This is a genomic window from Flavobacterium sp., from assembly GCF_040402955.1.
GTDB lineage: Bacteria > Bacteroidota > Bacteroidia > Flavobacteriales > Flavobacteriaceae > Flavobacterium.
Genome location: NZ_JBBALQ010000006.1, coordinates 1 through 57,671 on the forward strand (window position 1 = coordinate 1; position 57,671 = coordinate 57,671).

General features: G+C 31.3%; 52 protein-coding genes, 1 tRNA gene and 1 pseudogene (1 of these 54 running past the window's edge). 26 read left to right on the forward strand and 28 right to left on the reverse strand.

Translation table 11 applies throughout. The features are described 5' to 3' along the window. Positions 1-25: 25 nt before the first annotated feature. Positions 26-100: transfer RNA gene (locus tag ABWP78_RS04500), tRNA-Pro, on the reverse strand. A gap of 105 nt (positions 101-205) precedes the next feature. On the opposite strand from ABWP78_RS04500, the gene ABWP78_RS04505 reads away from it, so the two are divergent. Both ABWP78_RS04505 and ABWP78_RS04510 read left to right on the forward strand, forming a co-directional pair. Further along, on the forward strand, positions 206-628 hold the full coding sequence (locus ABWP78_RS04505) for a hypothetical protein (RefSeq protein WP_353169558.1): 423 nt from the start codon (positions 206-208) through the stop codon (positions 626-628). A gap of 2 nt (positions 629-630) precedes the next feature. Further along, positions 631-924 (forward strand): DciA family protein, encoded by a 294-nt coding sequence (locus tag ABWP78_RS04510; RefSeq protein WP_353169561.1) that lies wholly within the window; start codon positions 631-633, stop codon positions 922-924. A gap of 95 nt (positions 925-1,019) precedes the next feature. Here ABWP78_RS04510 and ABWP78_RS04515 read toward each other — a convergent pair whose 3' ends face one another. Together ABWP78_RS04515 and bshC are read right to left on the reverse strand one after the other, a co-directional pair. Then, positions 1,020-1,439, reverse strand: coding sequence for a nucleoside-diphosphate kinase (locus tag ABWP78_RS04515; protein WP_353169564.1), 420 nt, complete (start codon positions 1,437-1,439; stop codon positions 1,020-1,022). A gap of 75 nt (positions 1,440-1,514) precedes the next feature. Further along, a complete protein-coding gene (gene bshC, locus ABWP78_RS04520; RefSeq protein WP_353169691.1) occupies positions 1,515-3,095 on the reverse strand; it encodes a bacillithiol biosynthesis cysteine-adding enzyme BshC in 1,581 nt (526 codons plus the stop codon). Between the two features lie 71 nt (positions 3,096-3,166). On the opposite strand from bshC, the gene ABWP78_RS04525 reads away from it, so the two are divergent. Then, positions 3,167-5,344: a B12-binding domain-containing radical SAM protein gene (locus ABWP78_RS04525; protein ID WP_353169566.1), complete on the forward strand. Its 2,178-nt coding sequence runs from the start codon at positions 3,167-3,169 to the stop codon at positions 5,342-5,344. Between the two features lie 67 nt (positions 5,345-5,411). Here ABWP78_RS04525 and mtaB read toward each other — a convergent pair whose 3' ends face one another. Continuing rightward, positions 5,412-6,740: a tRNA (N(6)-L-threonylcarbamoyladenosine(37)-C(2))-methylthiotransferase MtaB gene (gene mtaB, locus ABWP78_RS04530; RefSeq protein ID WP_353169568.1), complete on the reverse strand. Its 1,329-nt coding sequence runs from the start codon at positions 6,738-6,740 to the stop codon at positions 5,412-5,414. 348 nt (positions 6,741-7,088) lie between these two features. Between mtaB and ABWP78_RS04535 the strand changes: the two genes are divergently transcribed. After that, positions 7,089-7,343: a type B 50S ribosomal protein L31 gene (locus ABWP78_RS04535; protein ID WP_353169571.1), complete on the forward strand. Its 255-nt coding sequence runs from the start codon at positions 7,089-7,091 to the stop codon at positions 7,341-7,343. Between the two features lie 120 nt (positions 7,344-7,463). Beyond that, positions 7,464-8,636, forward strand: coding sequence for a GlmU family protein (locus ABWP78_RS04540; RefSeq protein ID WP_353169574.1), 1,173 nt, complete (start codon positions 7,464-7,466; stop codon positions 8,634-8,636). A gap of 46 nt (positions 8,637-8,682) precedes the next feature. Here ABWP78_RS04540 and sufD read toward each other — a convergent pair whose 3' ends face one another. The 5 genes and pseudogenes from sufD to ABWP78_RS04565 all read right to left on the reverse strand — a co-directional run bounded on the left by sufD (position 8,683) and on the right by ABWP78_RS04565 (position 13,203). Continuing rightward, positions 8,683-10,002 carry a Fe-S cluster assembly protein SufD gene (gene sufD / locus ABWP78_RS04545; protein ID WP_353169576.1) on the reverse strand — a complete coding sequence of 440 codons (1,320 nt, stop codon included), beginning with the start codon at positions 10,000-10,002 and terminating at the stop codon, positions 8,683-8,685. Between the two features lie 97 nt (positions 10,003-10,099). Beyond that, positions 10,100-10,489: pseudogene (locus tag ABWP78_RS04550) on the reverse strand (four helix bundle protein). Positions 10,490-10,572: 83 nt separating this feature from the next. Continuing rightward, positions 10,573-11,322, reverse strand: coding sequence for a Fe-S cluster assembly ATPase SufC (sufC, locus tag ABWP78_RS04555; protein WP_353169579.1), 750 nt, complete (start codon positions 11,320-11,322; stop codon positions 10,573-10,575). A 35-nt stretch (positions 11,323-11,357) separates the two neighbouring features. After that, positions 11,358-12,806, reverse strand: coding sequence for a Fe-S cluster assembly protein SufB (gene sufB / locus ABWP78_RS04560; RefSeq protein WP_353169582.1), 1,449 nt, complete (start codon positions 12,804-12,806; stop codon positions 11,358-11,360). 67 nt (positions 12,807-12,873) lie between these two features. Beyond that, complete coding sequence (locus tag ABWP78_RS04565; RefSeq protein ID WP_353169584.1) at positions 12,874-13,203, reverse strand: HesB/IscA family protein; 330 nt, start codon at positions 13,201-13,203, stop codon at positions 12,874-12,876. 265 nt (positions 13,204-13,468) lie between these two features. Here ABWP78_RS04565 and ABWP78_RS04570 point away from each other — a divergent pair, with 265 nt between their 5' ends. The 6 genes from ABWP78_RS04570 (at position 13,469) to ABWP78_RS04595 (ending at position 20,858) form a co-directional block, all read left to right on the forward strand. After that, positions 13,469-14,326 (forward strand): MBL fold metallo-hydrolase, encoded by an 858-nt coding sequence (locus ABWP78_RS04570; protein WP_353169587.1) that lies wholly within the window; start codon positions 13,469-13,471, stop codon positions 14,324-14,326. Continuing rightward, entirely contained in the window at positions 14,326-15,654 is a 1,329-nt protein-coding gene (locus tag ABWP78_RS04575; RefSeq protein ID WP_353169589.1) for a hypothetical protein, read from the forward strand. Before ABWP78_RS04570 ends, ABWP78_RS04575 begins: the two co-directional genes overlap by 1 nt. Before the next feature lie 51 nt (positions 15,655-15,705). Next, on the forward strand, positions 15,706-17,304 hold the full coding sequence (locus tag ABWP78_RS04580) for a S8 family peptidase (RefSeq protein ID WP_353169591.1): 1,599 nt from the start codon (positions 15,706-15,708) through the stop codon (positions 17,302-17,304). Between the two features lie 82 nt (positions 17,305-17,386). Then, positions 17,387-19,324 carry a M1 family metallopeptidase gene (locus tag ABWP78_RS04585; RefSeq protein WP_353169594.1) on the forward strand — a complete coding sequence of 646 codons (1,938 nt, stop codon included), beginning with the start codon at positions 17,387-17,389 and terminating at the stop codon, positions 19,322-19,324. Next, positions 19,314-20,672, forward strand: coding sequence for a 30S ribosomal protein S6--L-glutamate ligase (rimK, locus tag ABWP78_RS04590; RefSeq protein WP_353169596.1), 1,359 nt, complete (start codon positions 19,314-19,316; stop codon positions 20,670-20,672). Before ABWP78_RS04585 ends, rimK begins: the two co-directional genes overlap by 11 nt. 3 nt (positions 20,673-20,675) lie before the next feature. Continuing rightward, positions 20,676-20,858, forward strand: a complete 183-nt coding sequence (locus ABWP78_RS04595) for a GldL-related protein (protein ID WP_353169599.1) — start codon at positions 20,676-20,678, stop codon at positions 20,856-20,858. A 3-nt stretch (positions 20,859-20,861) separates the two neighbouring features. Here ABWP78_RS04595 and ABWP78_RS09805 read toward each other — a convergent pair whose 3' ends face one another. Next, complete coding sequence (locus tag ABWP78_RS09805) at positions 20,862-21,029, reverse strand: DUF8622 domain-containing protein (RefSeq protein ID WP_502905460.1); 168 nt, start codon at positions 21,027-21,029, stop codon at positions 20,862-20,864. Between the two features lie 12 nt (positions 21,030-21,041). Further along, positions 21,042-22,529, reverse strand: coding sequence for a histidine ammonia-lyase (gene hutH / locus ABWP78_RS04600; RefSeq protein ID WP_353169601.1), 1,488 nt, complete (start codon positions 22,527-22,529; stop codon positions 21,042-21,044). Between the two features lie 166 nt (positions 22,530-22,695). Between hutH and gcvT the strand changes: the two genes are divergently transcribed. After that, a complete protein-coding gene (gene gcvT / locus ABWP78_RS04605) occupies positions 22,696-23,778 on the forward strand; it encodes a glycine cleavage system aminomethyltransferase GcvT (protein WP_353169603.1) in 1,083 nt (360 codons plus the stop codon). Between the two features lie 27 nt (positions 23,779-23,805). Here the strand turns inward: gcvT and ABWP78_RS04610 are convergent, their stop codons facing one another. Further along, complete coding sequence (locus ABWP78_RS04610; protein WP_353169605.1) at positions 23,806-24,696, reverse strand: hypothetical protein; 891 nt, start codon at positions 24,694-24,696, stop codon at positions 23,806-23,808. Between the two features lie 51 nt (positions 24,697-24,747). On the opposite strand from ABWP78_RS04610, the gene ABWP78_RS04615 reads away from it, so the two are divergent. Both ABWP78_RS04615 and ABWP78_RS04620 read left to right on the forward strand, forming a co-directional pair. Beyond that, positions 24,748-25,116, forward strand: a complete 369-nt coding sequence (locus ABWP78_RS04615; protein ID WP_353169607.1) for a TM2 domain-containing protein — start codon at positions 24,748-24,750, stop codon at positions 25,114-25,116. 5 nt (positions 25,117-25,121) lie between these two features. Further along, positions 25,122-25,448: a DUF2752 domain-containing protein gene (locus tag ABWP78_RS04620; RefSeq protein ID WP_353169609.1), complete on the forward strand. Its 327-nt coding sequence runs from the start codon at positions 25,122-25,124 to the stop codon at positions 25,446-25,448. A 48-nt stretch (positions 25,449-25,496) separates the two neighbouring features. Here ABWP78_RS04620 and ABWP78_RS04625 read toward each other — a convergent pair whose 3' ends face one another. Then, complete coding sequence (locus ABWP78_RS04625) at positions 25,497-28,046, reverse strand: ATP-dependent Clp protease ATP-binding subunit (protein WP_353169610.1); 2,550 nt, start codon at positions 28,044-28,046, stop codon at positions 25,497-25,499. 242 nt (positions 28,047-28,288) lie between these two features. On the opposite strand from ABWP78_RS04625, the gene gyrA reads away from it, so the two are divergent. After that, a complete protein-coding gene (gyrA, locus tag ABWP78_RS04630) occupies positions 28,289-30,883 on the forward strand; it encodes a DNA gyrase subunit A (protein ID WP_353169612.1) in 2,595 nt (864 codons plus the stop codon). A gap of 47 nt (positions 30,884-30,930) precedes the next feature. Beyond that, entirely contained in the window at positions 30,931-32,010 is a 1,080-nt protein-coding gene (locus ABWP78_RS04635) for a tetratricopeptide repeat protein (protein ID WP_353169613.1), read from the forward strand. A gap of 39 nt (positions 32,011-32,049) precedes the next feature. Here ABWP78_RS04635 and ABWP78_RS04640 read toward each other — a convergent pair whose 3' ends face one another. The 7 genes from ABWP78_RS04640 to rplS all read right to left on the reverse strand — a co-directional run bounded on the left by ABWP78_RS04640 (position 32,050) and on the right by rplS (position 40,371). Beyond that, positions 32,050-32,634 carry an LURP-one-related family protein gene (locus ABWP78_RS04640; protein ID WP_353169615.1) on the reverse strand — a complete coding sequence of 195 codons (585 nt, stop codon included), beginning with the start codon at positions 32,632-32,634 and terminating at the stop codon, positions 32,050-32,052. A gap of 2 nt (positions 32,635-32,636) precedes the next feature. Beyond that, positions 32,637-33,458 carry a DUF6929 family protein gene (locus ABWP78_RS04645; RefSeq protein WP_353169616.1) on the reverse strand — a complete coding sequence of 274 codons (822 nt, stop codon included), beginning with the start codon at positions 33,456-33,458 and terminating at the stop codon, positions 32,637-32,639. A 1-nt stretch (position 33,459) separates the two neighbouring features. Beyond that, positions 33,460-34,122, reverse strand: a complete 663-nt coding sequence (locus ABWP78_RS04650; protein ID WP_353169617.1) for a thiamine diphosphokinase — start codon at positions 34,120-34,122, stop codon at positions 33,460-33,462. A gap of 148 nt (positions 34,123-34,270) precedes the next feature. Further along, positions 34,271-35,089 carry a DUF4249 domain-containing protein gene (locus tag ABWP78_RS04655; protein ID WP_353169618.1) on the reverse strand — a complete coding sequence of 273 codons (819 nt, stop codon included), beginning with the start codon at positions 35,087-35,089 and terminating at the stop codon, positions 34,271-34,273. Between the two features lie 4 nt (positions 35,090-35,093). After that, complete coding sequence (locus tag ABWP78_RS04660; protein ID WP_353169619.1) at positions 35,094-37,472, reverse strand: TonB-dependent receptor; 2,379 nt, start codon at positions 37,470-37,472, stop codon at positions 35,094-35,096. A gap of 125 nt (positions 37,473-37,597) precedes the next feature. Continuing rightward, entirely contained in the window at positions 37,598-39,808 is a 2,211-nt protein-coding gene (locus ABWP78_RS04665) for an NADP-dependent isocitrate dehydrogenase (RefSeq protein ID WP_353169620.1), read from the reverse strand. Positions 39,809-40,020: 212 nt separating this feature from the next. Further along, positions 40,021-40,371, reverse strand: coding sequence for a 50S ribosomal protein L19 (gene rplS, locus ABWP78_RS04670; protein WP_291242356.1), 351 nt, complete (start codon positions 40,369-40,371; stop codon positions 40,021-40,023). Between the two features lie 219 nt (positions 40,372-40,590). On the opposite strand from rplS, the gene tgt reads away from it, so the two are divergent. The 6 genes from tgt (at position 40,591) to ABWP78_RS04700 (ending at position 47,838) form a co-directional block, all read left to right on the forward strand. Further along, positions 40,591-41,721: a tRNA guanosine(34) transglycosylase Tgt gene (gene tgt / locus ABWP78_RS04675; protein WP_353169621.1), complete on the forward strand. Its 1,131-nt coding sequence runs from the start codon at positions 40,591-40,593 to the stop codon at positions 41,719-41,721. A gap of 83 nt (positions 41,722-41,804) precedes the next feature. Continuing rightward, a complete protein-coding gene (locus ABWP78_RS04680; RefSeq protein ID WP_353169622.1) occupies positions 41,805-42,881 on the forward strand; it encodes an LptF/LptG family permease in 1,077 nt (358 codons plus the stop codon). Next, a complete protein-coding gene (locus tag ABWP78_RS04685; RefSeq protein WP_353169623.1) occupies positions 42,868-43,788 on the forward strand; it encodes a DMT family transporter in 921 nt (306 codons plus the stop codon). The genes ABWP78_RS04680 and ABWP78_RS04685 overlap by 14 nt, the downstream gene beginning before the upstream one ends. 79 nt (positions 43,789-43,867) lie before the next feature. Next, positions 43,868-44,824, forward strand: coding sequence for an acetyl-CoA carboxylase carboxyltransferase subunit alpha (locus ABWP78_RS04690; protein WP_353169624.1), 957 nt, complete (start codon positions 43,868-43,870; stop codon positions 44,822-44,824). A gap of 145 nt (positions 44,825-44,969) precedes the next feature. Beyond that, the gene (gene dnaB, locus ABWP78_RS04695; RefSeq protein WP_353169625.1) at positions 44,970-46,529 is read left to right on the forward strand and encodes a replicative DNA helicase; all 1,560 of its coding nucleotides are present in this window, start codon (positions 44,970-44,972) and stop codon (positions 46,527-46,529) included. 34 nt (positions 46,530-46,563) lie between these two features. Continuing rightward, on the forward strand, positions 46,564-47,838 hold the full coding sequence (locus tag ABWP78_RS04700; RefSeq protein ID WP_353169626.1) for an asparagine synthetase B: 1,275 nt from the start codon (positions 46,564-46,566) through the stop codon (positions 47,836-47,838). Between the two features lie 57 nt (positions 47,839-47,895). Here ABWP78_RS04700 and ABWP78_RS04705 read toward each other — a convergent pair whose 3' ends face one another. The 3 genes from ABWP78_RS04705 to ABWP78_RS04715 are packed head-to-tail and all read right to left on the reverse strand — an operon-like array spanning position 47,896 to position 49,520. After that, positions 47,896-48,552 carry a hypothetical protein gene (locus ABWP78_RS04705; RefSeq protein WP_353169627.1) on the reverse strand — a complete coding sequence of 219 codons (657 nt, stop codon included), beginning with the start codon at positions 48,550-48,552 and terminating at the stop codon, positions 47,896-47,898. Positions 48,553-48,585: 33 nt separating this feature from the next. Beyond that, a complete protein-coding gene (locus tag ABWP78_RS04710) occupies positions 48,586-49,125 on the reverse strand; it encodes a YceI family protein (protein WP_353169628.1) in 540 nt (179 codons plus the stop codon). A gap of 35 nt (positions 49,126-49,160) precedes the next feature. Beyond that, a complete protein-coding gene (locus tag ABWP78_RS04715) occupies positions 49,161-49,520 on the reverse strand; it encodes a hypothetical protein (protein WP_353169629.1) in 360 nt (119 codons plus the stop codon). A gap of 70 nt (positions 49,521-49,590) precedes the next feature. On the opposite strand from ABWP78_RS04715, the gene ABWP78_RS04720 reads away from it, so the two are divergent. From ABWP78_RS04720 to ABWP78_RS04735, 4 genes are read left to right on the forward strand one after another with little or no spacing between them, the layout of a single operon-like run. Further along, positions 49,591-49,968 carry an OB-fold protein gene (locus tag ABWP78_RS04720; RefSeq protein ID WP_353169630.1) on the forward strand — a complete coding sequence of 126 codons (378 nt, stop codon included), beginning with the start codon at positions 49,591-49,593 and terminating at the stop codon, positions 49,966-49,968. Between the two features lie 2 nt (positions 49,969-49,970). Beyond that, positions 49,971-50,822: a DUF5777 family beta-barrel protein gene (locus tag ABWP78_RS04725; protein WP_353169631.1), complete on the forward strand. Its 852-nt coding sequence runs from the start codon at positions 49,971-49,973 to the stop codon at positions 50,820-50,822. 3 nt (positions 50,823-50,825) lie between these two features. Beyond that, positions 50,826-51,335: an ankyrin repeat domain-containing protein gene (locus tag ABWP78_RS04730; protein ID WP_353169632.1), complete on the forward strand. Its 510-nt coding sequence runs from the start codon at positions 50,826-50,828 to the stop codon at positions 51,333-51,335. A 17-nt stretch (positions 51,336-51,352) separates the two neighbouring features. Then, on the forward strand, positions 51,353-52,111 hold the full coding sequence (locus ABWP78_RS04735) for a T9SS type A sorting domain-containing protein (RefSeq protein WP_353169633.1): 759 nt from the start codon (positions 51,353-51,355) through the stop codon (positions 52,109-52,111). Between the two features lie 99 nt (positions 52,112-52,210). Here the strand turns inward: ABWP78_RS04735 and ABWP78_RS04740 are convergent, their stop codons facing one another. The 5 genes from ABWP78_RS04740 to ABWP78_RS04760 form a co-directional block, all read right to left on the reverse strand. Further along, positions 52,211-54,256, reverse strand: coding sequence for a T9SS type A sorting domain-containing protein (locus ABWP78_RS04740; protein ID WP_353169634.1), 2,046 nt, complete (start codon positions 54,254-54,256; stop codon positions 52,211-52,213). 21 nt (positions 54,257-54,277) lie between these two features. Beyond that, positions 54,278-55,408: a hypothetical protein gene (locus ABWP78_RS04745; protein ID WP_353169635.1), complete on the reverse strand. Its 1,131-nt coding sequence runs from the start codon at positions 55,406-55,408 to the stop codon at positions 54,278-54,280. A 94-nt stretch (positions 55,409-55,502) separates the two neighbouring features. Further along, entirely contained in the window at positions 55,503-56,048 is a 546-nt protein-coding gene (locus ABWP78_RS04750; RefSeq protein ID WP_353169636.1) for an acyl-CoA thioesterase, read from the reverse strand. A gap of 21 nt (positions 56,049-56,069) precedes the next feature. Then, on the reverse strand, positions 56,070-56,438 hold the full coding sequence (locus ABWP78_RS04755) for a 6-phosphogluconate dehydrogenase (protein ID WP_353169637.1): 369 nt from the start codon (positions 56,436-56,438) through the stop codon (positions 56,070-56,072). Between the two features lie 10 nt (positions 56,439-56,448). Further along, a protein-coding gene (locus ABWP78_RS04760; RefSeq protein ID WP_353169638.1) for a DNA recombination protein RmuC crosses the window boundary here: on the reverse strand, positions 56,449-57,671 show its 3' portion. It continues 124 nt past the right edge of the window; the window shows 1,223 of its 1,347 coding nt (coding positions 125-1,347); the start codon falls outside the window, past its right edge; its stop codon occupies positions 56,449-56,451.

Here is a 57,671-nt window from a genome sequence, read left to right on the forward strand (position 1 = left end):
ACCTCAAAATAATTGAAGTCGTTTGTCGGGGTGGCAGGATTCGAACCTGCGGCCTCCTGCTCCCAAAGCAGGCGCGATAACCGGGCTACGCTACACCCCGTAAATGCGAGTGCAAATATAGTCTTTATTTTTAAACCTCAAAATGATTTTCATTTTTTATTGGATAAAAATATTTGTACATTTACATCACTTAATACCTCTACCAATGAAAAATTATTTTTATTTTGCACTGCTTTCTGTAGTTTTAATTTCCTGTAATTCAAAACCAACCAAAGGGGCGATAACACAAATAAACGGTTATTGGGAAATTGAGAAAGTAGTATTCCCAGACGGAAATAAAAAAGAATATCAAGTAAATGAATTTATTGAATATATTTATATGAAAAACACGGCTGGAACCCGCCAAAAAGTAGTACCCCAACTTGATGGTTCTTTTTTAAAAGGTGTATTACAAGATAAAATTAGAGTAGTTGATAGTGCCAATTGTTATTTTTTAAAAACGAATTCTAATTTTACCAAATGGGAAGAAAAAATTATCTCCGTATCAGAAGATATTTTAGTTTTAGAAAATGAAAATAAAATTAAGTATCATTACAAGAAATTTATACCTTACGCTAAAAGAAAATAAATATGAAACGATTTAATGACGATTTTTCTATTGGTGATGTAATGAAAGAGTTTATGAAATCTTCGAAGCTGGAAGCGGGTTTAGATGTTATAAATGTTAAAGAAACTTGGTATAAAATGATGGGTCCGGCATTTAAAAATTATACAGAACATATTGAATTAAAAAGACAAACGTTATATGTGCAATTAAATTCTTCTGTTGTAAAACAAGAATTGGAATACGGAAAATCTAAAATAATCAAAATGTTAAACGAAGAACTTGGAAAAGATTTGATTAAAGAAATTGTATTTAGGTAGAAAAAGGTTAAGGGTTTAAGTTCTTAGGTTTAAGGTTTAAAAAAAAAGGTGATTTGAAATTTCAAATCACCTTTTTTTTATACGAAATACTATTTTTAGAATTGCTCTCTTTCAGCGAAGTGGAAAGCACTTTCGATAGCTGCATTTTCATCTGAATCTGAACCGTGAACGGCATTTTCTCCAATTGAATTAGCATATTTTTTACGGATAGTTCCTTCAGCAGCATCAGCAGGGTTTGTAGCACCTATTAAAGCTCTGAAATCTTCTACTGCGTTGTTTTTTTCTAAAATTGCAGCAACAACAGGTCCGCGAGTCATAAATTCTACTAATTCACCAAAGAAAGGTCTTTCTGAGTGAACCGCATAAAATTTCTGAGCATCTGCTACAGTTAATTGCGTTAATTTCATAGAAACGATTCTGAAACCGCCTTCTGTAATCATGTTTAAAATTCCACCGATGTGTCCGTTTTCAACACCATCTGGTTTAATCATTGTAAATGTTCTATTTGTAGCCATTTTTCTTAAAATTTTTGGCAAAGGTACTATTTAATTCTAAACTGCAAAAGGGTTTTTTGGAAAATCAAATATCATTTATATTGTAACTAAAGTAAAATTTGTATGAAAGGGATTTGAGTGTATGATAATTTGACTTACAAATTCAGCTGAATAAAACGCACTAAAATTAGTTGTTCGTTCTTGTAGATTACCATTTGGAAATAATTGATTTTGTATTTCGGTTATACGTGTTGTTTTTTCAAAATGAACTCGTTTTTCAGCTTTTAACAAACGCTTTTCTAGGTTTTCTAATCCATTTATTTGCTTAGCTTCTTGAGCTTTAACGGCTCTAATAAACGACTTATCAGTTTGTTCTGCGATTTTTAATAATGCAGAAAACTGTTTTCTTAACGTATCTTTTTGTTCAGAAAAATCAATTTTAAAATTCGAAAATTCTTTAGTTTTTTTGTCGACTAATTCTTGTTTGGAAAGAAATAATTCTTCAAACGAAATGCCTAAATTGGCTGTTTTTGATATTTGTTTTTCTGTAGCAATTACAAACGAATTTCGTAATATTAAAACAGGAAATGTAACCTTTTGAGTTTCAAAATTATTTTTTAATTCTAACCAATACGCTATTTCGCCACCACCTCCAATATATGCTAAATTTGGTAATATAACTTCTTGATATAACGGTCTCAAAATAACATTTGGACTAAATTTTTCCGGATAATTTTTTAGCTCTTCTGAAATTTCAGCTTCTGAAAATTCAATTTCTGTATTGTTAACTTTGTAAATATTGTTTTCAAAAATAATTCGTTCACGTAAATTATCTTCAATGTAAAACAAATTGATTTCTCTCGGATTTACTTGAACTGTGTATTCTTTTAATTGTGAAATTGTTTTAGAAACAGCTGCGAAAGAATTTTGATGAAGTAATTCATCTTGAACATATGGTGAGAAAAGTGATTTCAGATTTTTATCATCGCCATCAATAATCACTAAACCTTCCGTTTTAAATAACTCATTGGCTAAATAACGTGTCGCATCTGCTAAATTTGTCTGTTCTAAATAGGTTTTTTTAAACAAGTCTTTTAGATATTCCGCTGTTTCGCCAACTCCAATAGCTTCAGAAAACGTATCAAGAACGTCATTTAAACCATCGGTTGTTAATCTTCCAACAGGTCCGAAACTTTCTTTATCCCATTTGATTTTTTGGTAGTTAAAATGAAAATGATTTATTTCTTCAAAATCGTGATCTTCTGTCGCCATCCAATAAATAGGCACAAAATTATAATCTGAATATTTTTGTTTTAATTGCTTGCATAAATTAATTGTGGAAGCAATTTTATAGATAAAATAAACAGGTCCTGAAAACAAATTTAATTGATGTCCGGTTGTAATGGTAAAGGTTTTCTCCGATCTTAATAATTCAATGTTGGATTGAGTTTCTGGAGATATTGGAAAATTCGAATTCTGATTTTTTAACGCTTCAGCTAAAATTAATCGATTTTCAATGGTATAATTTTTCGCCTTCTCGGTTATTTGAGCACCAAAATTCTCTATCCGGGGAAACCGATGATATAGTGATTGTACTTCTGGTTTTTCATCTAAATAATCTACAATTAGTTTAGAAAAATAACCCGATTTTTGATACGAAATACAATCTGTTGGCATAATTTTTTTTACAAAAATAATCATTTTTCGTCATCTACAATTAATTTTTATCTTTGTAAAAACATTTCACCTTGTCAGACATTCTTTTAATCACGCCACCATTTACCCAATTGAACACGCCTTATCCCGCAACGGCCTATATCAAAGGGTTTCTAAACACGAAAAGTATTTCTGCTTTTCAAATGGATTTGGGTATCGAAGTGATATTAGAATTGTTTTCCAAAAAAGGGTTGAGCTCCTTAATTCCTAAAGGTGAAATAGTACAATTTTCAGAAAATTCGCAACGAATTCACACCCTTTGGGATGATTATGTCATTACAATTGACGCGGTAATTGCTTTTCTTCAAGGAAAAAATCCAACGTTAGCACGACAAATATGTAGTGGGAATTTTTTACCCGAAGCCTCTCGTTTCAATCAGTTAGATGATATGGAATGGGCTTTTGGTTCGATGGGAATGCAAGATAAAGCAAAACATTTGGCCACTTTGTATTTAGAAGACATTTCGGATTTCATTGTGGAATGTGTCGATGAAAATTTCGGATTTAGTCGTTATGCAGAACGATTGGGTAGAAGTGCCAATTCATTCGATGAGTTATATGCCGAATTACAAAAGGAAACCACGCATATAGATAAAATTACGCTTCACATTTTAGAGGAAAGGGTTAAGGAATTTCAACCGAAGTTGGTGTTAATTTCTGTGCCTTTTCCAGGAAATTTATATAGCGCTTTTAGATGTGCGCAATACATAAAAGTCTATTATCCTGCCACAAAAATTGCTATGGGAGGTGGTTTTCCAAATACAGAATTAAGAAGTTTAAAAGACAAAAGAGTCTTTGAGTTTTTCGATTTTATTACGCTTGATGATGGCGAATTGCCAGTAGAGCTTTTATATAATTATTGTCATTCTGAACTTGTTTCAGAACCCGAATTTAAACGTACTTTTTTGTTAGAAAATAATGAAGTCGTATATAAAAATAACACTACAAAATCAGATTATAAACACGCTGAAGTGGGTACGCCCGATTATTCTGATTTACATTTAGATAGTTACATTTCTGTAATTGAAATTGCAAATCCTATGCATAGTTTATGGAGTGATGGCCGTTGGAATAAACTTACGATGGCGCACGGCTGTTATTGGGGCAAATGTACGTTTTGTGATGTCTCGTTAGATTATATAAAAATTTATGAACCTATTGCAGCAAAAATTCTTGTGGATAGGATGGAAGAAATGATTCTTCAAACTCGCGAAACAGGTTTTCATTTTGTAGATGAAGCCGCACCGCCAGCATTAATGCGTGAAGTGGCTTTGGAAATTCTTAAACGGAAATTAGTTGTTTCGTGGTGGACAAACATTCGCTTTGAGAAAAGTTTTACGAAAGATTTGTGCATTTTATTAAAAGCTTCAGGTTGTATTGCGGTTTCTGGTGGATTAGAAGTAGCTTCAGATAGATTATTAGAACTTATTAAAAAAGGAGTAACGGTTGAACAAGTAGCAAAAGTCACGAATTATTTTACCGAAGCTGGAATTATGGTTCACGCGTATTTAATGTACGGTTATCCCACACAAACTATTCAAGAAACTATAGATAGTTTAGAAATGGTGCGACAATTGTTTCAAATAGGAAGTATACAATCTGGATTTTGGCATCAATTTGCTATGACGGCACATTCGCCTGTAGGATTACATCCTGATGAATTTGGTGTAATTCCGCAACAAAATGAAATTACTTTTGCAAATAACGACATTCAGTTTATTGACAAAACAGGTATCAATCACGATAAGTTTAGTTTTGGATTAAAAAAATCGCTGTTTAATTATATGCACGGTATTTGTTTCGATTATGATTTGCAAGATTGGTTTGAATTTAAAATTCCAAAAACAAAAATTGCTCCAGATTTTATAGAAAATGCACTTAATAATTCAGTAGATTTTTCATTAAAACCTACTGCAAAATTAATTTGGATAGGTAATTTACCAATTGTAGATTATTTTACCAAATCCAAAAAAGGCGCTACCTGGGCAATGGCGAAAATGACGTTTTATTTTAAAACAGATACTATTGAAATTTCTTTGGAAAAAACCCAAGCAGATTGGCTACTAAAAACCTTAAAATCAGTTGCAAATCAACCCGTTTTACTAAAAGATATTAAAATGGACTTCGAATCTCAGTTTGAAGATTTTGAACTATTTTGGTTTTCAAAACCAATGAATTCATTGCGAAATTCTGGTTTGTTAGTAATTTAAAATAGGTTTTATTTAGAGTTTTTTTAGACCTGACAGGTTTTATAAACCTGTCAGGTCTAGAGAATACTTACACTGGCACATTCACAAATTCCATTCTTACTAAACCGTCATCGTCAATTTTTGTAAGTTTAATTTCGTGTAAGGTATTTGCTAATTCTGGGTTCCAAGGCGTTTTTACTTTTACGTAGTTTTCTGTAAAACCCGTAATATATCCTTCTTTATTTTCGTTTTCAAATAGTACAGTGCGCGTTGTTCCAATTTGACTTTCATAATACGCTCTGCGTTTTTTCACAGAAAGGCCGCGTAACATTTTACTACGTTTACTTCTTATGTTAGCGGGTACAACACCTGGCATATCTGCGGCTTCCGTATTGTCGCGCTCACTGTATGTAAACACGTGTAGATATGAAATGTTCATTTCATTTAAATAATTGTAGGTTTCTAAAAAGTGTTCGTCGGTTTCGCCTGGAAATCCAACAATTACATCCACACCAATACACGCGTGTGGCATTACTTCTTTAATCTTATTTACGCGTTCCGTATAAATTTCACGTTGGTAACGACGCTTCATTTTTCCTAAAATTTCATTACTACCACTTTGTAATGGAATATGAAAATGCGGTACAAACGTTCGGCTTTTACTTACAAATTCAATCGTTTCGTTTTTTAATAAATTAGGCTCAATGCTTGAAATTCTTAGTCTTTCAATGCCATCAACTTTGTCTAATTCTTGCACTAATTCTAAAAACGTATGTTCGTGTTTTTTGTTGCCAAATTCACCTTTTCCGTAATCGCCAATGTTTACACCAGTTAATACAATTTCTTTAATGTTTTGTTCCGAAATTTCTTTCGCATTTTTCAATACATTTTCCAAAGCATCACTTCTCGAAATTCCACGTGCTAACGGAATCGTACAATACGTACATTTATAATCGCAACCATCTTGTACTTTTAAGAAAGCACGGGTTCGGTCACCAATGGAATAACTGCCTACATAAAAATAGGCTTCTTCAATTTCGCAACTGTGCACTTCGCCCATATCGTTTTTGGATAGGTCGTTTATGTAATCGGTGATTTTAAATTTTTCTGTCGCACCCAAAACCAAATCAACACCATCAACTGCGGCTAATTCTTCGGGTTTCAGTTGCGCATAACAGCCTACGGCGGCAACAAAAGCTTTGTCGTTTAGTTTCATCGCTTTTTTTACCACTTGTTTAAACTGCTTATCGGCATTTTCTGTTACCGAACACGTGTTAATTACGTAAATATCGGCTACTTCTTCAAAATCCACTCTGTCAAAACCTTCATCTGTAAAGTTTCTGGCAATAGTAGAAGTTTCCGAAAAATTCAGTTTACAACCTAGTGTATAAAACGCTACTTTTTTTCTATCAGACATACTTGTTTTCTTTGGGCGTGCCCTTTCAGGTCGTGCTATCCGTTGCAATCTTTTTTTGTGGCTTGAAAAAAAGCCACAAAAAAAGGATTTCCACTTCTATCACTCACGCAAATCGGGTACAAAATTACGTAGATTTTTCTTAAGTTATAAATCTTTTAGTATCAGATTTTTAGCGAAAGCGGTTTCAAAATAAAAAATAATGGTATTTTGTTTGCAGTATTGGGTAATAGTATTATATTTGCACCCTGAAATAAAAACATAATTAACAAAAGGTTATAAGGCGTTTACACCTTTTTATAGTAAAAAGCCGCGAAACAAATTATAATCATACATTTAAAGATTTACAAAATGAGAAAAGGAATTCACCCGGAAAACTACAGATTAGTCGCTTTCAAAGACATGTCTAACGATGATGTATTCATCACAAAATCAACTGTTGAAACTAAAGAAACTATCACGCACGAAGGTGTTGAGTATCCAGTTTTCAAAATGGAGATTTCTAGAACGTCTCACCCTTTTTACACAGGTAAATCTAAACTTATTGATACTGCAGGTCGTATCGATAAATTCAAAACGAAATACGCTAAATTCTCTAAAGAATAGTAGAATTTATTTAAATAATAACAAACCTCGAAAGTATTCGGGGTTTTTTTATTTTTATAAGTCAAATTTCTTTGTAAATTTGAATCGTTAAGTTTCTATTAAACCTTTTAAACTTTTTCAATGAACTATATTCTTTTTGATGGACCTCATCGTAATGCTTTGTTGCCATTTACCTTCACAAGACCCGTTGCAGATATTCGTGTTGGGATTTTAACCATTCGTGAAAAATGGGAAAAACAGTTGGGTTCTACCACAACATCTATTACAGAAGACTATTTGTCTGAAAAATGGCCTATGGTAGAAATGGAAAATAACGTAATGATTAATGCTTCGTATTTACCAAATGATATTTTGGTAGCTATGATTAAAAATTTAGAACATAATCAAGCGATTTTTCAAGAGGAAGAAGTAGTGGCTTTTTATGCTAAAGAAGGAGAAGAAGTCGATTTTGATTCTTTCGAAGTACTTGAATTTTCGAATGACTGCATTAAAATTGAAAACACTTGGGATATTTTTCAAAAAAATGAGGTAGCCATTCGTGAAGATTTCGAATTGTTGACTGAAGATCGATTTTCACAACCGATACCTAAATCGGTAAACGTAATTGCGCCAGAAAATATTTTCATAGAAGAAGGCGCTAAATTAGAATTTGTAACCTTAAACGCATCAACAGGTCCTATTTATATTGGTAAAAACGCAGAAATAATGGAAGGTTCTGTTATTCGAGGTCCTTTTGCCTTGTGTGAATCGGGTAGAGTGAAATTAGCTACAAAAGTTTATGGTGCTACAACAGTTGGACCTCATTCTGTAATTGGTGGTGAAGTGAATAATTCAGTTTTATTTGGCTATTCTAATAAAGGACACGATGGATTTTTAGGAAATGCGGTTTTAGGAGAATGGTGTAATATTGGTGCGGATACTAACAATAGTAACTTAAAAAACAATTACGAAGAAGTAAAATTGTGGAGCTACGAAACAGAAAATTTTGCTAAAACAGGTTTGCAATTTTGCGGATTAATGATGGGCGACCACAGTAAATGCGGTATTAATACTATGTTTAATACAGGTACAGTAGTTGGCGTAAGTACTAATATTTTTGGAGCAGGATTTCCAAGAAATTTTGTACCAAGTTTTAGTTGGGGTGGCGCAAGTGGTTTTTCAACTTATCTGACCAAAAAAGCGTTTGAAACTGCTAAAATTGTAATGGCAAGAAGAAATGTTGAGTTTTCAGAGGAAGATGCTAAAATTCTAGAGCATGTTTTTGAAGAAACTAAAAAATACAGAAAAGAATAAAAAAAAGCGGTTTCAATATTGAAACCGCTTTTTTTTATAATTGTTTTTATAAATCAAATCCCATATTTACGCCTAATTTATCGGCAATAATTCGAGCAATTTTACTTCTTAATTCTGGAATTTTCACACTATTAGTCACTTCACTGGTAAACGCGTACATTAATAATGCTTTGGCTTCTTTTTTACCAATTCCACGTTGTTGCATATAAAACATCGCACTTTCATCTAACTGTCCAATAGTACAACCGTGTGAACATTTTACATCATCTGCAAAAATTTCCAATTGAGGTTTCGCGTTAATAGTTGCTTTATCACTTAATAGAATATTATTATTTTGCTGAAAGGCATCTGTTTTTTGGGCTTCTTTTTCTACGAAAATTTTACCATTAAAAACACCAGTGGCATTTCCATCTAAAATGGTTTTATAGTTTTGATGACTTTCACAATTTGGCGTGGCGTGTTGCACTAAAGTATAATGATCAACATGTTGTTTGTCGCCAATAATTGTTATACCTTTTAAAGTAGAATCAATATGTTCGCCTTGATGGTAGAAGTTTAAATTGTTTCTAGTAATATTTCCTCCAAATGTAAATGTGTGCACCGATGCGTGACTATCTTGTTTTTGTGCAATGAAAGTATTGTCTATTAAATTCGCAGTTTGTATATCGTTTTGTATCTTATAATAATCAACAATAGCGCGTTTTTGAGTAAAAATTTCTGTAACCGAATTTGTTAAAACCGGATTGCTATTTAAACTCTGGTGACGTTCTACAATTTGTACATGTGCATTTTCGCCCACAATTATTAAATTTCGTGGTTGCGTCATTAACGCTGTTTCAGAACCTGTTGAAAAATATAAAATTTCAATTGGCTTTTCAACTACTTTGCTCTTTGGAATATTTACATACGCACCTTCTTGAGAAAAAGCTGTGTTTAACGAAGTTAAACTATCATCTTTATTCGCGATTTTGTTGAAATATTGGTCAATATACATTTTGTATTTTGGTTTGTTTAATGCTGAGGACATCAAACAAACATCTAAGCCATCGTGAGTTGTAGATGATAAATGAGAACTAAATATTCCATCAACAAACACCAATTTATAAGTATCCACTTCATTTAAGAAGTATTTTTTTACATCTGCAAATTCTACTGTATTATCTTTTTTCGGAAATACACTAAAATCATTTTTTAATATTGCATTTAACGAAGTATATTTCCATGCTTCTTCTTTTTTGGTTGGAAAACCTTTATTTTCAAAGTTTTTTATAGCTGAAGTTCTAATGTCATGTAACTCGTTATTTACATCAACAATTTTTTCTTCAAACGCCATAAATGACGATAGTATTTTTTCTTTTAATTCCATTTTATTTAGTTGTTTCCTTCGGAGTTTCAGGTTTAAAGTTTCAAGTTATTATAGTCTGAACGTAATTTCCTTTGTACTCTTTGTTTTGATTTTCATGTTATTGGAACTTGTTTCCTTTGAAATCTTTTTTATTTAAATAAGTGATAAAGTTTTTAATTTTCCCACTTAAATTTTCATATTTAATTTTTAATTAAATGAATTTTTCTTCTGAAATATATTCATAATCAAATAGTCTATATATTTGTAAACGCGTTTCACCAGCTGAACCTTTTGCAATTGATAAAAATTGTCTAAATTCTATATTCCCATCTCTTTCAAACCCTTCTGCAATATTGTCCATTACAGAACCCGATGATGCTTTTATTTGTTCTTTAAATCGGAAATCTTGTTTTAAATCAGTTTCTTTTGAAATTAGAAAAATTTCTTTAGTTAATTTTCTGGCTTCTTGCCAAATTTCTAAATCTTCAAACTTTGTAATTGTTGCCATGGCTTATATTAAATTTAATTATTTGCGTGTATTTTTATATTAAGTAAACTTGAAACTTGAAACTTGAAACCTGAAACAAATTTTTATACTACTTCGTTTTTAATCCAATCGTATCCTTTTTCTTCTAATTCTAATGCTAAAGATGCATCGCCAGATTTAACGATTTTTCCATCCATTAAAACGTGTACAAAATCGGGAATAATATAATCTAATAACCGTTGGTAATGTGTAATCACTAAAACTGCATTAGTTTCATTTTTTAGTTTGTTCACACCATTAGCAACAATACGTAAAGCATCAATATCTAAACCAGAATCTGTTTCGTCAAGAATCGCTAATTTTGGTTCTAACATCGCCATTTGAAAAATTTCATTACGTTTTTTCTCACCACCAGAAAATCCTTCATTAAGTGAACGCGATAAGAATTTTCTATCGATTTCTAATAATTCTGATTTTTCACGAATTAATTTCAGCATTTCATTTGCAGGCATATCTTCTAGTCCACGTGCTTTACGCGATTCATTAATAGCTGTTTTCATAAAATTTGTAACTGAAACTCCAGGTATTTCAACTGGATATTGAAAAGACAAGAAAACGCCTTTGTGAGCTCTTTCTTCGGGTGCTAATTCTGAAATGTCTTGACCTTCTAAAATAATTTCGCCAGCAGTTACGTTATAGTTTTCGTTTCCAGCAATTATTGACGAAAGGGTACTTTTTCCAGCACCATTTGGTCCCATAATAGCATGAACTTCTCCGGCTTTTACTTCTAGATTAATTCCTTTTAATATTTCTTTGTCTTCTACTGAAGCGTGTAAGTTTTTAATTTGTAACATTGTATAAATGTGTTTTTATTCTGATTTATATTTGATTATCCTACTGAACCTTCTAAACTTATTTCCAATAATTTTTGAGCTTCCACAGCGAATTCCATTGGTAATTTATTCAAGACTTCTTTACTGAAACCATTTACAATTAAAGCAATTGCTTTTTCAGTTGGAATCCCTCTTTGGTTGCAATAAAAGACTTGGTCTTCACCAATTTTTGATGTGGTGGCTTCGTGTTCTATTTTTGCACTTGTATTTTTACTTTCTATATATGGAAATGTATGGGCACCACAATTGTTACCCATAAGTAAACTATCACATTGCGAGAAGTTTCGGGCATTATCTGCGTTTTTACTTATTTGAACCAATCCACGGTAACTATTTTGTGATTTTCCAGCCGAAATTCCTTTTGAAATAATGGTTGACTTTGTGTTTTTACCTAAATGAATCATTTTTGTTCCGGTATCGGCCTGTTGGAAATTATTTGTAACAGCGATAGAGTAAAACTCACCAATTGAATTATCCCCTTTTAAAATACAAGACGGATATTTCCAAGTTACGGCAGAACCTGTTTCTACTTGTGTCCAAGATATTTTTGCGTTTTTCTCGCATAAACCTCTTTTGGTTACAAAATTGAATACACCACCTTTTCCTTCTTTATTTCCTGGATACCAGTTTTGAACGGTTGAATATTTTATTTCAGCATCGTCTAAAGCAATTAATTCCACAACTGCAGCATGCAATTGATTTTCATCACGACTTGGAGCTGTGCAACCTTCTAAGTAGGATACATAACTACCTTCATCAGCAATTAATAGGGTTCTTTCAAACTGTCCTGTTCCACCCTGATTGATTCTAAAGTAAGTTGACAATTCCATCGGACATTTCACGCCTTTTGGAATATAACAAAAACTTCCATCAGAGAAAACAGCTGAATTTAAAGCGGCATAAAAATTATCTTTTTGCGGCACAATAGTTCCTAAATATTTCTTAACTAATTCTGGATGTTCCTGAATAGCATCGGAAATAGGACAAAAAATAATTCCTTTTTCGCCTAAGGTTTTTTTAAATGTAGTAGCTACTGAAACAGAATCTACTACAATATCCATTGCCACATTATTCATTTTTTTCTGCTCATCAATAGAAATGCCTAACTTTTTATACATTTCTAATAATTCCGCATCTACATCATCTAATGTTTTATTTGGATCCGATTTTTTTGGTGCCGAATAATAGGCAATAGCTTGAAAATCTGGTTTTGTATAGTTAACATTTGCCCATTCTGGTTCTTCCATTTCCTTCCAAGCGGCGAATGCTTCTAAACGCCAATCGGTCATCCATTGTGGTTCGTTTTTCTTTTTAGAAATTGCTCGCACAATATCTTCATTTAAACCAATGGGAAACGTTTCCGATTCTAATTCAGTGTAAAATCCGTATTCGTATTCTTTATTTTCTAATTCGACTTTTAAATCGTCTTCTGTGTATTTACTCATTTTTTTATTGAAATTTTTTAGTCAAAAGTTTAATAATTTGGTTATTATTTTAACTTATAACTTTATTTTAAAGCGAAAAACTTTCCCCGCACCCACATGTTCTTTGTGCATTTGGATTGTTAAAAACAAATCCTTTTCCGTTTAAACCTCCTGAAAACTCTAAAATAGTGCCAGCTAAATACAAAAACGATTTTTTTTCAACAGCAATTTTTACATTACTATCTTCAAAAACTTTATCGTTTTCACCTAATTCCTTATCAAATTTTAATTCATAAGAAAGTCCAGAACAACCACCACTTTTAACACCAACACGGACATAATCCGTAGCAGCATCAAAACCTTCTTCCTGCATCATATTGATAATTTTTTTACTTGCAGATTCAGATACTTTTATCATAACTTAGTTATTAATTATATTTGTTATATATTCCTTATTTTGATTTTGTCTAAATTAACTCTGCAAAGATAAACCATAAAAAACTTTTTACAAGGTTTATAACATTTTTATAACTTATATTTTCATAATTTTAATTTATGCTGATAATATTTTTTAGTAGTCATAAATGTTATAGTTTTTTTTATTGATGTTTGCTTTCGCAAACTTGTTGTATTTTACGATTTCATTTATTGAAAATTTTGTAATTTGGCAAAAAATATAAATTATGAAATTATATCCAATAGAAGCCGGAAATTTTAAGTTAGATGGCGGTGCTATGTTTGGTGTTGTACCAAAGACAATTTGGAATAAAACTAATCCTGCGGATTCAAATAATTTAATAGATATTGCTGCAAGATGTTTGCTTATAGAAGATGGAAATAAACTGATATTAATAGATACCGGAATGGGAAACAAACAATCCGATAAGTTTTTTGGCTATTATTCCCTTTGGGGTGAGGAAAGTTTGGATAAGTCTTTATCGAAACTCGGATTTCATAAAGATGATATTACAGATGTTTTTATGACACATTTACATTTTGATCATTGTGGTGGTTCTGTAAATTGGAATAAGGATAAAACAGGTTATGAAGTAGCATTTAAAAACGCGAATTATTGGACAAATAAAAACCATTGGGAATGGGCAACTCAACCTAATTCTCGTGAAAAAGCTTCTTTTTTAAATGAAAATATTTTGCCTATGCAAGAAAGCGGTCAGTTGAAATTTATTAATCGTACCGAGGGTAATTTTCTAGCTACTTCAGAATTAGATTTTGGCATCTTTTTTGCAGATGGTCATACCGAAAAACAAATGCTTCCACATATTAATTATAAAGGAAAAACCATTGTTTTTTGTGCTGATTTAATAGCTACAGCTGGTCATATTTCTATCCCGTATGTCATGGGATACGATACAAGACCGCTTTTAACTATGGACGAAAAAGCAAAATTCATGAATGCAGCTGCAGAAAATAATTACTACTTATTTTTAGAGCACGATGCCCATAATGAAATAATAACCGTAGAAAAAACAGAAAAAGGAGTACGATTAAAAGACGTTTTTACATGCAACAACATTTTATAATGAATTATTTTTTAGGAATTTTAGCCTTTGCATGTGTAGCAGCATGCCAAAACAAACCTTTGGAAAACAAACCAAAAGTTTCAATTTTAGAAAAAGAAAAAAAAGAGATTTGTAAAACCAGCGGAACATTTTCCGAATTGGTATTAGAACGAAGAATTCATGCAATTGATCCTTTAATAAAGGAGGAAAAAGATGTATACGATGTGGATATTTATTCGCCTAAATCGGCAATTTATTCAAAAGATGGTACTAAATTTTATGTAAATTCATTAGAAGGCTATGCAACAGTTGTGTACGATGCCAACACTTTTATAAAAATAAAAACTATTAAATACCATTTTTCAGAGAAAAATAAGCACTTATTTAAGAACAACGAAAATACAGCGTTTGATTATCAATTTAAACAGAAAAAAGAAAATTTAAATCATTTTTTTGGCAAACCAGTAGAAAGTTGCTTGTCGCATGATGGAAAGTTTTTGTGGGTTACTTTTTATAGACGAGATTTTGATGAAAATGCCGAATCTCCATCAGCAGTTGCAATAATTAATACAGAAACCGACGAAATTGTTAGAGTAATTCCATCTGGACCATTGCCTAAAATGATTGCCTGCTCACCAGATAATAAATTTATTTCGGTTACTCATTGGGGTGACAACACAGTTGGTATAATTGACATTTCGTCTAATAATGTTATGGATTTTAAGTATGTTTCACACATTGAAGTTGATGGACGTTTAACAATGAATTATGCAAACGGACAAAAAGTAAATAGAGATAATGACTGCGGAAATTGTCTTCGTGGCACTGTTTTTTCACCAGATGGAAAGTATATTTTTATAGCAAAAATGGGAGGAAATGGCATTGCAGTTATTGAAACAAAAAACTTTAAATATATAGGAACAATTACTGGTTCCAAAGGAAATTTAAGACATATAATTATTAATCATGATGACTTAATTTTAAGTTCAAACAAACACGGCGTGGTACAAAAAGCAAAACTTTCCGAACTATTAAAACTTCCATTTGAAAATGAAAAAACCCTAGTAAATTATCCAAATTGGCAAACGGTAAATGTTGGGTTTGGCGCAAGAACAATTGAAGCAACTACAGACGGAAAATATATTTTTGCATGTGTAAACAACGAATGTAAAGTAGTAGTAATTGACGCCCAAGAAATGAAAGTAATTGCAAGTAAGGATGTATCTAAATTTCCAGTTGGAATGGCAATTTCGCATGATGGAACACAATTAATTGTAACTTCGCAAGGAAAAGATAGCGTGCTTAAAAGTGGAAATGCTGTATCTATATTTAAAATAAAATATGAATGATTGTAACAATCCATCCAAAAAATAAACTAATTAAAATAAAATGTATAAAAAATGAAAAATTTATTTAAACCTTTATATCTATCACTTGCTTTAGCGCTTGTTTTATCTGGATGTGGTCCAGCCAAAATGGTTTCAACTCCGGTTGAGAATATTGATAAAATGTCTTTAAAAACAACGCCATTAAAAGAAAAAGACTTACAGCGTTGGAGTCATTTAGACATAATAAAAGACACGGTACCAGGTATGAGTGTGGATAAAGCGTATTCAGAAGTATTAAAAGGAAAAAAAGGGACAAAAGTTATCGTTGGAATTGTAGATTCTGGTGTAGATATTAATCACGAAGATTTAAAATCGGTTATTTGGACCAATCCAAAAGAAATTGCTGGAAATACTATTGATGATGATAAAAATGGATATATTGATGATATTCATGGTTGGAATTTTTTAGGCGATGCTGTACATGAACAATTAGAAATGACTCGTATTGTAAAAAGAGGACCTAATACTTCGGAATATGCTAAAGCGAAAACAAAATTAGAAGAGGATATTAAAGGATTGCAACAAGATAAACAGCAATTAGATATGATTTTAAACGCTGAAAAAGCTATTAAATCGCATCTTAAAAAAGACAACTTTACTTTAGAAGAAGTTAAAAAAATTGAAACTAAAGATCAAAGTTTATTGCAAGCTAAAGCCATGTTTTCTCAGTTTTTAACGGGTATGACAAAATCTGAATTTGATAAAGAAATTATTGATTTTAAAGACCATGTTTATGGGCAATTAAATTATAATTTGAATTTAGAATACGATGGTAGAAAAATAGTTGGCGACAATCCAGATGATATCAATGACAGAAAATATGGGAATAATAATGTGGTAGGTCCTGAACCAAAAGAAGCCAAACATGGTACACACGTGGCAGGTATTGTGGCGCAAGTAAGAGGTAATAAAAAAGGTGGCGATGGAGTAGCTGCTTCAGTAGTAGAAATTATGGCTGTTCGAGCAGTACCTGACGGTGATGAATACGATAAAGATATTGCTTTAGGAATTCGCTATGCTGTAGATAATGGAGCAAAAGTTATCAACGGATCTTTTGGAAAATATTTCTCTCAAAACAAAGAATGGGTTATAGATGCTATAAAATATGCGGCTTCTAAAGATGTACTTGTAGTAATTGCTGCAGGAAACGAATCATATGATTTAGATGTAACTAATAAATATCCAAATGACACGTATGATAATTCACCAGAATTTGCTAATAATGTTTTAATTATTGGTGCACTTACTCCGGATTATGGGTCTAAAATGGTAGCTTCTTTTTCAAATTACGGAAAAAACAATGTTGATATTTTCGCACCAGGTGAAAAAATATACGCAACTACTCCTTTAAATACCTACGAATATTTACAAGGTACTTCAATGGCTTCGCCAAATGTAGCCGGTGTTGCCGCATTGATTCGTTCGTATTATCCAAGTTTGTCAGCCGTTCAGGTGAAACAAATTATTATGGAAAGCGGTACATCGTTAAAAAACATGATTTCAATAGGAGAAGAAAAAAAGAAATCAAATTTTTCCGAAATTTCTAAATCAGGAAAAATAGTAAACGCCTATAACGCACTGCTATTAGCTGAAAAAACGGCAAAAAAATAATCAAATAAAAACATATAACAACCACAAAGTGATACGTAGTCGTTTATCTTTGTGGTTATCTCATTTAAGTCAAATAATTATAATGAAAAATACACTTAAACATTTTTTAATTCTTTTAACAGGAATTTCCTTCGCACAAAACAATCCAAATTCAGGATATTGGCAACAACATGTTGATTATAAAATGAATGTGAATATGGATGTGAAAAAATATAAATATAAAGGAACGCAAGAACTAATTTACACAAATAATTCACCTGATACGTTAAAGAAAGTCTTTTTTCATTTGTATTCAAATGCGTTTCAGCCGGGTAGTGCTATGGATATGCGTTTGCAAACCATTACAGATCCAGACAAACGAATGGTTCGTAAATTCACAAAAGACACAAAAGAAATAAAAGAAAGTAGAATTAGTACGTTGAAGCCTAATGAAATTGGGTATTTGTTGGTTTCAAATTGCAAACAAAATGGTGTAGCAGCACAAAGTAGAGTAGTAGGGACTATTTTAGAAGTTACTTTGCCGCAGGCAATTTTACCTAAATCAAATTCAACTTTTTCATTAGATTTTGAAGGACAAGTGCCTTTACAAATTCGTCGTTCTGGTAGAAATTCAGAAGAAAATGTAGCGCTTTCTATGACGCAATGGTATCCTAAAATGGCTGAATATGATTTTGAAGGTTGGCATGCCGACACCTATATAGCAAGAGAATTTCATGGTGTTTGGGGTAACTTTGATGTAAAAATTACTATTGACAAAGACTATACTATTGGAAGTACAGGTTATCTTCAAAATAAAAATGAAATTGGAAAAGGATATGAAGACACAGGAGTTGTGGTTACTTATCCGAAAAAAACATCATCATTAACTTGGCATTTCATAGCACCAAACGTTCATGATTTTGCTTGGGGAGCAGATCCAGAATACATTCATGATAAAATTATGGGTGAAAATGAAACCGAATTACACTTTTTTTATAAAAATAAGAAAGAAAATCTTGAAAATTGGAAAAAAATGCAGCCTAAAACCGCTGAATTATTAGCCTATTTCAATAAAAATGTTGGGCAATATCCGTACAAACAATATTCCGTTATTCAAGGTGGCGATGGTGGTATGGAATATGCCATGTGTACCTTGATAACTGGAAATAGAAGCTATGGCAGTTTGGTGGGTGTAACCGCTCATGAATTTGCACATAGTTGGTTTCAACATATTTTAGCTACTAATGAATCAAAACATTGTTGGATGGATGAAGGTTTTACTTCATATATTTCAAATTTAGCTATGAATGAAATTTTACCACCAAAAGAACCAGAAAGCCCGTTTGCAGATTCTTATAAAAACTATGTTTTTTTAGCCAATTCAGCAAAAGAACAACCTTTAACAACGCATGCGGATAGATACGATTATAACCAATCGTATGGAATCGGTGCATATAGTAAAGGAGAAATCTTTTTAGCACAATTAGGTTACATCATTGGACAAGAAAATTTAGATAAAACGATTAAAAAATATTATTCGGATTATAAATTTACACATCCAACACCAAATGACATCAAGCGAACTGCTGAAAAAGTTTCAGGTGCCAACTTAGATTGGTATTTAAATGAATGGACGCAAACTACTAATACGATTGACTACGCTATTAAGTCTGTAGAAAATAATAAAATCATTTTAGAAAGAAAAGGTAGAATGCCGATGCCTTTAGATGTAATTGTTGAATTTGAAAACGGAACTAAAGAATATTTTTATATTTCAAATACGTTAATGCGATGGGAAAAACCAAATCCGTTTACTTTAAAAAGAAACGTTTTATCAGGTTGGGATTGGGCTATACCGACCTATACAATAGAAATTGACACACAAAAGGGTAATGTGAAAACTGTAATTATTGATCCAAGTGATTTAATGGCAGATGTTAAGAAGGAAGACAATATATTTCAAAAAAATTACGATAAGATATCATATCAAATTAAAAATAATAGTACATTCGATTTTAAATTATTCTCAAATGCAAGATAAAACATTAATTGGTAGTGAAGAATGGTGTTCGTTCCCACAATTAGGAATTCCCGCTATAAAAGCACGAGTAGATTCTGGAGCTAAAACATCTGCATTACATGCAATAAATATTAAAACTTTTGATAAAAATGGAGAAGAATGGTTGAAATTTGATATCAATCCAATACAGAATAATTCAAAATCTATTATTCATTGTGAAGCACAATTAATTGACCAAAGAATTGTAAAAAGTTCCAACGGTACAAGAGAAAAAAGATACGTAATTCGAACAGAAGTAGGATTAGGCATCCATAATTGGCAAGTTGAGGTCACACTTACCAATAGAGATTCTATGGGTTTCAGGATGCTGCTTGGAAGAGAAGCCATGGTAGGAAGATTGATTGTAGATCCCGAAAAAAAGTTTGAATTAGGACAACCAACAACAGAAAATTTAAAAGAATACTATTATAGTGAACCTGAGAAAAAAGGTTTAAAAATTGGATTGTTAGCGAGTAATCCTGACTTATATAGCAACCGAAGAATTATTGAAGCCGGAGAAATGCGTGGACATGAAATGCATTTTTTAAACATCAAATATTGTTACATGAAATTGAGTGCTTCTAATCCAGAAATTCACTATCGCGGCGGTTTGGTTTTAAAAGATTTTGATGCCATAATTCCTCGAATTCGACCAAGTATGACCTATTATGGTTGTGCTTTAACCAGACAATTTGAAGCACTAAAAGTGTATGCTTTAAACAACGCTGCGGCTATCACACAATCAAGAGATAAATTATTTTCACTTCAATTATTATTGAATAATGAAGTAGATATACCCACTACAGGTTTCGCAAATTCACCTTTAGACACCGACGATTTAATAAAAATGGTTGGTGGTTCACCTTTAATTGTGAAATTACTTGAAGGAACACAAGGAAAAGGAGTAGTTTTAGCTGAAACTAAAAAAGCTGCCGAATCCGTTATTAATGCCTTTAAAAGCTTGAATGCTAATATCTTAGTGCAAGAATTTATTAAAGAAGCCAACGGAAAAGATTTACGTTTATTTGTAGTAGACGGAAAAGTAGTAGCTGCCATGCAACGAGAAGCGGCTCCTGGCGAATTTCGAGCCAACATTCATTTAGGTGGAACAGCTTCTATCGTAAAAGTTACTGCTGATGAAAAAAGAATTGCCATAAAAGCAGCCAAAGCGATGAATTTGAAAGTAGCAGGAGTAGATATTATTCGTTCATCTAAAGGACCTTTGTTATTAGAAGTAAATTCATCTCCTGGATTAGAAGGAATTGAAGGCGCCACTCAAAAAGATATTGCTGGTGAAATGATAAAAGCTATCGAAAAAAACATTAAGTAAAATATGCAAAATAATTTCAAAAAACTTTTACTAATTATTATTGCTTGCAGTTTCGTTGTAGCCACAGGTGCCTTATTCAAAATTATGAAATGGCCAGGCGCCACTTTAATTATAAGTTTTGGATTGGTTTTAGAAATTATTTTTGGTGCTGCAATTATGATTTATTTAGTAAAAAACAAGAAGTAAAAACTAGTGTCTAATTCCTTTCCAGGTTCCGCAGTATTTATAATGTTCTAATTTCTGAAATTTTTCGCAACACATTTTACATACAAATATCCAGTTTTTTCCTTTTTCAATTTGCACTCTAAAGAGAATAATATTTTCAATTTTGCACTTTTCGCATAACTTGGATTTCACACTCAATTTTTTTTAAGCTTCCACTTGAAAACTCTTCAAAAACTGAATTGATTTTTGAATATCGTAATGTAATATTCTATCTTCTGTAACTAAAGGCACTTCTTCACGATAGGTTTTAACAAACATTTCAATGAAATCACTGGATTTTAAAGGTCTTCTAAATTCGATAGCTTGTGAAGCATTAAATAATTCAATAGCTAAAATACGTTCCAAATTTTCAATGATTTTTAATGTTTTCGTAGCTGCATTTGCTCCCATACTTACATGATCTTCTTGTCCATTGCTCGATACAATACTATCAATACTTGCGGGAGTTGCTAATTGTTTGTTCTGACTAACAATGCTTGCTGCGGTATATTGCGGAATCATAAATCCGGAATTTAATCCAGGATTACTGACTAAAAATGCAGGTAGTTCTCTTAATCCGGAAATTAATTGGTAGGTTCTTCTTTCCGAAATGCTTCCTAATTCTGCCAAAGCAATTCCTAAATAATCTAAAGCCATCGCTAAAGGTTGTCCGTGAAAATTTCCACCAGAAATAATTTCATCTTCACCTACAAAAATATTTGGATTGTCAGTTACCGAATTAATTTCGGTAGTAAATACTTTTTTTACGTGGTCAATTACATCTTTAGAGGCACCGTGAACTTGCGGAATACATCTAAAAGAATACGGGTCTTGTACGTGTTTTTTTGGTTGGGCAATAATTTCACTATCTTCTAATAATTCTAGCATATGAGCTGCTGTCGTTAATTGCCCATTATGAGGTCGAACTAAATGAATTAATTCATTAAAAGGCTCTTTTCTGCCATCAAATCCTTCTAAAGAAACTACGGAAACAATGTTTGCTAAATGGGCTAATTTATCGGCTTGAATTAAATTGTACACACCATAAGCACTCATAAATTGCGTACCATTTAATAAAGCCAACCCTTCTTTTGATTTTAATGTAATAGGAGATAAGTTCAATTTTTCTAAAACTTTGTGCGCTGGTTGACGGAATCCATCGTAATACACTTCGCCTTCATTTATTAATGGTAAACATAAATGAGCTAAAGGCGATAAATCGCCACTTGCTCCTAAAGAACCTTGTGTGTAAACTACAGGTAAAATTTCATTATTATAAAAATCAATTAATCTATTAACGGTTACTAATTGCACACCTGAATGTCCATAACTCAAAGATTGAATTTTTAATAACAGCATTATTTTCACAATCTCGTGTGGTACTTCGTCACCGGTACCACAAGCATGAGATTTCATTAAGTTTTCTTGAAGTTTGGTTAAATTTTCAGTCGAAATTTTAATATTGTATAACGAACCAAAACCAGTGTTAATTCCGTAAATAGCTTTGTCGTTTGAGGCCATTTTTTCATCTAAATACGTTCTACATCGTTCAATTTTTGAAATAGCTTCTTCTGAAAGGGCTAATTTTTTTCCTTCAAAAATAATTTCTCTAACTTTTTCTATTGTAAGTACTGATGAATCTATATAATGCATTTGATTTTGTTTTAGCTGTCAAAATTCTACAAACAAATTCTAAAATGCAACTATTTTCAGTATTAAAACAATATTTTGTGAATTTCTTACTATTTATGGGTTTTTGGCTTTATTTTTTTAAGAATTTTCAATACATTAGCAACTTTAAATTTTATAAAATCGTACAATGAAAAATACAGCATTAACAGCTATTCACGAAAGTTTAGGAGCAAAAATGGTTCCGTTTGCAGGTTACAATATGCCTGTTCAATATGAAGGAGTAAACGCAGAACACGAAACGGTACGAACTGGAGTTGGGGTTTTTGATGTATCGCACATGGGAGAATTTTTCTTAAAAGGAGAAAATGCATTGGCGTTAATTCAAAAAGTAACATCAAATGATGCTTCTAAGTTAGTAGATGGAAAAGCACAATATTCTTGTTTGCCAAATAATGAAGGTGGAATTGTTGATGATTTAATTGTATACAAAATCGCAGACAATCATTATATGTTGGTGGTAAATGCCTCTAATATTGAAAAAGATTGGAATTGGATTTCATCTCACAATGATTTAGGAGTAGAGATGCAAAATCTTTCGGATGGATATTCTTTGTTAGCCATTCAAGGACCAAAAGCCGCTGAAGCGATGCAAAGTTTAACTTCGATAGATTTACCAAATATGGGATATTACACGTTTCAAATTGGTGAATTTGCAGGAAAACAAGATGTTATTGTTTCTGCTACAGGCTATACGGGTTCTGGTGGATTTGAAATTTATTTTAAAAACGAAGACGCAATTACTATTTGGGCAAAAGTTTTTGAAGCTGGAGCGGCTTTCGGAATTAAACCAATTGGTTTAGCGGCTCGTGATACTTTACGATTAGAAATGGGATTCTGTTTATACGGAAACGACATAAATGATACTACTTCTCCTTTAGAAGCTGGTTTGGGTTGGATTACGAAATTCGAAAAAGAATTTACCAATTCAGAAAACTTGAAACAACAAAAAGAAGCGGGTGTTTCTAAAAAATTAGTTGGTTTTGAAATGATTGATAGAGGCATTCCACGTCATGATTATGAAATTGCAGATGCTAATGGAAATGTAGTAGGAATTGTAACTTCTGGAACACAATCGCCAAGTTTAGGAATTGCAATTGGAATGGGATATGTTCCAACAGCATTAGCAACACCAGAATCTGAGATTTATATTAGAATTAGAAATAAAGATATTAAAGCAAAAGTGGTTAAATTGCCATTTTTGAAGAAATAGACGAATTAATGATTAAAAAAAAACCTGCTAATTAGCAGGTTTTTTTACGATTGTTATGGATGCTTCTTCATCTTTATTCAAAGTGGCTAATAATTCAAAACTTCTATTTTTATCGTGAAGTTCTAATTTTGCGGTATTAGGTTTTATTTTTCCTTCGTTTACAGCTACAATTTTAAAAACATCGTTTTTACCAATTAAAGTGATATTTATAGTTTTCTTTTTGTTAGTTACTGAATATTCAGATAAAATTAATTTATTATTGTGATATACGTTTATAATATCGCCATCTTCTTGTCCGTTATCCCAAATATCTAATTTTAAAACACTAGATTCCCAAAACACATTTAAATTTTGATCTTTGCTTAATTTATTAATTTTTAAGCTATCAATAAGTTTAATTGGGTTGGATTCGCTCTTAGTTTTAGCATCTATTTTTTTAGAACCTTGTAATTTTTTATTTACTTTATTTACTAAATTATAAATTTTATTACTACCAATTAAAGACATTGTTCCATCAATACATTTGGTTTTATTATTAAATAAACCTTTGAAAGCACCTTCTAATTTACTTGTATTTTCAACTAATTTTACTTTTCCTGAAAAATTTACAAAACAAAACGAATTTTCATCAAATTTTGATTTTGTATATAATATTTCTTTCTCTTGAAATGAAAATTGCTTTTTAGATTTGTCATAAGAACCACTAATTACATTCTTAGTTTCGTGTGCTCCATCTAAATCAGTAACGGAATAACCACTAATTTTACCGTTTTGTTCAGTAAAAACTAATCGGTATGTGATGATGGTTTTATCGTTTCCATTTAATTTTAATGCACCGTAGAATTCGTAATTTACTTGGGAATAACTAGTTAAGTAAAATAGTGGAAAAAAAATTGAAAAAAATTTTATGTTTTTCATTGCAGATTGAGTTAAATTATTATTTTTGTGTAAATCTAAAACATTTTTTTTATGAAAATCAAATTATTTTTATCAGCTTTAATGCTGATGGTTGGAACGTTAACGGCTACTTATGCATCGTTCCCAGTTCAAAGAACTACCTCTAACAACACAAACACAACTGTAGTTGTTGAAAACCAAGAAGACGAATTATCTTCTCCTGCAATTGCTGGTGACGGAAAAAGTCAAATTATTGCTTTAGTACTTGTTGCTTTAGTAGGTGGATTAGGAATTCACAGATTTTATTTAGGATACACTTGGCAAGGTGTTGTTCAATTGCTTACAGCTGGTGGTTGTGGTGTTTGGGCATTAATTGACCTAGTTAGAATCATTACAGGTGATTTACAACCTAAAAATGGTGGTTATTCTAAAACACTATAATAAAAATGTTTCGTAAATTATTTTTTTACACTTCTAATATAGTTACAATTGTAGCTCCTATTGTGTTATTGTTTTTACCAGCAACTTTTTTCGATAAAGGAGAAAGTGTTTGTTTATCTGTACAACTTGCGAATATGCAATGTTATGCATGTGGTATGACAAAAGCGGTAATTCATTTCATTCATTTTGATTTTGAGGGTGCCTGGGAGTTTAATAAACTTTCATTTATTGTAGTGCCTATGTTAGTTCCAATGTGGATTAAATCAATTTACGACATTCAGGGTAAAAAAATGCCTGGAATTATAGGAAGATTATCTTATGCTAATAAATAATAATATAATTAATTATTAATATAAAGTAAAGTTTTAAAAAAAAACCTGCTAATTAGCAGGTTTTTTTGTTTTCTCTATAGTTACAATTAATTCTTGTGAAGCGTCTTCTAAATCCATGAAAATTTCATCGCCTTCATGAATTTTAGAGGTGATAATTTCTTCTGCAAGTGCATCTTCAACATATTTCTGGATGGCTCTTTTTAATGGTCGTGCTCCAAATTGTTTGTCAAATCCTTTTTCGGCAATAAAATCTTTAGCTTTTTCAGAAATGGTAAACGTATATCCTAAATCTTTAATACGTAAAATAAGTTTTTCCATTTCAATATCGATGATTTTATCAATATCATGTTTTTCTAAACTATTAAATACAATTACATCATCAATTCGGTTTAAGAATTCGGGTGCAAATGCTTTTTTCAGGGCGTTTTCAATTACCGATTTGTTGTAATCATCTGCTTGAGCTGTTTTTGCAGCCGTTCCAAAACCAACACCTTGTCCAAAGTCTTTTAATTGACGGGCACCAATATTGGAAGTCATGATAATTATGGTATTTCTAAAATCGATTTTTCTACCCAAACTATCTGTTAAAAAACCATCGTCTAATACTTGTAACATCATGTTAAAAACATCTGGATGTGCTTTTTCTATTTCGTCTAGTAATACAACAGCGTAAGGTTTTCTTCTAATTTTTTCAGTTAATTGGCCGCCTTCTTCGTAGCCAACATATCCTGGAGGTGCACCAACTAAACGTGAAATTGCGAATTTTTCCATATATTCACTCATGTCGATACGAATTAGCGCCTCTTCAGAATCAAATAATTCTTTAGCTAACACTTTAGCCAATTGCGTTTTTCCCACGCCTGTAGAGCCTAAAAATATAAAGGAACCAATTGGTTTGTTAGGATCTTTTAAACCCGCTCGGTTTCTTTGAATAGATTTGGCTATTTTTTGTACGGCTTCGTCTTGACCAATTACTTTTCCTTTAATCAGTTCAGGTAATTTAGCCAGTTTGTTACTTTCTGTTTGTGCAATTCTGTTTACAGGTATGCCTGTCATCATAGAAACCACGTCTGCAACATTGTCTTCGGTTACTTCTACACGATTTAATTTTGAATCCTGTTCCCATTTTTCTTGTGCAATGGCTAAATCTTTTTCAATTTTCTTTTCATCGTCGCGTAATTTTGCCGCTTCTTCAAATTTTTGTTTTTTAACCACTGTGTTTTTTAATTCGCGAACTTCTTCTAATTGTTTTTCCAGTTCTAAAATTTGTTTTGGGACTTCAATATTAGTAATGTGCACACGAGAACCTGCCTCATCTAAAGCATCGATAGCTTTATCTGGTAAAAAACGGTCGGTCATGTATCTACTAGTAAGTTTTACACAGGCTTCAATAGCTTCCGGTGTATAGGTAACATTATGATGGTCTTCGTATTTTCCCTTAATATTATTCAAAATCAGGATGGTTTCATCCACAGTTGTTGGCTCTACAATTACTTTCTGAAAGCGTCTTTCCAAAGCGCCATCTTTCTCAATATACTGTCTATATTCATCTAAAGTGGTAGCACCCACACATTGTATTTCTCCTCTTGCTAAAGCGGGTTTAAACATATTACTGGCATCAAGCGAACCTGTAGCACCACCTGCTCCAACAATAGTATGAATTTCATCTATAAATAAAATAATATCATCGTTTTTTTCCAGCTCATTCATAACCGCTTTCATGCGTTCTTCAAATTGACCGCGATATTTTGTTCCAGCAACTAAAGACGCTAAATCTAAGGTTACTACTCGCTTATTAAATAATATACGAGATACTTTTTTCTTAACAATCATTATCGCCAAACCTTCAGCAATAGCGGATTTTCCAACACCGGGTTCTCCAATTAAAAGCGGGTTGTTCTTCTTTCTTCGACTCAAAATTTGCGATACGCGTTCAATTTCTTTTTCTCGTCCCACAACGGGGTCTAGTTTTCCGTCTTCTGCCATTTCAGTTAAATCTCTTCCGAAATTATCTAATACAGGCGTTTTCGACTTTTTAGTCGTTTTGCTACCACTATTACTTGGTGGAGTTGGAGTGCTATCTTTAAAATTATCTTCGCCAGAATCGTCAAAACTTTCTGCTCTTGGCGAATTTTTTAAAATCTCGTCATTTTCACTATTGTTTAGGCTCATATATATATCTTTTACATTGTCATAATTTATTTTCAGCTTGTTTAACAACTTAGTTGTAGGGTCGTTTTCATTTTTTAGCATACACAACAACAACAAAGCCGTGCTAATTGAAGTGGTATTGAAAACTTTAGCTTCTAAAAACGTGTATTTTAATGCTCTTTCTGCTTGACGCGTTAGGTGCAAGTTTTTTTTATCGTTATTTGATATTCCGTTTGGGTTTGCCGGACTTAAAATTTCTACTTTTTTTCTTAGTAAATCAAAGTTAATATTTAAAAAATTCAAAATATCAATTGCACTACCATTTCCATCTCGTAACATACCTAAAATTAAGTGCTCAGTACCAATAAAATCGTGGCCCAAACGTAAGGCTTCTTCTTTACTGAATTGTATAACATCTTTAACTCTTGGCGAAAAATTATCTTCCATAAAACACGTAAACTTTTTTAAAAATGACCATAATAATCTGAATTTTCAACAATTATTATGCATACTGCTAATTGACAAAAAAAAATCGAGAAATAAAAGTAAATTAACTTTTTATTTATTAATATTTTCTTCAATTATTGTTGATAAGTATTTTGATTTTCTTGTAAATTTTATGGTTAAAAAATGCAAAAAATCGTATATTGGCACGTTAAAAAAAATCAGTAAAAATTAAATGAAAACCTATGACTGACGGAGAAAAGTTAATACCTATTAATATTGAAGATGAAATGAAGTCAGCCTACATCGATTATTCGATGTCGGTTATTGTATCAAGAGCATTGCCAGATGTAAGAGACGGCTTAAAACCAGTTCACAGAAGAGTATTATTTGGTATGTATGAATTAGGCGTTTTTTCTAATAGAGCACATAAAAAATCCGCGAGAATTGTTGGAGAAGTGTTGGGTAAATACCACCCACACGGTGATACTTCAGTATATGACGCTATGGTTCGTATGGCGCAAGAATGGAGTTTACGTTATTTAATGGTAGATGGGCAAGGTAACTTTGGTTCGGTTGATGGAGATAGTCCTGCAGCAATGCGTTATACCGAAGCCAGAATGCGAAAAATATCTGAAGAAATGTTAGCAGATATTGATAAAGAAACCGTTGACTTCCAGTTGAATTTTGATGATACTTTAGAAGAACCTAAAGTGTTGCCTACAAAAGTACCAACGCTTTTAATAAACGGTGCTTCAGGTATTGCAGTAGGTATGGCTACGAATATGGCACCACACAATTTATCAGAAGTAATTGACGGAACGTTAGCTTACATTGATAACAGCGAAATTGAAATTGATGAATTAATAAAATATATAAAAGCACCCGATTTTCCTACCGGAGGGACTATTTATGGTTACGAAGGGGTAAAAGAAGCTTTTAAAACTGGTAGAGGTCGTATTGTAATGCGAGCGAAAACAATGTTTGAAGAAGTAAATGGTAAAGAATCGATTATTGTAACTGAAATTCCATATCAAGTTAACAAAGCCGACATGATTAAGAAAACGGCTGATTTGGTTAATGATAAAAAAATAGAAGGTATTTCTACTATTAGAGATGAATCGGATAGAACAGGTATGCGAATTGTTTATGAATTAAGACGTGATGCGGTTCCAAACGTGGTGTTAAATACGCTTTATAAATTCACACAACTACAATCGTCTTTCAGTGTTAATAATATTGCATTGGTTAAAGGAAGACCACAAATGTTAAATTTAAAAGATTTAATTCATTATTTCGTGGAACACCGTCATGAAGTAGTGGTAAGACGTGCCCAATACGATTTAAGAAAAGCAGAAGAAAGAGCGCATATTTTAGAAGGTTTAATTATTGCATCAGATAATATTGATGAGGTTATTAAAATTATTAGAGGTTCAAAAGATGGAGAAGAAGCAAGAGCCAGATTAATTGAACGGTTTAATTTATCGGAATTACAATCTAGAGCAATTGTTGAAATGAGACTACGTCAACTGACTGGTTTAGAGCAAGATAAGTTAAGAGGTGAATACGATGAAATCATGAAATTAATTACTAGCTTGAAAGAATTATTAGCTAGTAAAGAATTAAGAATGCAAGTCATTAAAGATGAGTTAGCTGAAATCAAAGAAAAATACGGAGATGCTCGTCGTTCGTTAATTGAGTATTCTGGAGGTGATGTAAGTATTGAGGATTTAATTGCCGATGAAAATGTAGTAGTTACTATTTCGCACGCAGGTTACATCAAACGTACTTCATTATCAGAATACAAAACTCAAAATAGAGGAGGAGTAGGTCAAAAATCTGCAGGAACTAGAGATCAAGATTTCTTAGAGCATTTATTTGTAGCTACAAATCACCAATATTTATTATTCTTTACTCAAAAAGGAAAATGTTTCTGGATGCGTGTATACGAAATTCCTGAAGGAACAAAAGCAAGTAAAGGAAGAGCAATTCAAAACATCATTAATATTGAACCAGACGATAAAGTTGCTGCATATATTTGTACACAAGACCTAAAAGACCAAGATTATATTAAGAGTCATAACTTAATTATGGTAACCAAGAAAGGTCAAGTGAAGAAAACATCTTTAGAGAAGTATTCAAAACCACGTGTTAACGGAGTTGCTGCAATTACTATTAAAGAAGGCGATGAATTATTGGGAGCAAAATTAACTAATGGTGAAAGTCAAGTTTTAATTGCTGGAAAATCTGGTAAAATGGTTCGTTTTGAAGAAGCTAAAACCCGCCCAATGGGAAGAACGGCTTCTGGAGTTAGAGGAATTACTTTAAAAGATCAAGCTGACGAAGTAATTGGAATTGTAACGGTTAATAAAGACGATATTAATGACACACAAATTTTAGTTGTAACTGAAAATGGATATGGAAAACGTACTAAATTAGTTGATGACGACGGTGAAGATGTGTACCGAATTACAAATCGTGGTGGTAAAGGTGTGAAAACATTAAATATTACTGAAAAAACAGGTTCGTTAATTGCAATTAATAACGTAACAGATGATGATGATTTAATGATTATCAATAAATCAGGTTTAACGATTCGTATGATGGTTTCTGACCTTCGAGTTATGGGAAGAGCAACTCAAGGTGTTCGACTAATCAACATCAAAGGAAACGATTCTATCGCAGCGGTAACAAAAGTGTTACGTGAAGATGAAGAAGTAGTGGAATTGGATGAAGATGGAAACCCGATAGAAGTATTGGAAGCTGAAACTTCTGACGAGGAAACACCAGAAAATAATGATTCAGATGTTGAAACAGACAACAACGAAGAATTGGAATAATTTTAAGCCCAATTCGTTGGGCTTTTTTTAACTTAAAAACTAACGAAATGAAAAAAATTGTATTAGGAGTTTTATTAGTAGTGGCATCAGCTACATTTGCTCAAAAAGACGAATTAAAAACATTAAAAAAACTGTATGATAAAGATAAATTGTCTGCTGATGATTTTTCTAAATACAAAGAAACCGTTTTAAAATTAGAAGCCGTTGCTTCTTCCGAAAATGATAAAGTAGCAGCAGGTTTTTATAAAGCCATGCAGCCTATAGTAGAAATGTCACCAAGGAGTACACATCCTAATCTATTGATGATTCAGAAAATATTTACACCCGAAATATTTACAACTATGGTAGAAGGGATGCGTAAAACCCTTGATTTTGAATCAAAACAAGAGAAAAAGGTATTTACAGATGATATTAAAAATACAATTATTATTTTTAAACCAATTTTTAAACAAATGGCATTTGATTTTAATGGCTTAAAAAAGTATAAAGAGGCATCAAAAGCATTTTATAATACATTCCAATTTGATCCTGCTGATGTAGCTAATTTAGAAAACGCAGCCATAACTGCTATGCAGGGCGAAGATTATATAAATGCTGAAAAATATTATAGAGAAATTAAATCCATTGGTTTCAATGGTGTTGGGTTGAAGAAATTTGCTGCAAAACCTGAAAATGTTGCTAAAAATATTTTTGCTTTATCTTTTTTCAATAAAAATGATGAACAAGCAAAATTGGATTTTCTGGAAGCAATTAAATTAAATCCTGAAGATATTCAGATTCAAATGGATCATGCCGCTATTTATTATAGAAATAATGATATTGTAACGTATCAAAAATTAATTGAAGGCATTTTAGAAAAAGATCCAAATAATGCACAATTACAGTATAATGTAGGATTCTTAATGTTGGTTGATGATGCAAAAATTGTAGATGAAATTAATGCCAATTTAAAGAATACAAAAATGTATAATGAGCTAAATGCAAAACGAAAAGCTATGTATTTAAAAGCATTACCCTATTTTGAAAGAGCACATCAACTAGATGTGGCAAACCAAGATATGAAAACAATTTTAAAATTGAGTTATGAAACTCTAGGAATGAAAGACAAAGCAGCTTCTGTTGAATAAAAAAATCCCCAATGAAAGTTGGGGATTTTTTTGTATAATTTATTCTTTAAAAACCATATCAATACACATTACTGCTGAAATTAGCAAAGGGCGTAGTTTGCTCTCTTCGGCTACATCTGTTATATTTATTACGTAATTATCAGCACTTGTAAAAAATTCTTTTCCTAAACCAGCCCATTTTTTAGAAACATTAGCCAATTCTTTATTGTCTTTATTAAATTTAAAATCCCATCCTGTCCATTTACCTTGAAGTGTACATAAATGTTTGTCTTGATGGTCGTGTACTTCAAATCTGCCACCAAAAGAAAAGAATTTCTGTTTAAACACGCCGATTTTTCTTCCACCACCATCAAAAACATCAATATCGGAACGAAAAATTGTTACGCCTCTTTTAATTTGAATGGTTAATTCGCCAGTTGCGGTTCTAATTTCTATATCAAATGGTGTCATTCTTTTGTAATCTGTAAAACGAAATAGTTTTGTAAAAAAGCCCAAATTTGGTTCCCTACATGTTAATACTAATTCATTGTTTTCTGGATTAAAAATATCATAGTTATTGGATGCTTTAAACATACCTATTTGTTCTTTTACAAGAAAAATATTTTGATTAAAAATTGGATTCATAATTATTTTTTTAGGGTTAATTTATAAATTTTTGATTCTAAAATTTCTGTATCATTGTCTTCGCAAAGTAAAAAATGAATTTCTGTATCTTTGTTTTCGTATAATGTAATGCCTTCAAATTTTTGTGTATTTGATATAATTTGTGTTTCTATAATTTCAAATGTATCACTTTTCATTTTTCCAATAAGCGAACCTAATATCTCACCGTCTTCATAAGTTGAAACAGTATCTTCTGCAGTTGCTAAAAAATAAATGAATTGATCTACTAAAATAGCATCTGTAAATGAGACTTCAACGTTTTTAATTTTTGGTAATTTGATGGCCACATACTGTTTTGAAAGTGAGGTAGTAACAGGAACAATAAATATTCCATTTTTGCAGTTTTTTCCATTGCCTCTTTGAAAAAGCAACATGGTTTTATTTGCACAAATTGCACCTTCTATATTAAGTTCATCTTCGTTTAATGAAGCTAATTTTCTTAAAAAATCATACAATACAGACAAATCATTTTTTTGTAAAGCATCAGTTTCTATATTTAAAGAAAACATAGTATTTCGTTGTGCCGTTGAACCAGAACCAAAAATAAAAATTTGATTTCCAAAATGAGTCAAAGCTTCTAAATCTAATTTATTTTTTTTGGGAATATTTTCTTGTGGATTATCTACTAAAGGAAATTTAAGAACTAATTTTTTGTTTATTACATATTGATATAAAAAAGTACTGTTGTCTGAAATAATAAAAAGTACATTTTGATAATATATTAATCCAGAAGCAGAACCGATACCTTTTATATGTTCGAATTCAGTTAATACATAATTCTTCATTTTAGTCAAAACTTTCTATTAATAATAAATTACCTTTTTCGTGAGTGATTGTAATTATTCCGTCTTCGCTAACGTGATTGCTACTTCCTGTTCTATATCCTAATTCTAAACTTTCATTTTGCAATTTGTAAAATAGATTTTCGGTACAAATATTTTCTACTTTTCCTAATGGAATTAATGAAATTATAGCATTTTTAGGGTACCATTTTTTAAAGGAATTAGGTAATAGAAATACTTTTGAATGGTCATCAAATAAAACAATTTTTAATTGATTTCTATACGAAGCAAGAGTTGAAAAATTATTTAAAGTATGATCTGCTCGTTTGCCAGTCGCCCAAATTACATTTGTAGCTTTGTGGCCTTTTTGTATTAAAAATTCAAATGCTTTTTCTAAATCAGTTTTATTTTGATCTGGTGTATGAATAATTTCAATTGGATAATGATTTTCTTTGTAAAATTGGGCATCAAAATTTCTATCAAAATCACCTAATAAAACATCTACTTTTATGCCTAATTCCAAAACACGTTCTATAGCCGCATCTAAAACAATTACCAATGGCGACCATTCTAAAAGTTGTCCTAAAAGTTCAGTATTACAAGCCAACCCATTTGCAATAATTAATGCGGGTTCTTGGTCGTCGCGAACAATATGATGTGAAGACATGTTAGTTTTGTTTCAGGTTTCGGGTTTTAAGTTTTTCTTGTTTGTAAATTTATAATGACTCCAAAGTTATTGTTTTTAATTGATTTAAGAAATTATAAAATTTAATATAATTTCTTAAATCTGCGTTTAAAAACTAATGATGATTTTGCTATTGAATTGTATAATTTCTCACATCCACTTCTGACAATCTAAAATAACCTAACGGATAATTAGTGCTATTAGTTTGATTGATAATATTTCCTTTAACAGTAGCTGGAGGCGTGCTAAAAGGACCATTACTTAATCCTCCAGAAATACTTATTAAAATACTCATAAAATTATAGTAACGTTCAGAAACTCCGTGTAATGTAAATTTAATATTTTGAGCAGGTGTTAAATTTTCATCAATTAGTAATGAAAACATTTGGTTTCCATTTTCAAATTCATCATTAAAAGCACCTAAAAGCGGGAACGGTCTATACGGCACTTTGTATTCTTCTAAATAGAAATTAGATTCTGATCCGTTATCCTGAAAATTAAATTTTAATTCTATTTCATTTCCAGTAATTCCGTTTAAATTTTGTTCGATTGAAGTGATTGTAGGAACTGGATATAATTTGTCTGTGGCAACATATGTTTGTCCGTTATGAATTACCGCCAGTGTGTAAACCCCATTTAATACAGGAGTAAAATTAGTACATTTATAAATTCCAGTTGTGCCAACTTCTAAGAAATTAAAAATAATGTTATTTGAATCTGTTATTCTTACAATTGCCCCATTTACAACAGGCACAACGTTGTTGAAATAATCAGCAGTAGTTGTTATTTTTATAGATTGCTCATTACCAGGCGTACCTTTTTCCCATTTAATGGAAGCATCAATAACCAATTTTGGTTCGCTATTATTTAAATCTACATCAACTACTTCTTCGCAACCAAATAGAATTAAACCAATTGCTAAAATGAAATATTTTATATTATTTTTCATTGTTTTAAAATTTAAAATTATAAGTTACACTTGGTACGATTCCAAAAATAGAAAGTTTTACAGCTTCATTCAATCCGCTGTCTTGATTTTGTCTGAAATTTATAGACGCTGCATTTTTTCTACCGTATAAATTATATACTGAAAAAACCCATTCACCTTGCCAATTTCTGCCTTTATTTTTGGTTGGATTTAAGGTAGCAGAAACATCAATACGATGATAAGCGGGTAAATTATCTTGATTTCTATTTCCATATACGGGAACATTGATGCCTTGATATTGGTATTGTGCCGTTGGAAAAGTAACCGGTTGCCCCGTTTGATAGGTGAAAATACTTCCAAAACTCCACTTTTCATTTAATTTATACATTCCAGTAACATAAATATTATGCATTTTGTCCCAACCTGTTTTATACCAATTACCATTATTTATTCCAGATTCTATAGGTATCCGTCCTGCAGTTAGTTGCTCCGAACGTGAAAGCGTATATGAAATCCAACCTGAAAGTTTCCCTACGTTTTTCTTTGCCATAATTTCTAGTCCATAAGCTCGTGTTTTTCCTGCAAGCAATACTTGTTCAATTGCTTCGTTAGCAATTAGGTCGGCGCCATCTATATAATCTAATCTGTTTTTTACAGTTTTGTAAAACGATTCTACCTCTAAAGTATAGTCGCCATTTTTTAAATTTTTAAAATATCCTAGAGCAAACTGATCTAAAATTTGAGGTTTTAAGAAGTTATCACTCGGTGTCCATATATCTAATGGCGTAGGCGATTGTGTATTAGAAATTAAATGCAAATACTGACTCATTCTATTGTAACTCGCTTTCACAGATTGGTTGTCGTCAAAAGTATACGCCAAAGCAATTCGAGGTTCTAAATTATCAAAACTGGCAATGGTTTCGTTCTTCCCATAATATTTTGTATTAATCGGAGTCGCTTTTTCGTAAATACCCAAATCTGCATCATAAGTTACGGGTTGGTTATTTGCATATATGTTAATGGTTTGTTCGCCTAATCTATAAAACATACTATATCTTAATCCGTAATTTACTGACAATTTATCCGTTAATTTTTGTTCTGCATCAATATAAAAAGCAGGTTCAAAGGCGTGTTTTTTGGCAAGTTGTTTTTCATTAATACTCGAATTTGCATCTATTGGCTCAATTCTTCCTGGATTGAAATCATAATAAATGGCATTTGCTCCATAAAATAATTTAAAACTATCCGAAATATAATGTTTAAAATCATATTTAAAATTGTAATTTTTTATGCCACTTTCCCAGTTGAATCCAATAAAATCTAGTGTTAAACCATAGTAATAATCACTATAAATAAACGAAGCATTTGAGAATAATTTATCGTTAAATAAGTGATTCCAACGTACATTTAAAACAGAATTTCCATAGGTGTTTATAAATTGTTTGTTTATGCTGAATAAATCTCTTCCAAAATAACCTGATAAAAATAAGTTGTTATTTTCGTTCAATTTGTAATTTATTTTTGTGTTTAAATCATAAAAATAAGCCGAATTATTATTGTCAGCTAGTTTCAAAAATAAATGTGCATAGCTGCTTCTCCCAGCTATTAAGAAAGAGCCTTTGTCTTTTACGATTGGTCCTTCGGCTAATATTCTACTTGAAATTAGACCAATTCCTCCCGTCATTCCGAATTTTTTACTGTTACCTTCTTTCTGATAAATATCTAAAACAGAAGCCACTCTTCCGCCAAATCTTGCAGGAATTCCACCCTTATATAGTTTTAAATCTTTAATGGCATCAGCATTGAAAACAGAGAAAAAACCGAATAAATGCGAGGAATTATAAATAGTAGCTTCATCTAATAATATTAAATTTTGATCTGCTGCACCACCGCGAACGTTAAATCCAGATTGTCCTTCACCTGCATTTGTAACGCCTGGTAAAGTTAAAATCGACTTTATTACATCCACTTCACCTAAAATTGCAGGCATTGCTTTTATTTGCGAAATAGTAAGTTTATTGACACTCATTTCTGGTTTGTCAATTTGTAGTTTTTTTGAATTTCCAAGAACTATTACTTGTTCAATCTCATTTGATTTTTCAATCAAAAATAAATCTTTTTTAGTATTAGTATCTAAAGTAATTACTTCCGAAAAACCATCGAAACTTAAAGAATTAATAACGATTTTGTATTCGCCTTTAGGCAAAGAAATGGAATAAAACCCGTATTCATTGGTTAAAGAAGTTCTTGTGGTTGTTTTATTTTGAAAAGAAATTGTAACACCAATTAAAGTTTCATTGGATTTTTGATCTTTTACTATACCGCTTAAAGTTACTTTATCTTGCGAAAAGGCAGATGCAAAAAGAAAGAAAAATAAGAGTGTTAAAAAGTTGTTTTTTTTCATTTTATTTGTTTCAAGGTTTGATGCAAATTTCGTAAAAATATTGCAAAACATTTGTTAAGTAGACGTTAATTAAAAAAGGCGATATAAAGAAATTACATCGCCTTTAATTACTTTGTAAACGAAATTTACATTTTATTTATTATATTATTTAATGTGGCACTTGGTCGCATGGCTTTGCTTAACAAACTTTCATTTGGCTGATAATAACCACCTATTTCTTGTTTTTTACCCTGTGCTTCAATTAATTCCGTGTCAATTTTTGCTTCGTTTGCTTTTAATTCTCCTGCAATAGGCATGAAGTAGGTTTTTAATTCATCGTTTTTATCTTGCGAAGCTAAAGCCTGTGCCCAATATAAAGCAATATAAAAATGAGAACCTCTATTATCTAATTGTCCTATTTTACGAGCTGGAGATTTATCATTGGCCAAGAATTTTTCTGTTGCTTGGTCTAAGGTTTCAGATAAAATCAACGCTTTTTCATTATTCAACGTTTGACCTAAATGCTCTAAAGAAACGCCTAAAGCTAAAATTTCACCTAATGAATCCCAACGTAAGTAGCCTTCATCAATAAATTGCTCTACGTGTTTTGGTGCAGAACCACCTGCTCCAGTTTCAAATAAACCACCACCATTCATTAACGGAACAATAGAAAGCATTTTGGCTGAAGTTCCTAATTCTAAAATTGGAAACAAATCGGTTAAATAATCACGTAACACATTTCCAGAAACTGAAATGGTGTCTTTTCCTTCTCTAATTCTTTTTAATGTTTCCGACATAGCGTCTTTAACATCTAAAATACGAATATCTAAACCTGTAGTATCGTAATTTTTTAAGTATTTTTCTGCTTTTTTGATAATTTCTCTATCGTGAGCTCTATTTTTATCTAGCCAAAATAAAGCTGGAGTATCAGATAAACGGGCTCTATTAACCGCTAATTTTACCCAATCTTGAATTGGTGCATCTTTGGTTTGACACATTCTGAAAATATCTCCAACTGATACTTTTTGAGAAAGCAATATCGCTCCGTTTTCATTTTCCACTTTTACAATTCCGGGTGCAGATAATTGGAACGTTTTGTCGTGCGAGCCATATTCCTCTGCTTTTTGAGCCATTAATCCAACATTTGGCACAGAACCCATTGTTCTTGGGTCTAAAGCACCATACTTTTTCATATCGTCAATAACGGCAGTATAAAAACCAGCATACGAACGATCTGGAATCATTGTAATAGTATCTTCTTCTTTCCCATCTGTATTCCACATTTTCCCACCACTTCTTGCTAAAGCTGCCATAGAAGCATCTACAATAATATCAGAAGAAACGTGAAAATTAGTAATTCCTTTATCAGAATTTACCATAGCTACTTTTGGTCCGATTGTTAAAGCAGCGGCAAGGTCTTGTTTAATAGCTTCTTCTTCAGAAATTCCAGCAATTTTATTGTACAAATCTTGCAAACCATTATTCGGATGAATGTCTAAAGATTTGAATAAGTCAGAATATTTGGTATAAACGGCTTCAAAATAGGTTTCAACAATAGCACCGAAAATAATTGGATCCGAAATTTTCATCATTGTAGCTTTCAAATGAGCAGAAAGCATTACGTTTTTTTCTTTTGCGTATGCAATTGTTTTCTTTGAATATTCTTTTAAAGCTTTTAAATTCATTATTGAACTATCAATGATTTCTCCAGCTTTTAAATTAGAAAAATCTTTTAATACAGTTGTATTACCATCATTTCCTTCAAATACAATTCTGAATTTCGAATCATTTTCAATGGTTGTAGAAGTTTCAGTTCCGTAAAAATCACCTTCATTCATGTGTGCGACTTCCGTTTTAGAATCAGCACTCCAAGTTCCCATGGAATGTGGGTTTTGTTTGGCGTAATTCTTAACGGCTTTTGGTGCACGTCTGTCTGAATTTCCTTCACGTAAAACAGGATTTACTGCAGAACCAAGTACTTTTGAATATTTTGCTTTTATTTCTTTTTCTGTTTCGTTCTGAGGTTCTTCTACAAAATCAGGAATAGCATAACCATGTGATTGCAATTCTGAAATAGCTTCTTTTAATTGAGGAATGGAAGCAGAAACGTTTGGTAATTTTATGATATTTGCTTCTGGCGTTGTAGCTAATTGTCCTAATTCGGATAAATTATCAGCTACTTTTTGGTCGTCTTTCAAATATTCAGGAAAGTTAGATAAAATTCTTCCTGCTAATGAGATATCTCTTGTTTCTACTTTAATATTTGCTGTCTTTGTAAATGCTTTAATTATTGGTAGAAACGAATGAGTGGCTAACATCGGCGCTTCATCTGTTATAGTATAAAAAATTTTCGACATGATTTATATAGTTTATTTATTTCTAAATTAAGGTTAGCAAATATAAGAAATTTAGAGGTATTTTAATTCGTAAACAACAAAAAATAATACAATTTCGAAATTGATAATTTTAGCCTTAAAAATTACAGATTTAATAATTTTTGACTTAAAAAATAAGGATAAAAAAAAATCCCGATACAATCGGGATTTCTTTATGAATACAAATAAGAAGATTAACCTCTTCTTTCTTTGATTTTTGCTTTTTTACCAGTAAGTTCTCTAAAGTAGTAAATTCTTGCTCTACGTACTTTACCTTTTTGGTTCATTTCAATTTTTTGTAAAGCTGGCATATTAACTGGGAAGATACGTTCTACACCAATTGCTCCAGACATTTTACGGATTGTAAATGTTTCAGTAGAAGATGATCCTCTTTTTTGAATTACAACTCCTTTGAAAAACTGAGTTCTTGTTTTTTCACCCTCTTTAATTTCGTAGTACACAGTAATAGTGTCTCCTGCGCTAAAGTTAGGAAAGTCTTTTTTCGATACTAATTCGTTTTGAACGAAATCAAGTAAATTTGACATAATTGTTTATATAAATCATTAAATCTAAGCAACATACACGTCTTTCGCCAGAGGTTGATTAAAGTGGATGCAAAAGTAATACTATTTTTCAATTCTGCAAATTAATTATTTCATTAAATATAGGTAAGCGTTAATTTTATTATAAAGTTGTAAAAACTTCCAGTTGCTAACTTCTATCTTCTAATCTTTTAAATTATATTTGCCCTTTAAAATAGTATAATGAAATTCGATTTATTAAAAACAGATGCTCAAAGCCAAGCAAGAGCTGGACTTATAACAACTGATCACGGTGTAATTGAAACACCAATTTTTATGCCTGTTGGGACAGTAGCTTCTGTAAAAGGCGTGCACCAACGTGAATTGAAAAACGATATTAATCCAGATATTATATTAGGAAATACTTATCATTTATATTTAAGACCTAAATTAGACGTGTTAGAAAAAGCTGGTGGTTTGCATAAATTTATGAATTGGGATAGAAATATCTTAACCGATTCTGGTGGTTACCAAGTTTATTCATTATCAGGTCGACGAAAAATCAAAGAAGAAGGTGTAAAGTTTAAATCGCACTTAGATGGTTCTTATCACTTTTTTTCACCAGAAAATGTAATGGAAACCCAACGTACAATTGGTGCTGATATTATTATGGCTTTTGATGAATGCACGCCGTACCCTTGTGATTACAAATATGCACAACGTTCTATGCATATGACACATCGTTGGTTGGATAGATGCATTAATCATTTAGATACATTACCTTTTAAATACGATTATTCGCAAGCTTTTTTTCCTATTGTTCAAGGAAGTACCTATAAAGACTTACGTCAGCAATCAGCTGAATTCATTGCAAGTAGAAATCAAGTTGGTAATGCGATTGGAGGACTATCAGTAGGTGAACCAGCGGAAGAAATGTATGCGATGACAGAAGTGGTGACTGCTATTTTACCAAAAGACAAACCGCGTTATTTGATGGGAGTAGGCACGCCAGCCAATATTTTAGAGAATATTGCGTTAGGTATTGATATGTTTGATTGTGTAATGCCAACAAGAAATGCTCGAAATGGCATGTTGTTTACATCTGAAGGATTTATCAATATCAAAAATAAGAAATGGGAAGAAGATTTTTCTTCAATAGATGCGATGGCGCACACTTATGTTGATACAGATTATTCGAAAGCCTATTTGCGACATTTATTTATTGCAAATGAATTTTTAGGAAAACAAATTGCAACTATTCATAATCTTGGATTTTATATGTGGTTAGTTCGCGAAGCAAGAAAACAAATTTTAGCAGGAACTTTCAGAGAATGGAAAGAAAGCATGGTTAAAAAAGTAACAACGAGATTGTAAAATTTTGTTTAATTAAGGTTAATTGTTTTAAAAGTTTAGGAGACATTACAAAAAAATCATAAACAAAAACAGCCAAATAAATTATGAAAAAAATAGATTGGTACATATTTAAAAGATACTTAATCACATTTACAGCTATGTTGTTTATGTTTATTCCAATTGGAATTATTATAGATGTATCTGAAAAAATCAATCGTATGATTGAAAATAAAGTAGCTTTTAAAGAAATTTTAATTTATTACTATGGATTTACGATCTATTTTGCTAATCTATTATTTCCGATTTTTCTGTTTTTATCCATTATTTGGTTTACTTCAAAATTAGCCAATAACAGCGAAATTATCGCCATTTTAAGTTCTGGAATTTCATTTACGCGTTTTTTACGACCTTATATTTTAGGTGCGACTTTAGTATCTTTAGTAACTTTATTAATGGGTTTTTTCATTTTGCCAGATGCCAGTGAAAAGTATTGGGGTTTTAGGTATGAATATCTTAAAAAAAATGGGGAAGAAAGACAAACATCAGATATTTTTCGTCTAGTAAAACCAAATGAATTTATGTATGTTAGTAGTTATAACGGAATATCGAAAACAGGATTTGATTTTATTTACGAAAAATTTAACGGCAATAAATTAGAATATAAATTATATGCTCATAGAGTTAAGTATAATGAAAAAACAAAAGATTATACCTTGTTTGATTATGTAAAAAGAACAATCGGAAAAGAAAACGACATCATCGAAAGGCAAGAAAAATTAATTCGAAAATTTGAATTTGAACCGGATGATTTAACACCTGTAATTTATGTAGCAGAAACTATGAATATATTTAATTTGGTTCATTTTATTGATAAAGAACGATCTAAAGGAAGTTCTAATTTAGATTTATATTTAGTGGTGTTATATAAAAAATTCAGTACACCAGTATCTGCATTTATATTAACCATAATTGCAGTTTCTGTTTCAGCAATGAAGCGTAGAGGAGGAATGGGCATAAATTTAGCTATTGGTATTTTGGTAGCTTTTTCTTTCGTATTTTTCGATAAAATTTTTGGAACTTTAGCTGAAAGTTCAAGTATTCCTCCATTTTTAGCAGTGTGGTTTCCCAACTTTATTTTCGGAATTTTAGCATTTTATTTGTTAAGAAATGCCAGACGTTAATTTAAAACATACCTTACATCTTCATTTAATTGTTTTTATTTGGGGTTTTACAGCCATTTTAGGAAAGTTAATTTCTTTAGATGCATTGCCTTTGGTATGGTGGCGAATGTCATTAGCGGTTGTTATAATTTTCGGATACATTTATTACCGAAAAACAAGTTTTCAATTAGCCAGAAAAGATATTATATTGCTAATAGTTTCAGGATTAGTAATTGCCTTACATTGGATAACCTTTTTTAAAGCCATTAAAGTTTCTAATATATCCATCACATTGGCTTGTTTATCTACGGGAGCTTTTTTCACCTCAATTTTAGAGCCCATTTTTTACAAACGAAAAATGGTTTGGTACGAAATCGTATTTGGACTTATCGTTTTAATTGGTTTATATTTTGTAATTGAATCTTCGGAACCAAATTTTATTCAAAAAAGTATTACTAGTAATATGTCGGGCACCATGCAGGGTGTACTTTTAGCTTTAACTTCTGCCTTTTTATCGGCAAGTTTTTCTATAATTAATGGAAAATTTGCTCAAAGAATTGATGCTACAATTGTTTCCATTTATGAATTATTTGGGGGTGTATTATTTTTAAGCGTTTTCTTACTATTTACAAATCAGTTTTCAATAGAATTTTTCAATATTACACTTTCCGATTTTATGTTGTTAGGTATTTTAGCTTCCATTTGCACAGCTTATGCTTTTATTGCTTCAGTGAACGTTATGAAGTACATTTCACCTTATACAGTAATGCTAACTATAAATTTAGAACCCGTATATGGAATTGCCTTAGCGGTTTTAATTTTCGAAAAAAACGAACAAATGAGCTATTCATTTTATATAGGTGCTACAATCATACTTATTACAGTGATTTTGAATGGATTAATGAGAAATACTAAAAAAAGTAGTTAGATATCGGTTCAAAAATTATTCAAATAATTATTAAATAGTATCTTTGTATTTACAAACAAATTAATAAAAATTAACTTTTATGGAATATTTAGATTTTGAATTGCCAATAAAAGAGCTTGAAGATCAATTGGAAAAATGCGTTGTTTTAGGTCAGGAATCAGATGTTGATGTTTCTGCTACTTGCAAACAACTGGAAGATAAATTAGAAAAAGCAAAAAAAGATTTATATAAAAATCTTACGGCTTGGCAGCGCGTTCAAATGTCGCGGCATCCAAACAGACCATATACTTTAGAATACATAACCAACCTAACCGATGGCACTTTTTTAGAGTTATTTGGAGACAGAAATTTTAAAGATGACAAAGCTATGGTGGGTGGCTTAGGAAGAATAAACGGACAATCGTATATGATTATTGGGCAACAGAAAGGTATTAATACTAAAATGCGTCAATTACGTAATTTCGGTATGGCAAATCCTGAAGGATACCGTAAAGCGTTACGATTAATGAAAATGGCAGAAAAATTTAATATTCCTGTTTTAACATTAATAGATACTCCTGGTGCGTATCCTGGCTTAGAAGCTGAAGAACGCGGACAAGGGGAAGCAATTGCGCGTAATATTTTTGAAATGGCTCGATTAAAAACGCCAATTATTTCTGTTATTATTGGTGAAGGTGCTTCTGGAGGCGCTTTAGGAATTGGAGTAGGTGATAGAGTTTTTATGTTAGAAAACACTTGGTATTCTGTAATTTCACCAGAATCTTGCTCTTCTATTTTATGGAGAAGTTGGGAATTTAAAGAACAAGCAGCTGAAGCTTTAAAACTTACAGCTATTGATATGAAAAAGCAAAAATTAATTGACGATATTATTCCAGAACCATTAGGTGGCGTGCATCGCGATAAAGAATGGATGTTTAAAACGGTTGAAAAATACATTACTAAATCGTACCTAGAATTAAAAGACTTATCAACAAAAGATTTAGTAGCACAAAGAATGGAAAAATACAGTAAAATGGGCGAGTTTTCCGATAATTAAGAAAATATTCATAATTTATCCGTCTTATCTTTTTTTATTGATAAGACGGATTTTTTTGACATATTAACAATAAAAAATAGTTATTAACAGTTTCTGTTTAACAAATTAAATTCGATATTACTTAATTTTTTTTTACTTTCGCTATATGGAAAAAGCATTTACAATTAACCCCGTTAAAGTAGATAAATCAACTACTATTACTTTAGAAAAAGGAAAACTTCCACCACAAGCTGTAGATATAGAAGAAGCAGTTTTGGGAGCGATGTTAATTGACGTAAAAGCGCCAGGCGAAGTTATAGATTTATTAAATCCCGATGTGTTTTATAAAGAATCACACAAATATATTTATGAAGCCATAAATCAATTGTTTCATAGTACGCCTCCGCAACCAATTGATTTATTAACGGTTTCAGCGCAATTAAAAAGAAACGGAAATTTAGAAATGGCTGGTAGCGATTTTTATCTGATACAACTTACTCAAAAAATTGCATCATCGGCACATATCGTTTTTCACGCCCGAATTATACTTCAAAAATTTATTCAAAGAAGTTTAATTTCTATCTCAAGTAAATTAATTGAAGATTGTTACGATGAAGGAATGGACGTGTTTGATTTATTAGACACAGCTGAAACCAATTTATACGAAATTACACAAGGCAATCTTAAAAAAGGATACGAGACGGCACAAAGTCTTGTAAATCAAGCGAAACAACGTATCGAAGAAATATCAAACAAAGAAGGTTTATCTGGAATTCCATCCGGTTTTAGAAAATTAGACGATTTAACTTCTGGATGGCAACCTTCAGATTTAATTATTATTGCGGCTCGTCCGGGTATGGGAAAAACAGCATTCGTTTTATCAATGGCAAGAAATATTGCCGTTTCAGGAAACGAACCTGTTGCACTTTTTTCTCTGGAAATGTCATCAGTACAATTAATTACTCGTTTAATTTCAAGTGAAACGGGTTTAACCTCAGAGAAACTTCGAAAAGGAGATTTAGAACCCCACGAATGGGAACAATTAAATGTTAAAGTTAAAGATTTAGAAAAAGCACCATTATATATTGATGATACACCTTCATTATCTATTTTCGATTTACGTGCAAAAGCCCGTCGTTTAGTTTCTCAACACGGAATAAAATTAATTGTTGTCGATTATTTACAATTAATGTCAGCTGGAAATTCTGGAAAAGGTGGTGGTAATAGAGAACAAGAAATTTCTATGATTTCAAGAAGTTTAAAAGCTTTGGCAAAAGAACTAAGTGTGCCTGTAATTGCACTTTCTCAGTTATCACGTGCAGTAGAAACGCGTGGGTCAAGTAAAAGACCTTTACTTTCCGATTTACGTGAATCGGGTGCGATTGAACAAGATGCTGATATTGTATCATTTATTTATCGTCCAGAATATTATAAAATTGACAATTGGGATGATGATGAAGCAGCTCCAACAACAAATCAGGCAGAATTTATTGTTGCAAAACATAGAAATGGTAGTTTAGATAACATCAGATTAAAATTCTTAGGACAATTTGGTAAATTTGATAATTTAGATGAATTTGGAATGACTTATAACGATTCAATGCCTTCAAAAATGAATTTAGATTCTCAAAATCCATTTGCGACTCCAAATTTACCTTCACCAAATGATGCCTTTGGAAGCAGCATGAATGTTGGTTTTAGCGAAGATAGTGACGTGCCATTTTAATCATTAATTTGTATATTTACAAAAATAGCTTTTGATGAACTATATAAAACAACTTGTTTTTTTACTTATTTTAATTTGTTTCACAAAATTAAATGCGTCTTCGGTTTTGTTGCCAATGGATAATGATGGGCAGCAAAATCATTTAAAAGCATACGGTATTACGTATTGGGCTTTGGCAAAAAATTATAAGGTAAACTGGTTATTAAATTATCGAGGCGGTTCTTTTTTATTGCCTGATGGCGATGATATCAGAAAAGAATGTCAGATTAGAGGTGTATCTTTTGAAGTCTTATCAGATGGTGCAACGGCTACTATTTTAGAAGAAATAAGTAGTCCATCTCAGAATATGGAAACGGTAGTTTTAGAAAAAGCACCAAAAATTGCGGTGTACACTCCAAAAGGAAAGCAACCTTGGGATGATGCAGTTACCATGGTTCTTACTTATGCCGAAATTCCTTATACAGAAATTTACGATACAGAAGTATTGTCAGATCAACTAGTTTTGTATGAATGGTTGCATTTGCATCATGAAGATTTTACTGGTCAGTACGGTAAATTTTTCAGCAATTACAGAAATGCACCTTGGTATATTCAGCAAAAAGCAGAAGCAGAAGCATTAGCTAAAAAATTAGGATTTAACAAAGTATCCGAAGAAAAATTAGCAGTCGCAACTAAAATTAGAGATTACGTAATTGGCGGTGGGTTTATGTTTGCCATGTGTTCTGCAACAGATAGCTTTGATATTGCTTTGGCAGCCCAAAACACAGATATTTGCGAACCTATGTTTGATGGTGATGCCAGCGAATCTAATTACCAATCTAAATTAGAATATTCCAATACCTTTGCTTTTAAAGATTTTATTTTGGAAAAACAACCCATGAAATACGAATTTTCAGATATTGATACTACTGAGGAGCACGGAAAAGGTAGTTTTTCAATGGAAGTAGATTATTTTACTTTAATGGATTTTTCTGCAAAATGGGATCCTATTCCAACGATGTTATGTCAAAATCATACTCAAATTGTAAAAGGGTTTATGGGACAAACCACTGCTTTTTTGTCCGATAAAATTAAGTCGAATGTTTTGTTAATGGGCGAATGTAAAATTAATGGTGAAGCCAGATACATTCACGGCACAAAGGGAAAAGGAATGTTCACCTATTACGGCGGGCACGATCCAGAAGATTATCAGCATAGAGTAGGAGATGCACCAACTGTTTTAGATTTGCATCCAAATTCGCCAGGTTATCGATTAATTTTAAATAATGTGCTTTTTCCAGCCGCTCGAAAAAAGAAACTTAAAACCTAAAAAAATATCCCAAACTCAATTTGAATTTGGGATATTTTTTTGGTATAAAAAAGTAAATTACATACCTCCTAATTCTTGTTGTAATTCTTCTTGTGTTACTTTTTTGTAACCTTCTGGTACTGTAAAGCAAGATGCTGAAGGCGCTTTGTCTACAGCAGTAGCTAATAAAACTACTTTACCTTTTTCGCTATTTACTTCAACTTCTAAAGGAAATCCTGTAAGTTTTAATTTATCTGTAGGTAAAGATTGTACTGCAATAGCTTCTGTAATATAAAAGGTATTAACTACTCCGCTGTTCATTGTTACTAAAGCTTTATAACATTTATATCCTAAAATTTCTTTAGTTGCTTTTTTATCATAAGTAACTGATTCGGCATCTTTTAGAGAAGCTACATCTGTATTTGCAAATCCTTCAGCTTCACCTGTTACTTCATATTTTTTACCCATCATATCCATTAGCATTCTGGTTTCTTTTGGATTGTTTTTGTCCATAGAAATCGTTTTTACAGATATCATTCCGCTCATCATATCCAGTTGAGTTGCTGAAGATTTTTCATCAAATGATATTTTAATAGTATTTGTTCCCATTGCTGCCATTTCCTCATTGTCAGGCATTGTCATTTCATACGTTACAGCGCCTGTTTTTGTTTGTGCATAAAATTGTGTAGATACAATTGCAAAGGCAACGAATGCTAATTTTTTTAAGTTTTTCATGTGTAATTGGGTTTAAATTTAAAGATTAGTATATTATTTTAATAAGAAGTTACAATTTAAAGTTACTTTTTTGGAAACTTTTTTAGAAACAACACTTGGTATTTCAATATCAAAGTCGGATACATTAACGTTAAAATCTGTTTTAATTTCTATATCCGAACCTGTTTTTTTAATTTTAGCAATTGAAGTAATATCTTTACTTTTTCCGTGAAGTTCTAATTTCCCTTTAATAGTATAATCTTTTAGACTCGAAGTTAATTTAGAAACATCAAAATTCTCAATTTTTCCTTTAAAAGTTGCTTTAGGAAATTTAGAACTCTCCATATAACTTTCATTAAAATGCTCTTCCATTAAAGCAATTTTAAATCGAAAACCTTTCATTAAAGCTAAAACAGCAATTTCACCATTATTAGTATTCATAATACAAGTTACTGCGTTATTTTTGGCTTTAATTTCTTCAAAAGAAGGTACGGAAGCTTCAAAACTAATGCTGCCAGTTTTGGTAATCTTTTTTTCTTGAATTGGCGATAAACTTACTAATAATAACCATCCAATTAGGGCAATTTTTTTCATAAAACTATATTTAAGATGGAAACTATTTATAAAAATTATTCTAAAAGTCCGTCAGTATTCCAATCTGTTATTAAATCAATAGTGGTTTGCGGAAGTCGAGTTCCTTGATAAGGCATCATTCCTGAAGCGCCTTGAGCTCTTGAAATACGGTCTAAAAGACCATTATTTTGAACAGATAATTTTACTTGATTATAAGTAACTAATGATGTTTGAGCACCCGCAGATGGAGTAGTGCCATGGCAAGCCACACAATTATTATCTATAATAGGTTTTATATTTTGGATGTATTTTGTTGTATTTGTAGACAATGGAATTGTTAAATCGTCTTCCGAATTAGTACTACAACCAAAAATAAAAATAATCGAAGTCAATATTAAATAATTTGTTTTTTTCATATTAAAATTAGTATTTACTCACAATATTACAAAATAATTTATAAGTTTGTACATGCATAATTAAAAATAAATGAAAAAAGTTGCAGTTGGTTTATTGGTTATCATAGTTATCGTGTTTTTGTCGTATAACTATTTATATCAAGATCATAGAGACATTTCCAGTGAGAAAGCTGTTTTTTCGATAACCGGGACAAAGATTTTACAAGATTTTTCAATTGATGAGTCAAAAGCAAATTTAAAATATTTAGATAAAACAATTACTATTAAAGGAAAAATCACCAGTATTGATGCTTTAAATAACACTATAGTAATTGATGACAAAGTATTTGTTTTGCTCAAAAAAACCTCTGATGTAAAACAAAATGAAGTAATTAGCATTCAAGGAAGAGTTTTAGGTTATGATTCTTTGTTGGAAGAAATTAAAATAGATCAAGCTGAAATTAAATAATTATGATAAAGAAAATTACTTTTTTATTTTTTGTATTTCCATTTTTAATGGTTGCTCAAGACGATTTGCTTAAAGAAATCGATACGTTATCTGATGCAAATCAATCAGAAACAGCGGCATTTAAATCTTTAAAAATCGTGAATTTAGAATCTACGAAATTAGCATCTAAAGGCGATATGTATTTTGTGGTTGCACACCGTTTTGGTTATTTAGATAAAGGATTTGAAGACTTTTTCGGTTTAGATGAAGCCAATACGCGTTTACAACTTGTATACGGTTTAACCAATGGTGTTACTATACATGCTTCTCGTTCTGGATTTCAAAAAACCTATGAATTTGCTACAAAATACAGATTATTTGGACAAAAAAAACAAGGATTTCCTTTTGAAATTGTTGGTTTCAATAGTTTGGCAATTAATACAGAATTAGAAAAAACAACCTTACCAAAATTAGAGTTTTCAGATCGTTTGGCTTATGTGAATCAAATTCTAATTTCAAGAAAATTCAATGATAATTTATCGTTAGAATTTGCACCAACACATTTTCATCAAAATTATGTTGCCAATAATTCTCAAGACAATAGTCAATTTGCCGTTGGTTTAGGAGGTAGGTATAAGTTTACCAAACGTTGGTCGTTTAATTTGGATTATGCAGCACATTTAAACAGAGCATCTAATTCTACTTTCAAAAATCCACTTTCTATTGGGTTCGATTTAGAAACAGGTGGTCATGTTTTCCAAATGCACTTTACGAATTCACAAGCCATGCATGAATCAGGCTATTTAGGAAATACGTCTGGAAGTTGGAATGATGGAAAAATTGCTTTTGGATTCAATTTAATTCGAGTTTTTTAGTATATGAAAATAATATTTTTCTTTTTATTTATTTTTTCAACTACTTTTGCACAGAAAGATGTTTTTGCCGTGTCCAGAAATGGGAGTCTTTTAGAATTAAAAGAATTAATTAAGTCAGATATAGATTGCATAAATAAAATAAATGAGAATGGATATTCCACTTTAATTTTAGCTATTTATTCTAATAATATTGAAGTTGCAAATTATTTATTGCAAAATGTGAACAATATCAATTATCTTTCTAAAAGTGGAACAGCATTGATGGCAGCAGCAATCAAAGAAAATTATCAATTTACAAAGCAATTAATTGAGAAAAAAGTAAATTTAGATTTTCAAGATTCAAATGGTCAAACTGCCTTAATTATGGCAATTAACACCAATAATATACCTATAATTGAAGCTTTAATTTCGGCTAAAGCAAATGTTAAAATTAGAGACAATTACAATAAAGAAGCCCTTGATTATGCTCTTAAAACAAATAATCAAAAAATTATTAATCTACTAAATTATTAACCATTACATTTTAAATTATGAAAAAAATTTTACTTTTTACACTAATTCTTTTTGGTATGAGTGCTACTGCACAAAATCATACTACTGGAGTAATCAATTTGACTACAGGTTATACAGTTAAATTTGATACGAATCCAACAACAGTAACAATGACTCTAGTTGGACCATCTGATAAATGGTTAGGTCTTGGATTTGGAATGACTACAATGTCACAAACTGGTGATGGCGTAATAGTATCAGGAACAATAGCAACTTTAACAGATAGAAATTTTACTGGTTCAACAAGTACTCCAAATTCAGATTCAGCTCAAAGTTGGTCGACAACATCTAATACCGTTGCTGGCACAGTTAGAACAATCATAGCTACAAGAGCTTTGTCAACAGTTGATACTACAGGTGTAGATTTCACTTTTACAAACTCAACTGCTTCAATTAATCTAATATGGGCTTTAGGTTCTAGTTTAACTTTAGCATACCACGGTGGAACCAGAGGAAATGGTATTTCAGGCACTTTTGCACTGAGTACAGATTCATTCAGTATGGCGGGATTTAAGCTATATCCTAACCCAGCAGATGAAATTTTTGCTATTGAATTACCGGATACTATAGAAAATATTACTGTAAAAATATTTGATGTATTAGGTAAGGAAGTGATGCAAAAAGAAATTTCTAAACTAGAAAATAAAATCAATACTAGTGATTTAAGCCCTGGTAATTACTTAGTTAAAGTTATGTTTGACGATAAATCATATGCAACCACTTTAATTTTACAATAAAAATATTTTTTTTATTTTTTTTATTAACCCTAAAAGCTTCTTGCTTTTAGGGTTTTTTTTATTTATGAAAATGGAATTAATTCTAATAGCTTTTTGAATTTATTTTTTGATGAAATTCTCGGCAAATATCTTTCCTTCTTTGGTTTCTATACTTAAAATATATATTCCGTTGCTTAAATTTGAAACGTCTATGGAATTAAAATCAGAAGTGATTCTACCAATCGTTTTTCCATTTGTATCAATTATATGTATTGCATTAATATTTAAATGTTCAATATTTGATATTGTTAAATAATCAGATGTAGGATTTGGGTAAATTACAACTTCTTTACCATTGAATGAAGACGCACTTAATGGAAAGTTGCCTTCAATAACATTTAGAGTTTGATTGATGTTCGGATTTGTAATAATATCTACAGCACCTGAAGGCCAAATTACTTTTATTTGAGTAATTGCTGTAGCCGTTCCTATTCCAAAATGAACATTTAAGGTGCTCATAAATTCAAAACCTTCACCGCTTCTAACTTCTCTAATTTGTTTACCCCAAACACCATGAATTTCTACACGTGCCCCAATTCCATTTCTGTTACTTTGAATACCTTGAAACGTTACTTTTATCCAGTTATTTCCGTTTGGAACTGCAGTACGAATAGTATTTCCGTTTAAAATATCAAGAAAACCATCGTTGTTTAAATCACCAACAGCACCTAATGAAACGTTAGGATAGTTTGCCGGTAAAAATGTATTATTACCTTGGTTAAACATAATTTTATTTCCACCACCCATTACATCAATAAAACCATTATTATCAAAATCATATGCTATATAATCTCTATTAATGTTATTGTCCAAATCCCATCCAGAACCAATTGTAATGTTTGTAAATGCTTCTTCAGAAGTATTAGTTGTATTTAAATTGTTTTTAAAAAACATATGCCCTGTATTTCCATTGGAGCCAACTAAAATATCCATATCACCATCATTATCGAAATCAGCAATCGCAGAAGACCATGATTGTACAGGTGTTGTGTTGATTTGAGCAATAGCTGAAATATCTGTAAAAATACCATTTCCATCATTTCTATGAAGTTCACAAGGAGGTCCGGAACATTTAGAAACAAACATATCCGCATCGCCATCATTATCATAATCTGTCCATAATGAAGCATAGTTTCCTCCGCTTGAAAGGACTCCTAATGAATACGATCCAGGAGTTACACCTGACTGATAATGTGTAAATGATGCGCCATTATTATTATTCATGTAATATACATTTGGTGCCACATCATGACAAGAAAACGCATCTAAATGACCGTCATTATTAATGTCAATAAAATTAGTTCTTTGACAGAAAATATATTCTGGTGGGTTAATGTTTGAATAAGCTGTTCCTGTGTTGTTAGATTTCCAAAATGTTAATCCATTACCGCCACCTAAAACCAAATCATTAAATCCGTCCCTGTTGTAATCCCCAGCTGCAATACTCCACGAAGGCATATCACTAGTTCCTGTTATTGGAAAATCAGTCATATTAAAAGTATTTCCTGTACCTTGGTAATGAATTTTTAAATTATTTGCGCTTACCCCTACAATGTCGTCTTTGTTATCACCATTCATATCCACAACACAAATAGTATACGAGCTATTTATTGTTGAAATGGTTTGTGAAGTATAATTTACAGGAGTAGGTATTGGAGCGATATATGGTCCTTCTGATAGTTGAAAAGTAAATCCAGCTGAAGACCATCTATTATCCCATGCAATATAATAAGTAGTTCCAGCTATAGCTGTAAAACTTCCTACTGATGAATAACTTGCTCCTGAATCATCATCACCACCTACACAAGTTAGTGTACTACATGTTCCACTATAAACATGGAAGCGTGTATCAATTTTTGGAGTATTTGCTAAAATATTTGAGCTGATTGTTGTGGTGTAGTTTTGTGTAGGAATATATTTATACCATTCACCAGCCGTAGCTCCAGTTCCATTTATTGCACATATAGGAGTTGGAATTTGTGTTCCGTTTACCGCAGTTACTACATGCATTCCAGTTGTTATTGTTAGTGCACTTGCACATGTGTCTTGAGCCCAGTTTGAGTAATTAATAAAAATTACAAAAAATAATATAAAATATTTTTTCATTTTTGATATATTAAAATGTTATTACTGACAAGGTTGTAATGAATTTATCCATTGTCCTATTAAACTTATTGCTTCTTCATGAACTACTGTTCTTCCGTGAAGAGGCATTCTGTATGCTTCATTTGTTGTGTTTAAACGATAGTATAACATGGATCTATTTATGTTTCCTGGTGTTATGATTTTTCCTAAAGCTGGAGCAAAGTTTTGCATATCTTGTGTATCTACACAAACACCCAAGTTTGTTAATCCATTTGCAGCTCCTGTTTCGTTAAAAGCAAATCGCATTGGTCTATAATCGCAATGTTTTCCATTTTGGTGACAATGGGCACAATTAATATCTAAATAAGAGCGTACTCTTTTTTCTAAAGATTTTGATGTGTCGTTATAATCAATCGTGGTGTTATTTTCTGTAGGTAAAGCAAAATTATTCTCTAAATACCCTTGCTCTATCCATTTTGTTAGCTGATTTTGAGTAAAGGACCCGTAATTATAGTTATGATTTAGATTTTGAGGTTTAATACCAATTGGGATGTGAATGGTTTGTATACTTCCATTAACATTTTCTGTGTTTTTATGACAAGTGATACATTGAACTTCTGATGGAATTCTGTAATCTGTAGTTTTAATTAAATTATTTTCATCTTTCCAAGATATGTTTACAAAACTTCCATTTAAATCTAAATACGCTTCTGTTTGGGCATCATTCCAAACATAATCAGCAAAAATCCAACCCGTTTGTTTTCGAATCATTATTCTTGTTTCAATATTACGAGTTGTATTGTTTGGTTGTATTTTATCGTAATAAAAGGTTTTTATCAAAGCGGATCCTACTGGTAATTCTAATACTTTCGAGTCACCGTTATAAGTTGCTTTTACGCCAATTGGCATCCAAACAAATCTTTTTTTGTGAGCATAATCTGTAAACAACACACTTGCTGGTGCATAAGGAAGTACATTTAATGTAGGAATTTGATTTTTTATTTCACCTTCAAAGAAATGATAATCAGAAAGTTTAGGATAAGGTACTTGTGTTAAATCAACTTTAATAGGTGATGTAGGTATGGAGTTATATTCTTCTTCAGTTTCATCATTACAAGATATTATAAACAATGTGATACATAAAAGTAAAATAGATAGTATTTTTTTATTCATTCCTTAATTTTTTACTAAAATAGTCAAAAAAATGAACTATTTCAAAAATATAATATAAATAAGTTTAACTGTTCATTTTCAGATATTTAATTATTTATTTTAATTTAAGTATAATGTTATGTTTTTTTAAATTATTTAGCGCTTCCGACGAAGAAAAATCTAAAGTTATTTCCTCATCTAAATATTCTATTTTAGCTGAAATTCTATTTATACTTTCATAAAAACGTCGCACTTCTTCTAAAGTAGATAATACTAACTTAGGAACCTTTACATTAACGCCAGCTTCATTTTTGGCAACCATGGTAAAATAACTTGAATTTGTATGTTTTACTTTTCCGGTTTGAATATTTTGAGAAATTACACGAATCCCAACCACCATAGAGCTGTTACCAACATAATTTACACAAGCTTTTAAGGTGACTAATTCGCCGATTTCAACAGGATTTAAAAAATTTACCGTATCAACAGATGCCGTTACGCAATAGCTTCCACAATATTTAGAAGCACATGCAAAAGCAATTTGATCCATTAAACTTAGTAAATAGCCACCATGAATTTTACCACTAAAATTACTATGTGAAGGCAACATTAATTCAGATAATGTAATTTTTGAAGCTGCAACCGTATTGGATGTTTTCATTTATTTAGTATTAAAATAAGTTTATTTTTCAGGTTGAACTTTTGTAATATAATAATTAGAATCGCCCCACCATAAAAAGGTATCATAACGTTCAATATATTCTATTCTTACAAATTTTCCTTGATTGTTTTTTAATTGTTCAATTACTTCTGGCTCATTATCCATTACTGAAAATGCAAATTTTTGTGAACCTGAAAGACCTTGGCTTAATTGACCTTCCCAAGTTTTAAAAAAATATCCTTCATGTCTAAATTTTATTAATTCGCCAGTTCGCATGCCGTCACTAAAAGATGCGTAATATAAAAAAGAAATATACGAAGCGCCAGCTAATACAATAGCTAATATTCCATATATTAGGACTTTTTGAATAAGGGTCATATTATTTGTCATATATTTTGAATTAATTGTCAGTTTCAGTTAATAATACTTCATCATTTTCTGCTCTTTTTAGTAATGCTTCTGGTAAAGCTTTTTTTGCTTTAGCTCCCATTTTCTTCAATTTTTCAGCACTGTTAACTAAATTTCCTTTTCCTTCGGTAAGTTTATTCATTGCTGCAGAATATTCTATTTTGGCTTCGTCCATTTTCTTACCAATTTTAATTAAATCAGAAACAAAACCTTCAAATTTATCATACAAAGCACCTGCTTGACGCGCAATTTCAATGGCGTTTTCTTGTTGTTTTTGATTGGTCCACATACTATCTATCGTTCGTAAAGTCGCTAATAGAGTTGTAGGAGTAACAATCACAATGTTTTTTTCAAATGCTTTGTTATATAACGTTAAATCTTCTTGTAAAGCCAATGCAAAAGCGGGTTCAATAGGAATGAACAACAAAACAAAATCAGGACTTTCCATTTGATAAATGTCTTGATAACGCTTTTCACTCAATTGTTCTACGTGTCGTTTTACCGAATTTACGTGCTCTTTTAAATGAATATTTTGTTGTGCATCGTCTTCTTCATTTACATATTTTTCATAAGCTGTTAATGATACTTTACTGTCTACCACCATCTTTTTTCCATCTGGTAAATTGATAATTACATCGGGTAAAATTCTTGTGCCTTCTGCGGTTGTAAAGGCTTGTTGCACTTCGTATTCTCGACCTTTTTCTAATCCAGACTTTTCTAATACGCGTTCTAAAACAAGTTCGCCCCAATTCCCTTGCATTTTACTATCGCCTTTTAATGCCTTAGTTAAGTTGATAGTTTCTTTGCTCATTTGGGCATTCATTTCGCTTAAGCTAACAATTTGTTGACGTAATGCAGCGTGATAATCAATACTTTCTTTATGTGTGTCTTCAACTTTTTTCTCAAAATGTAAAATTTTATCTTGTAATGGTGATAAAATATTTTTTAAGTTTTCTTTGTTTTGTTCGGTAAATTTCTGCGTTTTTTCTTCTAAAATTTTATTGGCTAAATTTTCAAATTCTTTACTAAATTTTTCTTGTAATTGATTGATTTCTTCTTTCTGTTCTTTTGTTCGATTTAATAAATTGTCGAAATCATTTTCTTTTTTTGCCAATAAAATAGCAAATTCTTCTTTTTCAGTTTGTGTTTTTTGTTTCTCGATTTGCAAATTCTGAAACGATGATTTTAATTCTGCAAGTTGATGCGATTGGGATG

What these genes read in the sequence shown, in the direction of transcription:
- ABWP78_RS04580 (WP_353169591.1), top strand. Translation starts at nt 15,706, where the DNA reads ATGAAAAATTTATTTAAACCTTTATATCTATCACTTGCTTTAGCGCTT.
- ABWP78_RS04655 (WP_353169618.1), bottom strand. Translation starts at nt 35,089, where the DNA reads ATGAAAAATAATATAAAATATTTCATTTTAGCAATTGGTTTAATTCTA.
- ABWP78_RS04615 (WP_353169607.1), top strand. Translation starts at nt 24,748, where the DNA reads ATGAAAATCAAATTATTTTTATCAGCTTTAATGCTGATGGTTGGAACG.
- ABWP78_RS04660 (WP_353169619.1), bottom strand. Translation starts at nt 37,472, where the DNA reads ATGAAAAAAAACAACTTTTTAACACTCTTATTTTTCTTTCTTTTTGCA.
- sufD (WP_353169576.1), bottom strand. Translation starts at nt 10,002, where the DNA reads ATGGAATTAAAAGAAAAAATACTATCGTCATTTATGGCGTTTGAAGAA.
- gcvT (WP_353169603.1), top strand. Translation starts at nt 22,696, where the DNA reads ATGAAAAATACAGCATTAACAGCTATTCACGAAAGTTTAGGAGCAAAA.
- ABWP78_RS04690 (WP_353169624.1), top strand. Translation starts at nt 43,868, where the DNA reads ATGGAATATTTAGATTTTGAATTGCCAATAAAAGAGCTTGAAGATCAA.
- sufB (WP_353169582.1), bottom strand. Translation starts at nt 12,806, where the DNA reads ATGAGTAAATACACAGAAGACGATTTAAAAGTCGAATTAGAAAATAAA.
- ABWP78_RS04610 (WP_353169605.1), bottom strand. Translation starts at nt 24,696, where the DNA reads ATGAAAAACATAAAATTTTTTTCAATTTTTTTTCCACTATTTTACTTA.
- ABWP78_RS04570 (WP_353169587.1), top strand. Translation starts at nt 13,469, where the DNA reads ATGAAATTATATCCAATAGAAGCCGGAAATTTTAAGTTAGATGGCGGT.
- ABWP78_RS04710 (WP_353169628.1), bottom strand. Translation starts at nt 49,125, where the DNA reads ATGAAAAAAATTGCCCTAATTGGATGGTTATTATTAGTAAGTTTATCG.
- ABWP78_RS04515 (WP_353169564.1), bottom strand. Translation starts at nt 1,439, where the DNA reads ATGGCTACAAATAGAACATTTACAATGATTAAACCAGATGGTGTTGAA.
- hutH (WP_353169601.1), bottom strand. Translation starts at nt 22,529, where the DNA reads ATGCATTATATAGATTCATCAGTACTTACAATAGAAAAAGTTAGAGAA.
- ABWP78_RS04575 (WP_353169589.1), top strand. Translation starts at nt 14,326, where the DNA reads ATGAATTATTTTTTAGGAATTTTAGCCTTTGCATGTGTAGCAGCATGC.
- ABWP78_RS04740 (WP_353169634.1), bottom strand. Translation starts at nt 54,256, where the DNA reads ATGAAAAAATATTTTATATTATTTTTTGTAATTTTTATTAATTACTCA.
- ABWP78_RS04565 (WP_353169584.1), bottom strand. Translation starts at nt 13,203, where the DNA reads ATGATAAAAGTATCTGAATCTGCAAGTAAAAAAATTATCAATATGATG.
- gyrA (WP_353169612.1), top strand. Translation starts at nt 28,289, where the DNA reads ATGACTGACGGAGAAAAGTTAATACCTATTAATATTGAAGATGAAATG.
- ABWP78_RS04635 (WP_353169613.1), top strand. Translation starts at nt 30,931, where the DNA reads ATGAAAAAAATTGTATTAGGAGTTTTATTAGTAGTGGCATCAGCTACA.
- ABWP78_RS04730 (WP_353169632.1), top strand. Translation starts at nt 50,826, where the DNA reads ATGAAAATAATATTTTTCTTTTTATTTATTTTTTCAACTACTTTTGCA.
- ABWP78_RS04750 (WP_353169636.1), bottom strand. Translation starts at nt 56,048, where the DNA reads ATGAAAACATCCAATACGGTTGCAGCTTCAAAAATTACATTATCTGAA.
- tgt (WP_353169621.1), top strand. Translation starts at nt 40,591, where the DNA reads ATGAAATTCGATTTATTAAAAACAGATGCTCAAAGCCAAGCAAGAGCT.
- ABWP78_RS04640 (WP_353169615.1), bottom strand. Translation starts at nt 32,634, where the DNA reads ATGAATCCAATTTTTAATCAAAATATTTTTCTTGTAAAAGAACAAATA.
- ABWP78_RS04620 (WP_353169609.1), top strand. Translation starts at nt 25,122, where the DNA reads ATGTTTCGTAAATTATTTTTTTACACTTCTAATATAGTTACAATTGTA.
- ABWP78_RS04680 (WP_353169622.1), top strand. Translation starts at nt 41,805, where the DNA reads ATGAAAAAAATAGATTGGTACATATTTAAAAGATACTTAATCACATTT.
- ABWP78_RS04505 (WP_353169558.1), top strand. Translation starts at nt 206, where the DNA reads ATGAAAAATTATTTTTATTTTGCACTGCTTTCTGTAGTTTTAATTTCC.
- ABWP78_RS04715 (WP_353169629.1), bottom strand. Translation starts at nt 49,520, where the DNA reads ATGAAAAAAACAAATTATTTAATATTGACTTCGATTATTTTTATTTTT.
- ABWP78_RS04650 (WP_353169617.1), bottom strand. Translation starts at nt 34,122, where the DNA reads ATGTCTTCACATCATATTGTTCGCGACGACCAAGAACCCGCATTAATT.
- ABWP78_RS04735 (WP_353169633.1), top strand. Translation starts at nt 51,353, where the DNA reads ATGAAAAAAATTTTACTTTTTACACTAATTCTTTTTGGTATGAGTGCT.
- bshC (WP_353169691.1), bottom strand. Translation starts at nt 3,095, where the DNA reads ATGCCAACAGATTGTATTTCGTATCAAAAATCGGGTTATTTTTCTAAA.
- ABWP78_RS04725 (WP_353169631.1), top strand. Translation starts at nt 49,971, where the DNA reads ATGATAAAGAAAATTACTTTTTTATTTTTTGTATTTCCATTTTTAATG.
- ABWP78_RS04535 (WP_353169571.1), top strand. Translation starts at nt 7,089, where the DNA reads ATGAGAAAAGGAATTCACCCGGAAAACTACAGATTAGTCGCTTTCAAA.
- sufC (WP_353169579.1), bottom strand. Translation starts at nt 11,322, where the DNA reads ATGTTACAAATTAAAAACTTACACGCTTCAGTAGAAGACAAAGAAATA.
- ABWP78_RS04540 (WP_353169574.1), top strand. Translation starts at nt 7,464, where the DNA reads ATGAACTATATTCTTTTTGATGGACCTCATCGTAATGCTTTGTTGCCA.
- ABWP78_RS04665 (WP_353169620.1), bottom strand. Translation starts at nt 39,808, where the DNA reads ATGTCGAAAATTTTTTATACTATAACAGATGAAGCGCCGATGTTAGCC.
- ABWP78_RS04595 (WP_353169599.1), top strand. Translation starts at nt 20,676, where the DNA reads ATGCAAAATAATTTCAAAAAACTTTTACTAATTATTATTGCTTGCAGT.
- ABWP78_RS04705 (WP_353169627.1), bottom strand. Translation starts at nt 48,552, where the DNA reads ATGAAAAACTTAAAAAAATTAGCATTCGTTGCCTTTGCAATTGTATCT.
- ABWP78_RS04585 (WP_353169594.1), top strand. Translation starts at nt 17,387, where the DNA reads ATGAAAAATACACTTAAACATTTTTTAATTCTTTTAACAGGAATTTCC.
- ABWP78_RS04625 (WP_353169610.1), bottom strand. Translation starts at nt 28,046, where the DNA reads ATGGAAGATAATTTTTCGCCAAGAGTTAAAGATGTTATACAATTCAGT.
- ABWP78_RS04685 (WP_353169623.1), top strand. Translation starts at nt 42,868, where the DNA reads ATGCCAGACGTTAATTTAAAACATACCTTACATCTTCATTTAATTGTT.
- ABWP78_RS04700 (WP_353169626.1), top strand. Translation starts at nt 46,564, where the DNA reads ATGAACTATATAAAACAACTTGTTTTTTTACTTATTTTAATTTGTTTC.
- ABWP78_RS04720 (WP_353169630.1), top strand. Translation starts at nt 49,591, where the DNA reads ATGAAAAAAGTTGCAGTTGGTTTATTGGTTATCATAGTTATCGTGTTT.
- rimK (WP_353169596.1), top strand. Translation starts at nt 19,314, where the DNA reads ATGCAAGATAAAACATTAATTGGTAGTGAAGAATGGTGTTCGTTCCCA.
- ABWP78_RS04745 (WP_353169635.1), bottom strand. Translation starts at nt 55,408, where the DNA reads ATGAATAAAAAAATACTATCTATTTTACTTTTATGTATCACATTGTTT.
- mtaB (WP_353169568.1), bottom strand. Translation starts at nt 6,740, where the DNA reads ATGTCTGATAGAAAAAAAGTAGCGTTTTATACACTAGGTTGTAAACTG.
- dnaB (WP_353169625.1), top strand. Translation starts at nt 44,970, where the DNA reads ATGGAAAAAGCATTTACAATTAACCCCGTTAAAGTAGATAAATCAACT.
- ABWP78_RS04645 (WP_353169616.1), bottom strand. Translation starts at nt 33,458, where the DNA reads ATGAAGAATTATGTATTAACTGAATTCGAACATATAAAAGGTATCGGT.
- ABWP78_RS04510 (WP_353169561.1), top strand. Translation starts at nt 631, where the DNA reads ATGAAACGATTTAATGACGATTTTTCTATTGGTGATGTAATGAAAGAG.
- ABWP78_RS04755 (WP_353169637.1), bottom strand. Translation starts at nt 56,438, where the DNA reads ATGACAAATAATATGACCCTTATTCAAAAAGTCCTAATATATGGAATA.
- rplS (WP_291242356.1), bottom strand. Translation starts at nt 40,371, where the DNA reads ATGTCAAATTTACTTGATTTCGTTCAAAACGAATTAGTATCGAAAAAA.